The organism is Streptomyces iconiensis, from assembly GCF_028657195.3.
Taxonomy (GTDB): Bacteria; Actinomycetota; Actinomycetes; order Streptomycetales; family Streptomycetaceae; genus Streptomyces; species Streptomyces iconiensis.
In genome coordinates, this window is the sequence record NZ_JANCPR020000036.1 from 57,672 (window position 1) to 101,263 (window position 43,592).

Below are 43,592 nucleotides of genomic sequence, written 5' to 3' on the forward strand. Positions count from 1 at the left end.
GCAGCCCACGGTCAACCCCCGCATCACGAAGCGCGCACCCGCAGCCCACGGTCAACCCCCGCATCACGAAGCGCGCACCACAGCCCCCGCATCACGGAGCGTGCACCGCGCCCTGTGGCCACCCGCACCGTGAACACGAACCGCGCCGCAGCATGGCCCGCGCGCCCCACGTCTGGCGTCCTGGGGCCGTGGGCAAGCACCCCAGCGCGTCATGGCCGTGCGCAAGCACTCAGCGCGCCCCGCCGTTCCGAGTCGTGGAACGGCGGGGCGCGCTGGGGAGCCCTTGCTTAAGACCGGGTGTGCGGCCGGGGGCTACTTCTTGTCGCCCTTGCCGCCGCCCTTGCCGTCCTTGCCGTTCTTGCCGCCGTCGGCGCCCATGGTCTCGTAGATCTCCTTGCACATGGGGCAGACCGGGTACTTCTTCGGGTCGCGACCCGGGACCCAGACCTTCCCGCAGAGCGCGACGACGGGCGTGCCCTCCATCGCGCTGGCCATGATCTTGTCCTTCTGGACATAGTGGGCGAACCGCTCGTGGTCGCCGTCACCGTGTGAAGTCTGCGGCGTCGGCTCGACGAGGGTGCCGGTGCTGCCGCCGCGCTCGGGCTCAAGAGTGCTCATGCCGTCCAAGGGTACTCATGTGCCGGGCACACGTCAGGCGTGGCCCGTGGCCCACATCACGTGGTGGACGCGCGGGCAACACGCCGGTGTCCGGCTCCCGCCGTCAGTTCAGCGAAGGGTCGTCGGGGTAGGTCGCGACGAGCGCCAACTCGCTGCGCTGTCGCCGCAGTACGGACCGCCACAGGCCCTCGGGCGAGGGCGAGGAGACATCGCCTGGCTCGGATTCGACGACGTACCAGGCGCCCTCGGACAGCTCGTCCTCCAGCTGCCCCGGCCCCCATCCCGCGTAACCGGCGAAGATCCGCAGGGAGCCCAGCTCGGCGGCGAGCAGTTCGGGCGGGGCCTCCAGGTCGACGAGGCCGATGGCGCCGTGCACCCGGCGCCAGCCGAGTGGGCCGTCGGCCTCGCCCTCGGAGCCGACCCCGTCGAGGCCGTCGAGAGCGCCGGCTTCCATGGCAGCGGCTTCCAGCGCCCCCGCTTCCAAAGAACCGGTCTCCAGCGCTTCGGGGTCGAAGATGTCGGCGGTTTCCGAGACGGTTTCGGACACGTCGGAGGCAGCATCCGGGGTCTCGGAACCGCCGGTGGCCGCGGAGCCCAGGGGCCCGGCGTCGGGGCCCGGCTCACCGAGCCCGGCGTCGCAGGCGTCCTGCGCGCCCCGTACCTCCCACACGTCCTCGGCTTCGCCCACGTCGCCCACGTCGCCCGCTGCCCGGCCCGGAGCGTTCCGACCCGGAGCGCTCCGGCCGGGATCGTTCCGCTTTGAAGCGTTCAGGTTCGGAGCGTTCGGTTCCGTCGGGCCGCCTGTCCCGTCGCCAGGTGCGGCTCCGTGACCGGGTGGAGCCGCGTCGTCCGGGCGTGGGCCCTCTCCCGGCGCTGCCCCTCTCGCCCGGCCGACGCCTCCCGTGGGGACGACGGCCACACCCAGCGCGGCGTCCAGGGAGACGGGGCCGCCCTGGAAGACGACGCCGGGCTCGCCCGCGAGGGCTGCCCAGGGCTCCAGGATGTCGCTGACATCAACGGGAGTGGGACGGTTGAGGACCACGCCTAGTGAGCCCTCCTCGTCGTGGTCGAGGAGGAGCACCACCGCGCGGTCGAAGTTCGGGTCGGCCAGCACCGGTGTGGCGACGAGCAGCCGCCCGGTGAGCGAGGACACCTCGGTCATGGGGCAATGATCCCGCACCACCACCGTTCGCGGATACCCAACCGCCATTTCTCCCCTCCGGTACCTCCACACATCCGGCCACACCCGGGCCACACCCCTCAGGCGTGGAGCCGGAATTCGGTCACCCTGGGGTAATGCGTAAGGAACAGAGAGTGTTATTGCTGAGATGTGACAGTCCCTGACCCCCCTTTCCCTTACGCCGGGCACAGGGCGGGCCATTACGATTACCTTTTGTCCCAACCCGTCTCCAGGAACGCGGAGATCCATGACCGACAGCCCTGCCGACGTACTGCTTGTCCATGGTGGCGCCCCGCTGGAGGGTGAAATCCGTGTCCGTGGTGCGAAGAACCTCGTCCCGAAGGCCATGGTCGCCGCGCTGCTGGGCAGCGCGCCGAGCCGCCTGCGCAATGTGCCGGACATCCGCGACGTCCGTGTCGTACGCGGCCTGCTCCAGTTGCATGGCGTCACCGTCCGCGGAGGTCTGGGCTCGCCCCAGACCCCGGGCGAAGAGTCCGGCGAGCTGATCCTCGACCCGTCCCATGTCGAGAGCGCCAATGTCGCCGACATCGACGCGCACGCCGGCTCGTCGAGAATTCCGATCCTCTTCTGCGGCCCGCTCCTGCACCGCCTCGGCCACGCCTTCATTCCCGGCCTGGGGGGCTGCGACATCGGTGGCCGTCCGGTGGACTTCCACTTCGACGTGCTGCGCCAGTTCGGCGCGACGATCGAGAAGCGGGCCGACGGTCAGTACCTGGAGGCCCCGCAGCGGCTGCGGGGCACCAAGATCGAGCTGCCGTATCCCTCGGTCGGCTCGACCGAACAGGTGCTGCTCACCGCCGTGCTCGCCGAGGGCGTGACCGAACTCTCGAACGCGGCCGTCGAGCCGGAGATCGAGGACCTGATCTGCGTGCTCCAGAAAATGGGCGCGATCATCTCGATGGACACGGATCGCACGATCCGTATCACCGGTGTCGACTCCCTCGGCGGGTACAACCACAGCGCCCTCCCCGACCGGCTGGAGGCCGCCTCCTGGGCGAGCGCCGCACTGGCCACCGAGGGCAGCGTGTACGTACGCGGCGCGCAGCAGAAGTCGATGATGACCTTCCTCAACACCTACCGGAAGGTCGGTGGCGCCTTCGAGATCGGCGACGAGGGCATCCGCTTCTGGCATCCCGGCGGTCCGCTCAACGCGATCGCGCTGGAGACGGACGTGCACCCGGGTTTCCAGACCGACTGGCAGCAGCCGCTGGTGGTAGCCCTCACCCAGGCGTCCGGGCTCTCGATCGTGCACGAGACGGTCTACGAGTCACGACTCGGGTTCACCTCGGCGCTCAACCAGATGGGCGCGCACATCCAGCTCTACCGCGAGTGCCTCGGCGGCATGCCGTGCCGCTTCGGGCAGCGCAACTTCCTCCACTCGGCCGTGGTTTCGGGGCCGACGAAGCTGCAGGGCGCCGATCTGGTCATTCCCGACCTGCGCGGCGGCTTCTCGTACCTGATCGCCGCGCTCGCCGCACAGGGCACGTCCCGGGTGCACGGGATCGACCTCATCAACCGCGGTTACGAGAACTTCCAGCAGAAGCTCGTGGAGTTGGGCGCGAAGGTGGAAAGGCCGTAACGGCCGAAGGTGGGAACGCCGTAGCGGCCGAAGGTGGGAAGGCCGTAGCGGCCAGGGCGCGGGCGGCTCAGTCCGCGTCCCTGCCCTGGGCCGGCCAGGCGCCCCGGAAGTGACAGGGTGCGCCGTCACGGGTGGTGGCACTGAGCCCGTGGACGCGGGCGCGGGCCGTGGATGCGGGCCATGAACGCGAGGGCGGCAGGCGGGAGTCGGCCGGCGACTGCCGCGGCGTTCCTCCGCCACGGGAGAGGGCCCGCCCGCCACAGAAGAGGGGGCGGGCCCTCCTCACGACGCTGTCTTCTCCGCCAGTACGGGGTTGTCGCGCTCCTCCACCAGTACGGGGTTGTCGTGCGCGGTGAGGGTGCAGCGTGTGCCCGGGGTGAGCGAGCCGGCCTCCCAGCTGGGCAGGTCGGCCTTCGCCTCGGCCCCTGAGTCGGTGGTCAGGTGCAGCCTGGTGGTGCTGCCGAGGAACGTGGCGACGCGTACGGTCGCGTGCTCGCCCCCGTCCTGCTCTCCCGTGTGCACCTGGAGCCCCTCGGGGCGCAGCAGTACGTCGACCGTGCGGCCCGCTTCCGGGTGGGCACCCTGGCCGGTGGTCACGGGGAGCCGCCGCCCGAGCACCTCGACGGTGCCGCCCTCGCGGACGACGCCGGGCAGCCGGTTCATGGTGCCGACGAACTCCGCGACGAAGGGCGTGGCGGGGCGCTCGTACAACTCGTTGGGCGGGGCGCACTGTTCGAGGCGGCCGTCCTTCATCACGGCGACGCGGTCCGCCATGGACAGCGCCTCCTCCTGGTCGTGGGTGACGAAGACCGTGGTGATGCCCAGTTCGAGCTGGAGGCGGCGTATCTCCTCGCGCAGCTGGAGGCGCACCTTGGCGTCGAGCGCGGAGAGCGGCTCGTCGAGGAGCAGCACGCGGGGGCTCACGGCGAGGGCGCGGGCGAGGGCCACGCGCTGCTGCTGGCCGCCGGAGAGCTGGTGCGGGTAGTGCTTGTCGCGTCCCGGCAGCCCGACGAGTTCGAGCAGTTCGGCGGCGCGTGCGGCACGTTCGGCCTTGGACGCCTTGCGGACGCGCAGCCCGTAGGCGACGTTCTCGGCCGCCGTCATGTTGGGGAAGAGGCTGTAGGACTGGAAGACCATGCCGATGTCGCGCTTGTTGGCGGGCAGCCCTGTCACGTCCTCGCCGCCCATGAGGAGTTCGCCCGTGTCGGCGGTCTCGAAGCCCGCGATGATGCGCAGCGCCGTGGTCTTGCCGCAGCCGGAGGGGCCGAGAAGGGCGACGAGTTCGCCCGGTGCGATGTCGAGGTCGAGCCCGTCGAGTGCGGTGGTGCTCCCGAAGGCGCGGCGGAGCCCGCCGAGCCGGAGGCCGACGCCGGCGCGTGTGTCGGTGCTGTCCCCGGCGCTGATGGTCGTCGTCATGCGGTGGTCTTCCTCCGGTTACGGGCTCGCCCGCCGGCGAGGTTGGTGAGCAGAAGCAGCAGGCCCCAGGTGATCAGCAGGCTGAGCATGGCGGCGGCGACGGACAGCTGTGCCTCGTACTCGCCGACGTGCACCATCCATACGGAGAACGGTTCGAAGCCGAGCACGGTCGCCACGGTGAACTCGCCCAGCACCATGGCCAGGCTGAGCACGGCGCCGCTGACGACGGCTGAGCGCAGGTTGGGCACGACGACCCGCCACAGCGTCCCCGTACGCGAGGCTCCGAGGCTTCGCGACGCCTCCACCAGGGTCTTCAGGTCGATGCCGCGCAGCCCGGCGTCCAGCGCGCGGTAGAGGAACGGCAGCGACATGACGGTGTAGACGAGGACGAGCACCAGGGGGAAGTTCTTGTTCTGGAGGAGCTGGAAGGTGCGGTAGAACGGCGTGGCCGCCAGGTCCTGTTCCCAGGACAGCACCGTGCTGACCCCGGCGACCAGCGCGATCGGCGGCACGATGAGCGGCACCATGCACAGCACCTCCACCACGCGGCGCAGCCGCGGCAGCCGCAGCGCGACGACGACCATGGTGGGCACCATCAGCAGCAGCCCGAGCGCGACGGTGGCGAGGCCGAGCCGCAGCGAGAGCCCGAGCGCGCTGAGCATGCCCTCGTCGGTGAGCCCCTTGGCGTACGCGTCGAGCGTGAACCCCTTGGCGGGGTCGTCGACGGTGAACCACAGCGAGGCGAGGATCGGTACGACGAAGTAGAGCGCGGCCAGGAACAGCACCAGCGCGCCCCCGTACGCCCGCTTCGCCCTCCGGGGCCGCCGCGCCCGCGCGGGCTCCGCCGTCCCGGGCTCCGTCGCTCCGGTCTCCGCCGTCCCCGGCTCCGTTGCCCCGGTCTCCGCCGTCGCGGCGCTCGTAGCGGCCTTCATCCCAGCCATCGGTTGCTCCGTCGTTGCAGCGGAATCTGTACGGCGATGACGATCAGCGCGATCACCACCATGTTGAGGCTCATGGCGAGCGCGAGGTTCTCCTGGCCGACCAGCACGTTCCCGGAGAGCGCGTTGGCGATCTGGATGGTGATCAGCGGGACCGAACTGCCCGTCATCACGGCCGCCGTCGCGTGCGAGGCGAACGCGGTGCCGAACATCAGCACGGCCCCGCCCAGCAGCGAGGGCATCAGCACGGGCAGTCCGACGTGCCGCCAGAACTGCGCCCGGGTGGCACCGCACGAGGCGGCGGCCTCCCGCCACTGCGCGCGCAGGCCGTCCAGCGCGGGCAGGATGGTGACGACCATGAGCGGCACCATGAAGTACAGATAGGCGAGTACGAGCCCTGTGAAGGTGTACAGGCTGAATCCGGTGCGCTGGAGTTCCAGGATTCTCGTCACGGTTCCCGTGGTGCCGAGCGTGGCGATGAAGGCGAAGGCGAGCGGGGCGCCGCTGAAGTTCGCGAAGACGCCCGATGCGGAGACGATCGCCTTTCTCAGCTTGCTTTTCCCTGAGTTGATGACCGCCTGCGCGATGACGGCGCCGAGAACGGTGGCGAGCACCGCACTCAGCAGCGAGAGTTTCACGCTTCCCGCGAGCCCCGTCGCATAGGCACCGGAGAGCGATGTCGTGACATTGTGCAGGCTGTATTCGCTGGTTCCGGTTTCCGCGTCGATGACCGTGAACGCGTTGTAGGCCATGGTTCCGGCGGGAATTCCGAAACAGACAGCCATGAAAGCGAAGAACGGTACGACGGCGGGCCAGTGCGCCCGGGAGCGCCGTCGCGGCGTCCGCTGGTCACTACCAGGCCGCTGCGCGTGCTCCGGCTCCTCCGGTGGCCGCGTCTGCTGTGGTGTGCTGCTCCGAGTCATCGTCAGCTGACCGCCGAGCCCCAGCCCTCGCTGATGACCTGCTGCGCCTTGGCCTCCTGCGCCGCCGTCGGGAACTTGGGCGTGCCGTCGACCTCGGGCAGCTTGGCCGCGGCCTTCTTGTCCGCCGTGCCGTCCTTCTTCATGTCCTCAAGGAGCGCGGGCCGCGAGAAGCCCTTGAGCCAGATGTTCTGGCCCTCGGGGCTGTAGAGGAATTCGAGCCAGAGGCGGGCAGCGGCGGGGTGCGGTGCGTACTTGTTCACGCCCTGGTTGTAGTACTGCGAATACTGCCCGTCCTCGGGGACGTTGACCTCCCACTTCACGCCCTTGGACTTCAACTCCTCGCCGTAGCCGAGGTTGAGGTAGTCCCAGTCGATGGAGATCGGCGTCTCACCCTTCTGGATGGTCGCCTTCGTGGATTCCACGGGTACGTAATTCCCGCTCTTCTTCAGCTTCTTGAAGAAGTCGAGCCCCGGCTTGACGTCGTCGAATCCGCCACCGTTCGCGAGCGAGGCCGCTATGACGGCTGAGAACGCCGAACTCGACTCGTTCGGGTTGCCGTTGAGGGCGACCTTGTTCTTGTAGGCGGGCTTCAGCAGGTCCTTGAAGCTCTTGGGGCACTCCTTGACGGCCTTGGCGTCGCAGCCGAGGGAGATGTAGCCGCCGTAGTTGTTCATGAAGGAAGCGTCGGACTGCTTCTGTGTCGCGGGGATCGCGTCCCAGCCCTTGACCTTGTACGGCGCGAGCAGCTTCTTCGTCTTCGCCGCCTGCATGAACGCGGTGCCCAGGTCGAGCGCGTCGACGGCACGGTCCTGGCCCTTGCGCTTGGCCGCCGCGTTCAGCGCGCCCTGGCTGCTGCCGCCCGGGTCCTCGTTGTGGACCTTGATGCCGTACTTCTTCTCGAAGGTCTTGATCATCTCGCCGTAGTTGGACCAGGTCGGCGCGAGGGCGTAGACGTTCAGCTCGCCCTCCTTCTTCGCGGCCTTGACCAGCTTGTCCATCCCCCCGAGGTCGGCGGCCGAGCGCGCCTTGCCGGCCTCGCTGTTGGCGCCCTGCGCGGGCGCCGAGCCGCACCCGGCCGCCGCGACGGACAGCGTGACGGCTGCTGCTGCGGCGGCCAGTAGGCGGCTCCTACGGCTGTGATGGTCTGCCTTCACGTTCTCACTCCAGGATCTCTTCATGCGCACAGTCAGCCACTGGGCCACCTGTATGGACAAGCTGGATTCGTTGAGCCTGGGCAAGCTAACAGCACGCACAGGTATGCGCAAAGCTCTGAAGCTCAGCAAATGCCCAGCTCAAAGCGTTATTTGGATTGAGGTTTAGACCCCGCAAGAGCGGTTATACGCTACTGTCGCACTGCTTCAAGGTGCATCCCCCTGCGCACAGATGGCATGATCAGCCCGAGCCTGGAGCACACACAGCCGCAGCAGCAGAGCCGCAGCAGAGGAGACGCACCTTGTCCGCACGCCAGGGCCGACGGCACGAGCAGATCGCCGACGAGCTCCGCCGCGCCATCGCCGACGGCCGCTACCCCATCGGCGCGACCCTCCCCTCCGAGGCCGAACTCGCCACCGCGCACGACGCCTCACGCGGCACCGTCAGGCAGGCCGTCTCCGCACTGCTCGCCGAGGGCCTGGTCGGCTCCCGCCAGGGCGCCCGCCGCGTCGTGCTGTCCACCACGCCCAGCCAGAGCTTCACCGAACTGCGCAGCTTCGCCCAGTGGGCACGCGCCGGAGGCCGCACGGCCGGCGGACGCGTGATCACCGCGAACTGGGACACGGCACGCGCCGACGAGGCCGGCCTGCTCCAGGTCCCGCACGCGGCGCCCGTACTCCGCGTGCTGCGGCTGCGCACCCTGGACGAGGACCCCGTGCTGCTCGAACGCACCGTCTACGCCGAGTGGATCGCCCCCGCCGTCGCAGCACTCCCCCACGACTCCGAGTCCGTCACCCAGCGGCTCTACGACGACACGGGCCTGGTCTTCGCACACGGCGAGCACCACATCGACGCCGTCGCCGCCGGAACGGCCGACGCCGAACACCTGCGGCTGCGCCGCGGCAGCCCCCTCCTGCGCGTACGCCGTACGACGACCACGGCCGAGGGGCGGCCCGTCGAGACCTCGGACGACCGCTACAGCCCGGGTTCCGTCGTCTTCACCGTCCGCAACTCCACCCAGACCAACCCCCTCACCCGCTCCCGCGCCTGACCTCTCCGGCACGCGCACCGACCGACGAACAGCGAGCCCGCATTGCCCAGCCCCCTGCCCGCCGCCCTCCTCTGCGACATGGACGGCACCCTCGTCGACACCGAACGCGACTGGCTCGCCACCCTCGCCGAGCTGCTGGCCGCGTACGGCGCCGCGCCGGAACCGGGCGAACTCGCCGCCGCCTTCGCCGGACTCCCGCTCCCCGACGCCGCAGCGCGCGTCGCCGCGCGCGTCCCCCTGACCGAGGCCGAGGCCAGGGAGACGCTCGACCGTGCGTTCACCGCGCGCGTGCGCGCCGGGGTCACCATCCAGCCGGGCGCGCTGGCGCTGCTCGACGGCGCGCGGGAGCTGGGCATACCTGTGGGACTCGTCACGGCGTCCGAGCGGACCGTGACGGACCTCATCCTGCTGACCCTGGGCGCGCACCGGTTCGCCTGCTCCGTCACCTCGGGCGAGACCCCGCGCGGCAAGCCGCACCCGGACCCGTACCTCGCGGCAGCCGCCGCGCTCGGCGTCCCCGCCACCGGCTGCCTGGCCGTCGAGGACACCCCCACGGGCGTCACCTCGGCGCTCGCCGCCGGCTGCCGGGTCCTGGCGGTGCCCACCGTCGACGGCATCGCACCGGGACCCCGTACGACGCTGGCCCCCACCCTCGAAGCGGTCGACCTCTCGGCGCTGTGAGCCTGCCCTCTCCCTCGCGGAGAGGCACGTGCGGCACAGCACACGCGGCACAGCACGGGCAGCACATGCGGCGCACCCCGCGGCGGCGTGCTCGCGGAGCCCTGTTGCGCCTGCTGCCGCCGCGCCACCGGGGTACGCGCCGTTCCCTCCCGCCCACCCGCCCGTCGCCCTCTCACGCCCCCCTGAGGCTCCCTCTCGGGCGGCGAGAAGACTGGAGGAGGCAGCGGGAAGACCGCGGGGAGGCCACGAGAAAGCCACGAGAGGCAGCGAGAAGGCAGCAAGAAGGCCCCGGCAGCACGCAAGGGCGGTCACCCCGTGTGGGGTGACCGCCCTTGGCGTGTGGCGTGCCGGGGGTTACTTACCCTTGGCAGCTTCCTTCAGCTTGGACCCCGCCGAAACCTTGACGCTGTACCCGGCCGGGATCTGGATCGGGTCACCGGTCTGCGGGTTGCGCGCGGTGCGAGCGGCACGGTGGGTGCGCTCGAAGGTGAGGAAGCCGGGAATGGTGACCTTCTCGTCGCCCTTGGCAACGACCTCGCCGACGGTCTCGGCGAAGGCCGCCAGGACGGCGTCGGCGTCCTTACGGGTCACCTCGGCGCGCTCGGACAGAGCGGCCACCAGCTCACTGCGGTTCATAATTCGTACTCCCGTGTATTTCTTGCCGATGAGGGGTGCCACGCGGCGGAGCCGCATGTCAGGTGCTGCTGCGAAGCCGATGCTGCCAGGGCCCTGTGACAGTCCCCGGACCCGGGTCTGCCTTCGAGCCCTCGCGCCCCTTGGGGTATCCCCCGGACCGAGTCCTTGGGATGGGCTCTCCCCCGGACGGAGTCCTTGGGAAAGCATCCTGCCCCTACCTGCGGCGGGAAAGCCAATCCGGCGTCCTCGCTGTGGTGACGGACCATGGCTTTTGGCTGCCCGCCACACTAAGGGGACCGCCCGGGTGAGCTGTCACCCGACGCGCCGGTCCTCTCCCTGCGCGGCCCCCTGTGCGGCGTTGCGCACGGCGTCGGCGACGGCCCCGGAAACCTTCTCGTTGAAGACGCTGGGCACGATGTAGTTCGGGTTCAGCTCGTCCTCGGTGACCACGTCGGCGAGGGCGCGTGCCGCGGCCAGCATCATGTCGTCGTTCACGGTGTGCGACTGCGCGTCGAGCAGGCCGCGGAAGACGCCGGGGAAGACCAGCACGTTGTTGATCTGGTTCGGGAAGTCCGAGCGGCCCGTTGCCACGACGGAGGCGGACTCACGCGCGGCGGCTGGGTCGACCTCCGGGTCGGGATTGGCGAGCGCGAACACGATGGCGCCGTCCGCCATCTTGGCCACGTCGCTGCCGTCCAGCACGTTCGGCGCCGAGACGCCGATGAACACGTCAGCGCCGACGACCGCGTCCTTGAGCGTGCCCGTACGGCCCTCGGGGTTCGTGTTGTCGGCGACCCAGCGCATCGGCGAGCCCTCCTCGGCCGACGCGAGGTCCTCGCGCCCCGAGTGCACGACACCGTGGATGTCGGCGGCGACGGCGTGCTTGACGCCCGCCTCCAGCAGCAGCTTGAGGATGGCCGTACCTGCGGCGCCGGCGCCGGACATCACCACGCGGATGTCCTCGATCCGCTTGTCCACGACACGCAGCGCGTTGTAGAGCGCCGAGAGCACGACGATGGCCGTTCCGTGCTGGTCGTCGTGGAAGACGGGGATGTCCAGGGCCTCGCGCAGCCGCGCCTCGATCTCGAAGCAGCGGGGGGCGGAGATGTCCTCCAGGTTGATCCCGGCGAAGCCCGGCGCGATGGCCTTGACGATCTGGACGATCGCGTCGGAGTCCTGGGTGTCCAGGCAGAGCGGCCAGGCGTCGATCCCGGCGAACCGCTTGAAGAGGGCCGCCTTGCCCTCCATGACGGGCAGCGCGGCCTGCGGGCCGATGTTCCCGAGCCCGAGCACGGCGGAACCGTCGGTCACGACGGCAACGCTGTTCCGCTTGATCGTGAGCCGTCTCGCGTCCTCGGGGTGCTCCGCGATCTGCGTACAGACGCGTGCCACACCCGGGGTGTAGATCATCGAAAGGTCGTCGCGATTGCGAATGGGGTGCTTGGACGACATCTCGATCTTGCCGCCGAGGTGCATGAGAAACGTACGGTCCGAGACCTTGCCCAGCGTGACCCCGTCGATCGCACGGAGCTCGTCCACGATCTCGTCGGCGTGCGCCGTCGAGCTTGCCGCGATCGTCACGTCGATCCGCAGCCGCTCATGGCCGGACGCGGTCACGTCGAGGGCCGTCACCGAGCCACCCGAGGACTCCACGACCGTGGTGATCTGACTGACCGCCGTCCCGCCTGCGGGAACCTCCAGGCGGACCGTCATCGAATAGGAGACGCTTGGCGCCATTGCCGACTTCCCTCTGCTTTCCCTTGTCACGTTGTGCACGCACCCCGCCCGCACGGCCGCATATTTTCCGGGCCGGGACAGGGCACGTCACCAGATCGTCCCACCTACCCCCGGGTACGCGGTAACGCGTCCCCTCTTGCGGAAACGAGGTTTCACCATACGAGAGAAGGTCATCGGCACGTAACCCCCCACTCCTTCGCGGGAAAACCCCCACCAACCTCCCGTAAGACGCCGGAATCCCATGGAAACGGATCAAAGCTGCCCTAAGATCACCCCGCACACTGCTATCCGCGTACATCGGGAGATCCGGAACATGGCTCAGGGCACGGTCAAGTGGTTCAACGCCGAGAAGGGATACGGCTTCATCGCACAGGAGGGCGGCGGACCGGACGTCTTCGTGCACTACAGCTCGATCGACAGCGACGGGTACCGCAGTCTGGAGGACGCCCAGCGCGTCGAGTTCGAGATCGCCCAGGGCCGCAAGGGCCCGCAGGCCGAGCAGGTACGCGTCGTCAACTGACGCACCAGGACCCGCGCGAACCACCGACGGAGCCCTCCACGGACTCACGAACCAGGACTGACGGACCACGGGCCGGGACCCGGAACCTGCGGACTCACGGACCACGGACTCACGGACCGCACAAGAAGAAAACCCCCACCGATCCGGTGGGGGTTTTCCTTCGTTCAGTGACACCGACCCGCCAGCTCGCCTCGCGGCAAGTGGGCGCTCGAAGCGCCTATGGTTGGGCCCGGGGGCATGGATCGGGCCGGTGCCACCACCCAGGCTAACAAACCACCCGGGCCACTGATTCCGCCCCGCAGAACTTCTTTCCCACGCCCCTCGCCACGCCACGCCGCACCCCTCAACTGCCCGCGCTGACCTGCGCTTACGGGGCGGTCGCCGGTTCGGGAAGCAGCAGCGACGAGTGGGCCTCGCTGTCCTCGTCCCCCGAGGGCGCAGCGAGCGCCGCACGGCCCCGGAACGGCCCTGCTGGTCGGCGTTCGGGCTGGCATTCTGGCCAGCGCTCTGGTCGACGCTCTGACCGGCGTGCTGTCCTGGATCCTGGCGCCGGCCTAGTCGCGCAGCAGGTCAGGGACTCCCGTCGCGTCCGGGATGTCGGGGCCTGCCGAGAGCACCGTGAGGCGCTGGGTGGCTCGTGTCAGGGCGACGTACAGCACGCGCAGCCCCGCGGGTGACTCGTCGGCGATCTCCGCGGGAGAGGCGACGAGCGTCGCGTCGTACTCAAGGCCCTTGGCCTCCAGGCTGCCGAGCGCGACGACCCGGTCGCCCAGTCCGGCCAGCCATCCCGCGGCCTCCTGCCGCCGGGACATGGCGACGACGACGCCGACCGTGCCCTCCACCTCCTCCAGCAGGCGTGCCGCCTCCTGGCGTACCGCCTCGCCCAACTCGCCCTCCGCCACGGCGAACCGGGGCTCTATACCGGTCGAGCGGACGGCGCGCGGCGGTTCGGCGCCCGGCATGGCGAGCGCGAGCACGCGGTCGGCGAGGGTGGCCAGCTCCGCCGGGTTGCGGTAGTTGACCGTCAACTCGAAGCGGCGGCGTGGCCGCTTCCCCAGTGCCTCGTCCCGCGCCTCACCGGCCTCGTCGGGGTCGGACCACGAGGACTGCGCCGGGTCACCGACGATCGTCCACGTCGCGTGCCTGCCCCTGCGGCCGACCATGCGCCACTGCATCGGCGTGAGGTCCTGCGCCTCGTCGACGATCACGTGCGCGTACTCCGTACGTTCCTCGGCGAGCCGGTCGGCGCGGTCGCGGCGGCGGCCCTCGCGGTCGGCGTACGTGGTGAGTTCGTCCAGCCCTGTGAGCTGGTCGAGCACGTCCGCCTCGCGCTTCTTGGGGCGCGCGGGCGTGCCGAGCAGCAGGCGCAGTTCGTCCAGCAGCGCGACGTCGTGCACGGACAGCGGGCCCTGCCCTTCGGGCGTGAGCCGGGCGCGCAGGGAACGGGCCAGATCGCGGGCCTCGCCCGGCCGCAGCACGCGCCGGGACCAGCGGGCGAGACGCTGCTCGTCGCCCATCGCGCCCAGTACCTCGCGCGGGCTCAGTTCGGGCCACCAGTCATCGAGGAACGCGAGGAAGTCGTCCTCGGTGGAGATCTCCCCGTCGAAGCCCTGACGCGCTTCGGCCGCCAGTTCCGCGTCCGGGTAGTGGCGGCGAGCGCCGGTCTTCTCCCAGAGCGCGTCCAGAAGCAGCTTGCGTGCGCGCGGGCGCATGAGGTTCACGGGTGCGGTGCCGCCGAGTACCTGCTGACGGACGGCGCGCAGTTCGGCGGCTTCCAGTTCGACGCGGGCGCCGAACGCGACGAGGCGGAGGCGCTCGGGAACGGGTGCGCGCAGCCCCGTCTCCAGCGCCCCACGGGCCGCCTTGCGCAGCACCTTCTGCATACGGGCCGAGCCCTTGACGCGGGCCACCCGCTGCTCGTCGTACGTCGTGGCCTCGGCGCCCTCGGCCAGCGAACCGAGCGCACGGATGGCGACCTGGCCCTCCTCGCCGAGCGACGGCAGCACGCCCTCGGTGTAGGAGACGAGGAGCGGGGTCGGCGAGACGATCAGGATGCCGCCGGAGTAGCGGCGTCTGTCCTGGTACAGCAGGTAGGCGGCGCGGTGCAGGGCCACCGCCGTCTTCCCCGTTCCTGGGCCGCCCTCGACCTCCGTGACGGAGGCCGCCGGCGCGCGGATCACCATGTCCTGCTCCGCCTGGATCGAGGCGACGATGTCCCGCATCGAGTGACTACGGGCACGCCCCAGCGCCGCCATGAGGGCGCCGTCACCGACCACGGGCAGTTCGGCGCCGTCCAGGCTCGCCTTCAGCTCCGGGCGCAGCAGGTCGTCCTCGACACCGAGGACCTGACGGCCCTTGCTGCGGACGACGCGTCTGCGTACGACGCGGCCGGGCGCCACCGGTGTGGCCCGGTAGAACGGTCCCGCCGCGGGAGCGCGCCAGTCGATGACGAGCGGCGAGTAGTCGGCGTCGAGCACGCCGAGGCGGCCGATGTGCAGGGTCTCGGCGATGTCGGCCGTACCGTCGCCGTGCACAGCGCCCTCGGCCGGGTCGACGGAGGTGTACGCGCCGTCGGGGCCGCGTACCCCGTCCTTGCCCTCCAGCAGGTCGATACGGCCGAAGAGGAAGTCCTCGAATTCGCTGTTGAGCCGGTTGAGGTGCAGGCCGGCGCGGAAGACCTGCGCGTCTCGTTCCGCGAGGGCGCCGGGCGTGCCGACCTGCGCGCGCTTGGAGGCGTCGTCCATGAGGAACTCCGCCTCGTGGATCTTTTCTTCCAGCCGCTCGTACACCTGATCAAGGTGTTTCTGCTCCGCGCGGATCTCCCGCTCTCGGACGCTGTCGTGCTGCGCTCCCAACGCGGCGGCCTCCTTCTCCTGGCCCTAGGGCAGCCGTCCACCGTACGCGACCTGCGTCCCTCCGCGCCACGCGCCCGTCTGCCCCCGCTCGTTGCGCTTCCCGATTTGCCTGCGGACTTGCGTGCGGACTTGCCTGCGGACTTGTATGCGTTACGCATACACTTTGGGGATGGAGTCAGCACTGGAAGCAGCCATCAGCGAGTGGCACGCGGGCGTGAACGACGGCGACCCTGAGCGGGCGGCGAGCACGGTCGGTGATCCGGTCGTCGTGCTCGGCCCGAAGGGCGCGGGCTCGATCACCTCCTCGCAGTTCGCGGAGTGGGTGGAACGCTCGGGGATCACGCTGGTCCCGCGGTCGTGGCACCCGGTCGGTGAGCGCCTCATGGTCGTGGAGGAGGACGCCACCTGGCCCGGGAGCAGCGCCCCGACCCGGGTGGCGACGGTGTTCCGGGTGTCCGGTGCGAAGGTGACGGCCTCGCTCCGGCTTCCCGACCTGCGGTCGGCGCTGGAACTGGCCTACATCTGCCGCGAGATGGCGGCCACCGAATGACGGGTCCAGGGCCGGGAGAGGCGCTGTTCGCTTTCGTCAGGCACTGGTCGCGCAGGTCGATGGCCGGCGGCGACGGGCTCGCCGAGCAAGGCCGGCTCGTGCTGGTCACCGAGGCCGTCCACACGCTGACCCAGCGCGGCACCGAGGCAACGGTCAATGCCGTGGCCCATGAGATCGGCATCGACCAGAGCGGCGCTTCGCGCCTGGTCAAAGGCGCGACAGAGGCCGGCTACCTGACCATGCGGGCCCCGGAGAACGACGGCCGCCGCCGCCGCGCCACGGTCACCCCGTCCGGCCTGACCCTGCTGAAGCGCGCCCACGACTGGCAGGAACAGGTCTTCGACGAACTGACGGAAGGCTGGAGCGAACAACAGCGCCGCGACTTCCAGCGGGCGATGCAGGACCTGATCGACCGGTCCTACGCACTGGACGTATGACCCGCACCAACGTGCCACCGCGCCCTCGCGCCCTCGCGGCGACGGTGACGGGGCCGACCGCCACGACGGCGGCCAGCACGTGCAGGGAGAGGAGGAGCTTGGCCACGGTCAGTGTTCCGTCACCGTTCGCACGGCGGTGGTACGGCGAACGCCGGTGACCTTGGAGGAGGGGAGGCGTCCGGCCTTGGAGGTACCGGTCAGGGTGTCGCCGTCGACCGTGACGGCGAACGCCAGGTTCAGCCGCATGGGTTTGGTGATGGCCTGCCTCCAGCTGAGTACAGGCCCAGGTCAAGGCCCGAGGTGACGCCGGCGCCCGTGACCAGGTCGCCGTCGTCGACGACGCGGGCGCTGACCGCGTGGACGCCGGTGGCGTCGAGCATGTCCGGACCCCCGGGGCCGTCAGCGAACCGGCGCCCTCACTTCATAGGGAAGAGCCGCGGCTTCCGTTTGGCGGCGACGTCCTCGGCCCAGCCGAAGGCCGCCATCAGGAGGCCGATCAGGGGCCAGATCACGACGAACATCAGTGCCGCGTACGAGCCCTCCAGAAGACTGCTGAGGGACTTCGAGTCGGAGATGGCGTCGATGTTCCACAGCACGTCGATGATCGGGATCGTCGCGATCAGGGCGATCTCGTGCCACAGGTAGAGCGTGACGGCACGCGAGTTGGCGAGCGTGATCGGTTTGTCGAACCGGGCGAGGACGCCGGGCAGGCGCTCCCAGCTCGGGCTGATGTGCAGCAGAAGCAGGCAGAAGCCGAACGACCACAGGGCGTTGGAGAGCGGGATGTCGTTGAGGTCCCAGCCGTCGGGCCCCAGGTGTCCGGTCGCCCACCAGAAGCCGACGGCCATGAACACCGGGGCCACCGACGGTACGACGTAGCGCGGCAGTTGCCGCAGCAGTCCGTCCTGGTGTGCGAAGCCCAGCACCCAGCACGAGCCGTACACACCGAACGCCGTGATCGCCTCGCCCGTCTCACCCGGGATCGTGACCAGGTCCGTGCCCACGACCGCCGTCAGCGCGAGCGGTGCCAGCAGCGTGGCCCAGGGCAGACGGCGGAACGCGCGCAGGAGCAGCGGCGAGAGGAGAACGAACCACAGGTAGGCGCGCAGGTACCACAGGGGGCCCGCGGCCTGGACGGCCCATGTCTCCTCCAGCATGCCCCCGTTGCTCCCGATCTCCCACGGGAACGAGGGTGCACCGATCGGCACGATCCAGCAGGCGATCCGTGCCCACCACCAGAACTCGTCGCCCTTGGTGGGACGCCAGCCCTGTACGGCCAGGATGCTCAGGACGACGACGCCGTAGACCCACAGCGGCAGCAGGAGACGGCGTATCCGGCCCCTGATCACGCTGATCGCGGGGCGCTTGAGCGAGCGGGCCATCAGGGAACCGGCCAGCGCGAACATCACGCCCATGGACGGGAAGACCAGGGTCAGCCAGGCCCAGCCGAACGTGTGGTAGACGACGACGCGGAGCAGAGCGAGCGCACGCAGCAGGTCGAGGTACCGGTCGCGGCCCGGCGCCCGCCCGGGAGCGCCCTTCGCGCCTGCGGCACCCTTGCCGCCCTTGCGGTGCGTACCGGACCCGCCGCCCTTGCTGGCCGCCTCCGGACCCGGTACCGGGCCCGGCTCGGCCGTCGCGTACTCCCGCAACGACAACGTGTCCGCATCCGCCTGCGGCCCGGTGGCTGCATACTGCCCGGGCACGGCATGCGCCCCGAACTCATGAGCGGAACGAGGGGAGTTCACAGGGCACCCGCCTTCTCACGGCCCGACGTGGGCGCCGCCTCGACGGCGCCCGTACGGCGAAGCTTCTGCCAGCGCAGACGCCCGCCCGTGAGCGCGGTGATCCAGGACTGGAGCAGCACCACGTACATCAGCTGGCGGTAGAGGATCTGCTGGAGCGGAAGCGATACCAGATGGCGCATGCGTTCGTGGTCGAGACGGAACGCGTAGGCGGCGCAGACGCCCTGGATGGCGAGGACACCCGCCCACGCGAGGGCCGTCTTCGCGGAGGGCCCGAACACGAGCCCGTACACCAGGAACACGTCGATGAGCGGCGCGAGCAGCGGTGCGAACACCATGAAGAGCGAGACGAACGGCAGGCCGACCCGGCCGAAGCGCCCGGAGGCGCCGCGTTCGACGACAGCGCGGCGGTGCTTCCAGATCGCCTGCATGGTGCCGTACGACCAGCGGTAACGCTGTGACCACAGCTGCTGCACGCTCTCGGGCGCCTCGGTCCAGGCGCGCGCGTTCTCCGCGTAGACGACGCGCCACCCGTCACGGTGCAGGGCCATGGTGACGTCGGTGTCCTCGGCGAGCGTGTCGTCGCTCATGCCGCCGACGCGCCACAGCGCGGTGCGCCGGAAGGCACCGACGGCGCCGGGGATCGTCGGCATGCAGCGGAGGATGTCGTACATGCGCCGGTCGAGGTTGAAGCCCATCACGTACTCGATGTGCTGCCAGGCGCCGATGAGCGAGTCACGGTTGCCGACCTTGGCGTTGCCGGCGACCGCGCCGACGGACGGGTCGGCGAAGGGCTGGACCAGCTCGCGCACCGTGGTCGGTTCGAAGACGGTGTCGCCGTCCATCATGACGATGAGTTCGCAGGTGGCGTGGCGTACACCGTTGTTGAGCGCGGCGGGCTTGCCCGCGTTGGCCTGGCGTACGACGCGTACGTTCGGCAGCCGCAGCGCCTCGACGATGTCGGCCGTGCCGTCGGTCGAGCCGTCGTCGATGACGATGACCTCGACGGGATGGTCGCTGGCCGCGAGGGAGCGCACGGTGTTGGCGATGCACTCGCGCTCGTTGTAGGCGGGCACCAGCACGCTCACCGGTTCGGTGACGGGGAAGCGCCCCCACACGAAGTCGCGTTTGCGCACCTTGCGCGCGTGTATCGCGGACAGCAGCAGCATCAGCCCGAAGCGGGAGAAGACGAGGACGCCGACGATCGCGAGCGCGACGACGAGGAAGCTCATCGCGTTCTCGGAGACGCCGACGGCGAGCACCCAGGACTTGCCCTTCCAGCGCTCGAAGCCGCTGACGGGCGTGTGCGCGCTGGGCGCCTTGAGCGCCTCGGTGAGGTTGGCGAACTTGTAGCCCTTGCCCGCCATTTCGGGCAGCCACTTGTCGAGGGCCGCGACGGTCTGCGAGCGGTCACCGCCCGAGTCGTGCATGAGGACGATGGCGCCGTCGCCGTCCTTCTTGGGCGTGGCACGCCGCATGATCTCGCCGACACCGGGGCGCTGCCAGTCCTCGGTGTCGGTGTCGATGAACGTGGTGATGTAACCGCGCTTGGCGATGTACTGGGTGACGGGCCACGACTCGTCGTCCAGCGCGTCGGCCGTGGACGAGTACGGCGGCCTGAACAGCGAGGTCCGTACGCCCGCCGCGCCCTGCAGCGCCAACTGGTTCTGGGACAGCTCCCAGTCGATACGGGACGTGGACTGGTAGGACAGGTCGGGGTGGTTGAAGGTGTGCAGCCCGACCTCGTGCCCCTCCTGGACCATACGGCGTACGAGATCGGGGTAGCGCGAGGCCATGGTGCCGGTGACGAAGAAGACACCGTGCGCGTCGTGTTCCCTGAGCTTGTCGAGGACCTTGGGCGTCCACTCGGGGTCGGGCCCGTCGTCGAAGGTCAGCACGAGCGTGTGGTCGGGCACCCGGTGGCTGATGGGCTTCTCACCGCGCGCGTCGAGCACGGGCCCGCCGGAGAGGATCTCTTCGGGCACGTTGTCGATGGAGGCCGGCGGCCGTACGCGGTGATCGGCGAGGAACTCGCTGTGCACGTAGCCGCGCAGGAGCAGCATCGCGACGACGGCGACGAGCAGCAGCGAGGGCAACAGGTAGCGCAGCGGAAGGCGCGTACGACGGCGCCCACGCGCGGCGGTCCCGCCCACGGCTCCCCTCGCGGCCCCGTTCACGGCCCCGTTCGCCGTCCCGACTGCCGTTCCGTTCGCCGCCTGCCGCCCGCTCTTGCCCCGTTTGTGCTGGGCGCGGGCCATCAACCCACCCCGCCGACGGCCGCACCGGTCTCACCCGGGTCCGGATCGCCCGGACCGCCCGGATCGGTGCCGGGATCGGGGTCGGGCGGCGGGTCCTCCGTCTTGGGGGGCTTGGGCGAGTTCGGCGTCGTCTTGGGCGGCGGCTTCGTCGTCCTGTTCTTGGGCGGGTTCACCGGGTTCCTGGTGACAGGCGTACGCCCGGTCTCCGCACCGCCGCCCGTCCCCTCGGCGGCCGGCGCGTCGGAAGAGACATCGGTGGGAGGCGTGGAGGGGTCGGGAGTCGGGTCGGCGACCACTTCGGGCGCGCTGCTGCGGCTCTTGGAGGGAGAGGGGTCGACCTTGTCGGACGCCTTCTTCTCCGGCCCCGGTATGAGCACGTCGGGGGCGCCCGCGTCCCCACCCGCGAGGCTGATGCCGAGCACGACGGCGTAACCGAGGCTGGCCACACCCAGCAGCCAGCCGAACTTCCGCAGCAGCCTGCGGCGTCCGCCGCTGCTGTCCACGAACACGGGTTCGGGCTCGTCACCCCTGCTGGGCGCACCGGTCAGCGCGGTCGGCAACTGAACGGTGACGTCATGCGTCACCCGCCCACCCTGCCCCGAACCGGCCGCACCGTTGGCCGCACCGCCGGCCACACCCCGGGAAGCTCCCCTGGGAGCGCCCCTGGAGGCGTCCTTGCGGAGTGCCCGGTTGTTGAGCGCGACGGTCTCGTCGACACCCTCGCCGTACGAGGCGGCCGTGCCCTCGGCCGCGGTGGCCGCGGGGTAGGCGGTGGTGGCCGCGGGGTGCGCGGAGTGCGGGGCGGTGGCCGCGGGGTAGGCGGAGTGCGCCGTAGTAGCCGCGGGGTAGGCGGTGGTGGCGTCCTCGGCGCCGTGGCCCGGGAACGCCGAGACGGCCGAGACCGCCGGGAACGCAGTGGTCGCGTCCTCAGCGCCTGGCGCGAGGTACGCCGGAGTCCCAGCGACCGCCGGGACCGCGGTGGTCGCGTCCTCAGCGCCGTACACGGGTGCCGCGCCCTCGCTCACGCCGTACGCGGCTGTCATGCCCTCCGCCGCTTGGTACGCAGCTGTCGGCTGCTCCGGTATGCCGCCCGGCGCCTGCTGCCCCGCGGCACGGTGACTCGTACTGCCCCCGCTGTGTCTCGGGTGCCTTGACTGTCTTGACATAGTTCCTGCGCCCGCCCCCCACGGTTCGAGCACGCCCCCTCCTACCGAACGGGCAATCTAGCGCATCAATCCACCCAAAGACTCATCGGTCCGTCGTTCCCCCAGGTCTACATCCAGCCTGTGACATGGAAGTCTCCCTCCACCCCCGAGACGGACATCACACCCTCCGCAGGCTTTCCCTCGGCGCGCGCGCACCGTTCCGGCACAGCGTTGACGGCGAAATGCCGCCAGCCCGCTCCGCGGCCGGCTGCTGGACTCACCGCACCAGCACCGGATGCGTTCACGACAGGAGCGAGGCCATGCCAGCAGCCACCGCGCACCCCCGGGCCAACGGGCTCCCGGCGAAAGTCCGTTCGCCACTGCACGGCTGGCTGGCCGTCACCGCGACGACGTTGGGGATCTTCTCCCTCGTCACCACCGAGATCCTCCCGATCGGCCTGCTCACGCCGATCGGGAACACGTTCTCCCTCTCCGACGGCACGGCCGGGCTGACGATGACGCTCCCCGGGATTCTCGCCGCCGTCGCCGCGCCCACCGTGACGATGGCGACCGCGCGTATCGACCGGCGTCACATGCTCTGCGCCCTGATGCTGCTGCTCGCTCTCGCGGACCTGCTGGCTGCTGCCGCACCCGGCTACGGGCTGATGCTTGTCTCCAGGGCCCTCGTCGGCGTCGTCATCGGCGCCTTCTGGTCGATCGGCGCCGGCATCGCGCCGCGCCTGGTACCCGCCGAGCAGGTCGGCAAGGCAACGGCAGTGATCTTCTCAGCCGTACCGCTCGGCTCCGTACTGGGTGTGCCCGCCGGAACGTTCCTCGGCAATCTCGCGGGCTGGCGGGTCGCCTTCGTCGCGATGGGCGTGCTCACCCTCCTCGTCCTCGCCGCGCTGCTCGCGCTCCTGCCGCCCCTGCCCCCGCGGCGCGTCACCCGCCTCGCTGTGCTGCGCGACATGCTCGGCTCACGCCAGGTCCGGGTGGGACTGGCCGCGACGTTCCTCATCGTGACCGCGCACTTCGGCGCCTACACGTACGTGACCCCGTTCCTGCAAGACGTCACACACGCGGGCCCGCAGCTCGTCACCGTGATTCTGCTGGCGTACGGCGCGGCGGGCATAGCCGGCAACTTCCTCGCGGGCGCCCGCGCACGGCGCGCTCCCCGCCGGACGTTCAGCGCCGCCGCGCTACTGCTCGCGGCGGCCACCCTGCTGCTCCCCCTCGCCGGAACGGGCCCGTCCGGTGCGCTGGCCCTGCTTCTCCTCTGGGGCCTCGCCTATGGCGCCGTACCGGTCTGCTCCCAGACATGGTTCGTCACGGCCGCACCGCACGCCCCGGAAGCCGCCTCGGTCCTCTTCACCTCGTCGTTCCAGGCCACCATCGCCCTCGGCGCTCTCGCCGGCGGCCTCGTCGCGGACACCGCGTCCACCTCCACGATCATGCTGCTGGCCGGCCTCACCGCGCTCCTGGCGGCAGCGGCACTGTGCGCCTTCGGCAGACAGGGAACCGGAATCCGTGACGGCCGCGCGTGAGGGCCACCAGGAGGCGCAGGTCACGAGGTGGCGCACCGCTGCTGCTGTGCGAGTCTCGGCAACTCCGAGCGCTGTCACGCCGCACACTTCTGTTCGCGCAGGACGCGGTCCAGATAGTCCTGCGTGAACCGCTTCAACGCGGCGTGGCGGTCCGACAGTTTCTCCGGGGTCTTGATGCCGAGGTAGATCTCCACGGCAAGGGTGCTCCCCCTGCCCCTACCGGGACAGGACTCCACCGCCAGAACTCCCTGATCGGCGAGGCGTGCATCGTCGCCGATGGCGACCTTGCGCGGGTTGCCGTACCCGTAGAGCGTTTCCCTCTTCACCTCGATGGGATCGGTACCGGCCGGGACGATGTCCCACCTGACCCACACCGCTGTCTCGTACGTGCCGTCCTCCTCCCGTTGCACCGACAGTTTGCAGCTCTGGCGGTTGCCGTCGGAAGTTCCGCCCGTCACCGACACCTTGGTACCCGTCGGCATCAGCGGAGAGAGGAGATCAGCGTTGATCTCCTCCCCGCAGATCTTGTCGGAGACTGTGTAGTCCCGCCCCTGTGCGCATCCGGCAATCCCCAGCAGGAGAACGCAGGAGGCAATTCCGGAGAGCAGGGCGCGACGGCGTGCGGACATTCTCCGGCGTTCTCCTACTGTCGGCTTCCGGTAACGAAAAGCTGCCACACCCCACAGCCGATCTCAACAAGGCGCCGTCCTATCCACCTTGATGTCCGGACGGGCCCAAACCCGCACCACCGGCGGCGAGATGCCGGGTCGGGAGCCGCCCATTCCCGATCGTGATGCGGATCGCGCACCGGGCGCCCGCACTCGCGCTTCACCCGGGACACACGCCCCGCACTCAATGGGCCCGCGCCGCGTCCCCCGCGGCGAACTCCGCCCACACCACCTTGCCGGGCTCCCGCTCCCCCACGCCCCACTTGTCGGCGAGCGCTTCCACGAGCATCAGCCCGCGCCCGTTCTCCCCGTCGGGCCCCGGCCGGTCCACCTCCGGAGAACCCTCACCGCTGTCGTGCACCTCGACACGCAGCACGTCATCGCGTTCCAGCCACAGCATGAGCCGGAACCCCCTCCCGGGCGGCACCCCGTGTACCAGCGCGTTGGTTGCCATCTCGCTCACGCAGAGCAACACCTCATCCCTCCGTTCCTCCACCTCCCATGCGCTCAGCGCGGCCCCCACGAAGCCCTTCGCGGCAGGGACGGAGCGGCGCTCACGCCGGTAGAAACGCTCACGGAATTGAGGGAGTCGGTTCTGGCCGTTCATGAGGCGACGGTGGCGCAGTGTGACTAACGTGTAACAGTGCGGCGACCCGTACAGATTAGTTGTACGGGCTGCTGCGGGCCGAAGCACGCCTGTACCGGGGGAGTTTGAACGTCATGAACCAAAAGAAACGGGGCAAGAACGCCTCCGCCATGAAGCTCGTGGGCGAGCTGCTCGCCCTGTTCCGCACCGCGAACGGTTACACCCAGCGCGCCCTCACCGACGAGGTCTGCGCGGAGTACGACACCATCGCCTCCATCGAACAGGGCCGCCGCCCCCTGAAGCTCGACCTGGCCCGTCAGCTCGACCAACTGCTCGGCACGCAGGGCGCGTTGGAGGTGGCCGTCAACAACATGCCGGAGGTGGACCGGTATCCGCTGTGGGCCGAGGAGTTCATCGACCGCGAGCATGCCGCGGTGGCCATTAGCTGGTTCGAGAACCAGGTCATCCCTGGCCTGCTCCAGACCGAGAGCTATGCCCGCGCGGTATTCCGCACCAAGGTGCCGCCGCTCGACGCGGACGAGACCGAAGTACAGGTGGCCGGGCGCCTGCAACGGCAGGACATCCTTCAGCGGAAGGTGCCCCCATCCGCCAGCTTCGTCATCTCGGAGGCCGTACTGATGGATCGCCTAGATGAATGAGTCCAAGGGGTGTCGTTGCGGTCAGTGATCGTAGGCAGTCAGTGATCGTTTGATCAGCTGCCTGGTCTTGTCGTTGTGCCAGATCGCCGCCGTGAGCGCGAGGATCCGGCACAGGACCCGGACGGTGACCCCGGCCGGGGTCTTGCCACCATGTCGTTCCAGGTCAAGCTGGCCCTTGAAGGTCTGGTTGATCGACTCGATGACCTGCCGCAGCGGCTTGAACAGGTGCGCCCCGGCCCGCTCTGCTTCTCCCTTGCGGGCCGGCCGCAGCAACTCCAAGTGACGCTCAGCGAGGTCGTGCTCGAACCCGTGGCCGTAATAGTTCTTGTCACTGATGATCGTCTGGCCGGGGTGGGAGGCGGCTACGTCGGGTGCGGTGTCGAGCATGCCGCGCAGCGTTTCGCGTTCGTCGGCCTTCGCCTCGGTGAGGGCGAACAGGACCGGCAGGCCGCCGAGTGTGCACACCAGGTGCAGTCTCAGGCCCCAGAAGTACCGGGAGTGCGACGCACAGTAGCCGTACTCGGCCCAGCCCGCCAGGTCCGACCGCTCAGCTGTCCCGCGAGAGCATCCGCAGCTGACCGGGGTGGAGTCGACCACCCACACGTCGTCGCTCCACAGTGTCGTGTCCGTGGCCAGGATCCGGATCACGCTGGTGAGCAGGGCAGACGCATTGCGTAACCGTTTGTTGTAGCCGGACTGCTGGGGCACGTAAGGGAACAGGTGGCCGAAGTCCCGCTCGATGCGGCGCAGCCAGCGCCGCTCGGAGGTGTAACCGAGCAACGCCGACATGACCGCGAGCGTGACCAGTTCGGCGTCACTGAGCGTGGGCACGATCCCGACTGCCGGGCGCCACGGGGCCAACCATGGCGAAGCCTTCAACTCGTCGTCGATCCGGGCATAGAGTGCTGTCGCGAGGGTGTCCAGGTCTGTCTTCACACACTGACATTGGGCGCCCTCGTCCTATGCCCGCAGGCCATCCCTTGGACTCATTCATCTAGGCGGTGACAATGTCCGGCGCGAGCTGCTCCAGCACCTGATCCACTGCGCGGACTTGCCGGGCCTGTCGCTCCAGATCATGCCTATGGGGAGGGAAACGCACGCTGGCTTGGCAGGCCCCTTCATCCTGCTCGAAACTCCCGACCACGAGCACCTCGGCTACATGGAAACCCAGCGCGGCAGCATCCTGGTATCCGACCCGGATGAGGTCAGTATCCTGGCGCGCAAATATGCGATGCTGCGAACCCAGGCCCTCAACACCGAAGACTCCAAGGGCCTGTTGGAGCGGCTGCTAGGAGAAGCATGACAAACGCACCGACCGCGCCTGAAGCCAGCAGCCTGGCGTGGTTCAAGTCCAGCTACAGCAGCGAAGAAGGCGGCGCCTGCATCGAGGTCGCCTACGACTGGCGCAAGTCGAGCTACAGCGGAACAGAGGGTGGCAACTGCGTCGAGGTCGCCGCACACCCCGAGGCCATCCACGTCCGCGACTCCAAAGCGGGCGAACACGGCCCCACCCTCACCCTCATCCCGGCCGCATGGGCCCACTTCACCACGCACACCGCCGCGCCGAAGGCATAAACCACAGCGCACGCGGAAGCCTCCAAGTACCCGGCGACAGCGGCGACTTGGAGGCTTTCTCATGCAGGAGCATCACCGCGTCACTTGGCAGAAGTCCAGCCACAGCGGTAGCGAAGGCGGCAACTGCGTCGAGGTTGCCTACGACTGGCGAAAGTCCAGTCACAGCGGCAGCGAAGGCGGCGCTTGCATCGAAGTCGCCTACGACTGGCGCAAGTCGAGCCACAGCGGTGAAGAAGGCGGCAACTGCGTCGAGGTCGCCGCACACCCCGAGGCCATCCACGTCCGCGACTCCAAAGCGGGCGAACACGGCCCCACCCTCACCCTCACCCCGGCCGCATGGGCCCACTTCACCACGCACACCGCCGCCACATCGCGGGCGTAACCCGCGCGCGGGGAAGCCGCACACGCGGAAGCCGCCTCACAGGCGTAACCCGCGCACGCGGGAAGAGCCCCAACTGACATGTCAGCAAGGGGTGTTCGAACGCACCCGCCTGCAACCGTTCAAACGCTCTACATGTCCTGTACGTCAGAGAGCCCCCATTTCACTGACCACGTTGGGGGCAACCTGATGTATCGGAGATTTCGTGCGTAGAACCACAAAGGGCGCCCTGGCGATAGGCATCGGCGTTGCGCTCGCCGGTGGACTGGCCGTCACAGCGGGCGCATCCCCCCTCCCCGCCTTCGATTCGGACTCCCCCTCCCCCGCGTCCTCTCCCGCGACGCAGTCGGCGCAGGCCGCCGGTGCGGCGAAGAAGAAGGTCGAGGTCCGCGAGGACTTCAACGGCGACGGCTACAACGATCTCGCCATCGGCGCCCCCGAGGGCAACGGCAAGGCGGGTTACGTCGCCGTCGTCTACGGGTCGGCCAACGGCCTGGACACCAAAACCCGTACCGTCATCGACCAGGACACCGAGGGTGTGCCCGGTACCGCCGAGGAGGGCAACCGTTTCGGGAGCAAGCTGGTCGCCCGTGACCTGGACGGCGACGGTGTGACCGACCTCGCCGTGCAGGCCCAGAGCGCGGGCGGAAGCGCGCTGACCGTGCTGTGGGGTGCGAAGGGCGAGGGCGTCACCGGCAAGGACGCCGTGCGGCACGCCGATGTCGAGGAGCCGGTCGGCGGCGACTTCGACGGCGACGGCAAGAGCGACCTGTTCGTCGCGGACAACGGCGCGGGGGACAGCAAGCTCCTGCGCGGCCCGTTCAGCCGCGACGGCAAGCCGGCCGCCGAGCAGAGCGTGGACCTGTCCGACGGCGACGCCGAGGTCTACCAGCTGATGGCGGGCGACGTGACGGGCGACGGCGCCGACGATCTGGTCGTGGCCCGTGCCATGGAGGAGAGTTCACGCCCCGGCGCCTTCTTCAAGGGCGGCAAGAGCGGCCTGACGAAGGTGAACGACAAGGCACCGGAGGCCCAGAACGGCGCCATCGGCGACTTCGACGGTGACGGCTTCGGCGACCTTGCCTACCGCGTGCCGCTGGGCGGCGTCATCGAGGGCCCCTGGTCCGAGCCGGGCAGCGTCAAGGTCGTCTACGGGACGGCGAAGGGTCTCGGTACCCGTACCGCCACGTTCACCCAGGCGACCTCGGGCGTTCCCGGCGCCAACGAGGAAGGCGACATCTTCGGCACCTCGCTGGCCGCCGGTGATGCCAACGGCGACGGCTACGACGACCTGGCGGCCGGAGTGCCCGGCGAGGCGATCGGCACCAAGGACAAGGCGGGCTCAGCCGTCCTGCTCAAGGGCTCCAAGAAGGGCCTGAGCGGCGCAGGCGCGCAGGCGTTCAGCCAGGACACCACGGGCGTGCCCGGCGTCGCTGAGGCCGGCGACCTGTTCGGTACCAACATGCGGCTGCTGGACACCAACGGCGACAAGAAGGCCGATCTGGCCGTCTCGGCGCCCGGCGAGAACAACTACAACGGCGCCGTCTGGTCGGTCCCCGGCGCCACGGCCGGCCTCGACCCGGCCAAGTCCACGTCCTTCTCCCCCGAGGACCTGAACGCGTCCCCCGACGGCGCCACCTTCGGCTCCGTCTTCAACAACTCCGCCACCTCCCCCCTGTGGGGCATCGTGGACCGCTGATCCCCCGCACCTTCACGGCCGTTCCCCTTCGCTGCCGTTCCCCGCGCCTCGTAAGGGGCGCGGGGAACGGTGACCATGGACCGCGGCTCCGCCGCGTCGGGCGCGACGCTCCATGGGACACCCTCGGGCCACGGGTCCCTCGCCCATAGGGCGCCCTCTCCATGGGGCGCCCTATGGGCGGGCGGGCCCTACGCCAGCGAGGCGGCCAACCCCTCCAGCAGATCCATCTGCTGCTGCATCCCGTGCTCCATTCCCGCGTCGATCATCGCGTCCCGGCTCTCCTTGTTCGGCATCACAGAGAGCAGGGTGAGCGCGGTACGCCCCTCGCCCGCGTCGGCGAACTCAGTGGTGACCAGTGCGGGCTGCTCGCCCTCGGAGGGGCCCAGCTCGAACACCTCGGTGTTCACGAGCCGTTCGTCCGGAACGATCTCCTGGAACTCACCATGGAAGGCGATGGCCTCGCCGCCGTTGGTGTTCATCACATACCGCCACTGTCCGCCGACCCGCAGGTCGATCTCGACGGACGTCATCGTGCCCTGCTGTCCGGCCCACCAGCGTTTGACCAGGTCGGGAGTGGTCCACGCACGGTAGACGAGGTGCCGGGGCGCCTCGAACTCCCGCGTGATGAGGACCTGTTCGTCGGCGGGAAACGTCACCTTCGCCGTTCCGCTAGTACCCATGACCCCGTTCTCCTTCCGCGCCCCGCGCGTCATCTGCGTGCTGCTCGTCCTTGCGGTCATCCCGTACGACGTCGTCACGTACGACGTCGTCACGTATGGCCTCGTTACGTACGGCGTCGTCACGTATGGCGTCGTCCAATACGGCGTCGAGCGCGTCGAACCGCTCCGACCAGAAGCTTTCGTACGCGCTGATCCAGTCGTGTATGGGCTTGAGTGCCTGCCCGTTGAGGTGGTAGAGCCGCTGCCGCCCGTGCTCCCGTACGTCCACGACGCCCACTTCACGCAGCACGCGCAGGTGCTTCGACACCTGTGGCTGCGCGATCCCCAGCAGGCGCGTCAGCTCTCCCACGGATCGCTCCCCCTCGGCGAGGGCGTCCAGGATCTCGCGCCGTCTGACTTCGGCTATCGCGTTGAAGGCGTCCGCCGTGGTCGCTGTCCGTGCCATGACGCCATCGTATTCCCATATCGGAATACATCAAGTGCTTCGGCGCTTCCGGACGACGACGGTGAACCAGCCCACGACCCCCGCGCCCGCATCAGCACCAGCGCCCACACCAGACACCAGACACCAGACACCAGGCACCAGGCGCCGTAAGGGGGTGAGCGTGCCGCGCGGCCCGCTTCAGGTCGCGGTCAGCACGTCCCACGCGGTCATCGCGGCGTCCACGACGCCCAGCAGTTCCTCGCGCGAGGCGCCGTCGCGAGCCTGGAGGGAGAGGCCGTAGAAGACGGTGGTGTAGTACGCGGCGAGCGCGGCCGTGTCCAGGCACTCGGGCAGGTCGCCCTCCTCGACGCCGCGGTCCATGCGGGCCCGCAGGGAGTTCTGGGTGTCACGCCTGTCCTGGGCGAGCAGTTCGCGTACGCCCTCGTTACCCGGTGCGCAGTTGGTCGCGGCGAGTACGACCATGCAGCCGTGCGGCTTGCCGGGGTCGGTGTAGACGACGGCGTTCCCCCGCAGTACGCCGTCGATGGACGCGCGCGCCGTGGCACCGTCGCGCAGCGCTGCGGTGGTGACGGAACCCTCCGTGCGCTGGTACAGCTCGACGGCCTCGCGGAAGAGGTCCTCCTTGGAGCCGAAGGCGGCGTAGAGGCTGGGCGGCCTGATGCCCATGGCCGCGGTGAGTTCGGCCATCGAGGTCGCCTCGTAGCCGCGTTCCCAGAACATCCACATGGCGCGACACAGCACCGCGTCGCGGTCGAAGCCCCGGGGCCGCCCACGTACTGCCATCGCCGAGCCCTTTCTTAGTGATCGTTACGGAAAGCTCTTGACGCCCGAGGATACTCCGTGCGCTACTTATTGAGTGGTCGCTACAAAAAGCGACCGCACCGAACGACCACACCGAACGGCCGCATTGGCGCCACCGTCCACGAGTGCCCACGTCTGCGCGGCCGGTACGTCGGCACGTCTGCGCGGCCGGTACGTCGGCACGTCAACGCAACGCGCGCACCGCATGCGCCGCGACATCAAGAGGAGACCCATGACTTCCACGCTCACCGACGCGGCAGCAACGCCCACCGCGAATCCGGCCGCCCCGCTCAGGGGCAAGACGGCCCTGGTCACCGGCGGCAGCCGGGGCATCGGCGCGGCCGTGGCCAAGCGGCTCGCGGCCGAAGGCGCCGATGTCGCGTTCACCTACCTCAGCGCGGAGAGCAGGGCCAAGGAAGTGGCCGGGGAGATCAGGTCGTTGGGCCGGAGCGCCGTGACGATCAAGGCTGACAGCGCGTCGGCGCAGGACGCGGAGCGCGCGGTGGACGAGGCGGCCGAGGCGTTCGGACGCCTGGACATCCTCGTCAACAACGCGGGCATCTTCCCCAACGGTCCACTGGACACCCTCACCGTCGAGGAGATCGACCGCACCCTCGCCATCCACGTACGCGGCACACTCGTCGCCTCCCAGGCCGCTGCCCGCCACATGGGCGAGGGCGGGCGCATCATCAGCATCGGCAGCAACCTCGCCGAACGGGTTCCGCACGCGGGCATCACGCTCTACGCCGCCTCCAAGTCGGCCCTCAGCGGCCTCACCCGGGGCCTGGCCCGCGACCTGGGCGCGCGCGGCATCACGGCGAACCTCGTGCACCCCGGCTCGACGGACACCGAGATGAACCCGGCCGACAGCGGCGAACCTGCCGAAGCGCAGCGCGCGTTGACCGCGCTGGGCCGCTACGGCACGGCCGAGGGCATCGCCGCCACGGTCGCCCACCTCGCGGGCGAGGGTGGCCGCCACACCACCGGAGCGGCCTTCACCGTGGACTCGGGCGCCAACGCGTGAGCCGTACCGCTTCGCCGGAGGGCTGGCCTCTCACGGGAGGACCGGCCTCTGGTGAGGCACTGGCTTCCACGGGGGCCGACCTCTCGCGGGAAGGCTGACCTCCCATGAGGGACTCACCTCCCATAAGGCCGACCCCGCGCAGGAGGGGCCAACCTCCCATGGGGGACTGACCTCCCATAGGGCCGACCCCGCAGGGGAAGACTGACCTCCCATAGGGCCGACCCCGCAGGGGAAGACTGACCTCCCATAGGGCGGCCCCGCACGGAGGGCGGCCTCCCACAGGGCCGGCCTCCCCCGGAGAGCCGGCGGCGTCGTAGGGGGCGAACTGGCGGCGGGCCCACGGCGAGCGCGCCGCCTCATCCCAGGAGCGCGGTGTCCTCGGGGGGCAGCCAGGAGTCCCGGGGGCGGGTCAGCCACCCGTCCGCCTCGCCCAGCCGCAGCGCCGTATCCAGCACGGCGTCCAAGCCCGTGTGCCGTAGTCCTCTGCGCCACACCACGGAGACAGGGGCGAGCGGAACGGGGTCCGTGAGGGGCCGCAGGACCATGCCCTCGACGCCGATGAAGACCGAGGTGGCCAGCACGCACCAGCGCCTCCCCCGCACGACGCGGGCGAACTCGCGCTCGCCCTCGATCTTCGGGAAGGGCTCGGCCAGTTGGACACCGCGCCCGGCGAAGAGTGAGCGCGCGTAGGCGGTCCACTCGGTGGTGTCGGGGTTCCCGGCGCCGGCGTAGAGGGTCTCGCCCGCGAGTTCGGCGAGCGGCACCCGCTCATGCGCGGCCAGGGGATGCTCGGCGGGGAGCAGCACCGCCACCGGCTCGTAGCGTACGAGCCGGTGGCCGAGCCCGGACAGCAGCGTGCGGGGCAGCCCCGCCGCGCGCCCGAACGAGAGGTCGAGCCGCCCCGCGAGGATGTCGGCCGCCGCACCCGCGAGCCCGCTGTAGTAGCGGGCCACGAACTCGACGGAGGGCGCCGCCTCGCGTGCCGCGTCCAGTACCCGCTGCCCGGTGGAACCCGGTGCAGCCGCGTCGACGGCGAGCGGCCGGTCGCCCGCGCCGCCGAAGGCGCGGGACAGTTCGTCGTAGGCGGCGAGCACCCTGCGTGCGTACGGGAGCAGGCGTTCGCCCTCCGGGGTGAGCGCCACGGCGCGCGTACTGCGTACGAACAGGACGGCTCCCACCTCCCGTTCGAGCGAACGCACATCGCGGCTGAGCGCCTGCTGCGCGACATACAACCGCGAGGCCGCCCGCGTGAAGTGCAGCTCCTCCGCCACGGCGACGAAGGCGCGCAGCAGACGGGGGGCGGGTTCACTCGGCATCGCGCGACCCTAACCGCAACGCCGCGGCAGAGGGCAGTGCTTTACGCGACGTGGGCCGACGCCCTCCCCGACGCCCCCGCCCCCTTCCCCCAACTCACCTTCTGCGCCGGCCACTTCGCACTCACGACACGGATGCGCACTCACAACACAGATGCGTGAAAGCGCTCCAACAGGTGTTGGACCGGCGCTGCCCGGCACGGCGACGCTTGCCCGCATGCCGCAACCGGACCCCGCCCCCGCCGAAGCCGCCGCTTCCGCCCCAGCGCCCGTCTCCCCCTCTGCCAGACGCAACCCGTACGCCCGTCTCTTCACCCACCCCGGCACGGTCGCCTTCACGCTCGGCAACCTCCTGGCCCGCCTGCCCATGGGCATGTTCACGGTCAGCGCCGTCATCATGATCGCGGGTTCCCGCGGCTCCTACGCGCTCGCGGGCGGCGTCACCGCCGCCGGGCTGGCCTCGACCGCGCTCGTCGCGCCGCTGATCGCGCGGCTGGTCGACCGGCACGGGCAGGCCCGCGTCGCGCGCCCCGCCACCCTCGTCGCGCTGCTCGGCTCGCTCTCCCTCGTGCTCTGCGTCCGGACGGGAGCCGCTGACTGGACCCTGTTCGCTTCCTACGCCGCGACGGCGACGACCCCCAACACCGGAGGCATGTCCCGCGCCCGCTGGGCCCACCTGTTCCGGGACGACCCGGCGGCACGCCATACGGCGAACTCCTTCGAACAGGCGGCGGACGAGCTGTGCTTCATGCTCGGCCCCGTCCTCGCGGCGCTCCTGTGCACCGCGCTCTTCCCCGAGGCCGGAACCCTCACCGGCTGCGTCCTGCTGCTGACCGGCATGGTCCTGTTCACCGGACAGCGCGCGACCGAGCCACCGGTCCTCCACAAGGACACGGTCCGTGCGCCCGCGCCGCTGCGACTGCCCGGGATACCGCCGCTGCTGCTCACCTTCCTCGCCACAGGGGCCATATTCGGCTCGCTGGAAGTGGTGACCCTCGCCTACGCGGACGGACAGGGCCACCGGGCAGCCGCCGGTGTCGTGCTCGCCTTCCAGGCGGCCGGGTCCGCCGTGGCGGGGCTGGCGTTCGGCGCCCTGCGTCCCCGAGGCTCCGACCGGCGCCGCTTCCTGCTGTGCGTCTGCGCGATGGCCGTCATGGCGACGCTGCCGCTGCTCGCCTCGCACACCGGAAGCCTGGCAGTACTGGCCGCCGCACTGCTGGTCGCGGGCATGGCGACGGCCCCGACGATGGTCACCGGCATGACCCTCGTCCAGCGCGTCACCCCGGCCTCCCGCCTCAACGAGGGCATGACGCTCGCCGTCACCGCGCTCCTCGGCGGCATCGCGGCGGGTTCGGCGACGGGCGGCTGGGCCGTGGAACGCCTCGGCGCCGGCGGCTGGGCCTACACGGTCCCCGCAGCCGCCGCGACCCTCGCCGCACTGCTCGCCGTACGTGTCGCCCTCACCCGCACGGGCAAGGACGAGCGGCGGCTCACACGGGCGGTGAGTAGTGCTGGGGCCAGTCCCGCTCCTCCGGCAGCGGAAGGTTCCGCGCGGGTGTCTCGACAGGGGGCGCTTCCGGAGCGCGCAGCCCCCGCGCCCTCTCCCAGCCCGCCTTCGCCCGCGGGTGGTAGCGGCGCGAACGCGGAACGAGCTTCCAGCCCCAGTGAATAGCCCGCCCCACCCTGCGCAGCCTGCGTTCGTCACGCACCGTCCACACGTACCCGAGCCTGCGGCGTACGGCGGGCGGGAAGAAGCCCACCGTGAACCACACCGAGAACCGCGCCTGCGGCCCTCGTACCCGCCGCCACACCGCGTCGGGCAGCAGCCGCAGCGCGGGCGGCTTGGCGAGCAGCGTCAGATCGAGCACGTCCCGCGTCGGCTGGTTGTCCTCCAGCACCTCGGCCGCCATCCGCTCCCAGTACGCCTGGAAGTCCTCCCAGCTCTCCGGTACGGGCCGCATGCTCATGCCGTACATCCGCCACCACCGCACGTGTTCGTCGAAGAGGCGGCGCTTGTCGGCCTCGCTCAGTCCGGGGCCCAGCCGGTCGGCGACGAGCAGCGTGAGAACGAAGAACGTCGCGTGCGCCCAGTAGAACGTGTCCGGGTCGAGCGCGTGGTACGGGCGGCCCCGCGCGTCAACTCCCTTGATTCCGTTGTGGTATCCGCGCACCTGGCGGGCCGTCTCCTCGGCTCCCGGGCCGTCGTAGACGACGCCGCCGATGGGATACAGCGAACGGAAGAGGCGCTCCCAGCGCTCCTCGAAGAACCGCGAGTGCTCGGCCACCCCCGCACCCAGCTGCGGATGCATGTTCTGCATCGCGCCCGCCCAGGGCGCCAGCAGCACGCCCCGCCAGTCTCCGAAGTAACGCCACGTCAGTGTGCCGGGTCCCAGCGGCTCAGGCATCGCGTGCTCCTTCCCTGCTGACCGCAGGGTAGATGCACAGGCTCACGATTTCTGCCCCCGGCCCCGACCCCGGCCGCGGCCCCGGAGCAGACCCGGCGCACTCGTACGACGGCTGCACGAGGTCACACCGGTCGAGCACCGGCACAGCGCGCCAGCAAACGCGTTCAGCAAACGCCGGCGAAACCGCTCAGCCGCCGCCTCCGCCACTGGAGGCGACCGCCGCGTTCCGTGCGTCCAGGGCCTTCTTCAGTGCGGGTCCCGCGGGCCCGGCCGCTGCCGTCAGCTCCTTCAGGCGGTGCCTGTGCTGGTGGCGGTCGCGCCAGGTGACCAGGGGAGAGAGCTTGCCCAGCGCTGCCATGGCGGTGAGCGCCGCCTGCCGGGGCTCCACCTGGGAGACCGGGACGTCGCCGCACAGGATCCCGGCGGCCTGGGCCCGCAGCCGCTGCGGCAGCTCGCGGTCCCGGGCACGCACCCGCCTGGGGCGCAGCGTCCTGCGCTCGACGGAGATGAGCCCGGCGCTCTCCAGTGCGCTCTCCAGCGCGTCGAGCGTCTGCCGCCGCTCCTTGGCGACGAGCGTCTTCCAGCGCCGGGGGCGCGGCTGTGCCGCGATGCCACGCAGGACACCGTCGAGGAACGCGTCGCCCGTGCGCCGGTCGCGTGCCCTGGCCTTTCCGCCGTCGTCACGCAGGCAGTCCTGGATCTCCAACTCGGCCAGCGCGGCGGCCCGTACGACATAGCCGAGCGAATCGCGGCCGGTCACCTTCTCCTTCTCCGGATCGCACGCGAGGAGGAAGAGCTGTGCCGGCAGGCTCTCGGTGACGCTACGCATGGGGACCATCAGAGCACATGATCGAAGAGCGGCGGGAGGTGTCCCGGAACAAGCGAGAGCCCCCGACCTGTCGTCCTGCTGACAGTTCGGGGGCTCTCGCCCACATGGGATGTTCTGTGGAGATGGCGGGAATCGAACCCGCGTCCAACGAAGTGGAAGAAGGGCTTCTCCGAGCGCAGTCCGCTGCGATTTTCTCAGCCCCGGAGATCTCACGGACAAGTCTCCGACGGGCTCAGTCACTGTTTGATGTCCCGGCAGGTCCCGTGACCGGACCTACGCGGTGAGTTCCCTAGCTGATGCCAGTGACCGGGATGGGAACAACCCCGGGCTGACACTTCGCAGTCGCTACTTAGGCAGCGAGGGCGAAGGAATCGCGCTTGGTGTTGGCGATTATTTTTTTGCGGCACATGGTTAACGAGATCATTGCCGCGTTCCTCGGCTCGCTTCACCTGCTTCGACGTTCGCTGTCGAAACCGATCATCCCCATGTTGAGTTAACAATCCACAACGCCCTCTCGGGCGGCGCTTCGACCATGGTACGTGACCGGGTCGCACACATGCCAACCTTTTAGCCGACCCGTATATTCCCGGCCTCCCGGCCGCTACCGGGCTGCCCAGGCCGTCGTCTAGCCGACCGTCCCGCGCTGCCTGCGCTTGACGGCCGAAATGACGCGATCCGCCTCCTTGCGGTCCTGCCGCTCCCTCAGCGTCTGCCGTTTGTCGTACTCCTTCTTGCCCTTGGCCAGCGCGATCTCGACCTTGGCCTTGCCACGGTAGAAGTACAGCTGGAGCGGGACGAGGGTGTGCCCGGACTCCTGCGTCTTGCCGATCAGCTTGTCGATCTCGACGCGGTGCAGCAGCAGCTTCCGCTTACGCCGGGCCGCGTGGTTGGTCCACGTGCCCTGCGCGTACTCGGGGATGTGCACATTGTGCAGCCAGACCTCGGCCCCCTCGATCTGCGCGAAGCCGTCCACCAGGGAGGCGCGGCCCTGTCGCAGGGACTTGACCTCGGTGCCCGTGAGCACGATGCCGCACTCGAACGTGTCGAGGATGACGTAGTCGTGCCGGGCCTTCTTGTTCTGCGCGATGAGCTTGCGGACGTCCTTGCCGTCCGTCGCCTTCGCCTTGGTCCGTGTCGTCTTCATCTTCGCCATAGCCAGGCCAATGTTCCCTTACGACCGGGCCTCAAGGCCACTCAATACCGTGCGCGCCCGCTCGGTCGCCCCCTCCCGCGAGTCAACGGGCAGATCCGGGGCCAGCCCCTGCCCCTCCACCTCGCGACCCGACGGAGTCGTGTAGTGACCGACGGTCAGCTCGGCGACCGAGCCGTCCGGCTGTCTGGTGGGCACCTGCACCGAGCCCTTGCCGAAGGTGCGCGAACCGACGACGACAGCGCGCCCTCTGTCCTGGAGCGCCCCGGTGAGCAGTTCGGCGGCGCTCATCGTGCCGCCGTCCACCAGCACCACGACGGGCCGCCCCGTCTCGGCCGCTGATCCGGCTGCCCCCGTGCCGCTCCCGCTCTTCTTGGCGTACAGCGCGCGCTGGGTGCCGTTGTCGTCGTACGTCGCGACCAGACCACCGTCCAGGAAGGCCGAGGCGGCCGTGACGGCCTCGTCCACCAGGCCGCCCGCGTTCCCGCGCAGATCGAGAAGGATGCCGGCGCCCGGTGGCACCTCGCGCTCCACCGCCTCGCGCACCCGCTCCCCCGAGCCCCGGGTGAAGGAGGACACCTTGATCCGGCTCACGCCGTCGTCGAGCCTGTCGACGGTGACGGTCTCGGTGTCCAGCCGTGCGCGCCGCAGCACGGTGTGCCACGTCGGCGGGTCTCCGGCGCCGCTCCCGGGACGGCTGAGGTCGAGCGCGACCCGCGTACCCGGCTCGGCCGCGCCGGGGGAGCCGGGCTCGGAGCCGCGCAGCATCGTGACGACATCGGTGACCGGCACCCCCGTCACCCGCCTGCCGTCCACGGTGCGCAGCCTGTCACCCGTACGGATTCCGGCACGGGCCGCGGGGCTGCCGGGCTGCACCCTGTCCACCTCGACGGCCGGTCCGGGCGCCGACCGCGTGCCCTTCCCCTTCGTACGGTTCCGGCCCTCCGTACGGCGCTTCCCCTCGGCGCGAACCTGGCGTACGGAGATGCCCACGCCGACGTACGAACCGTCCAGCGCCTGCTGGAGTCCCTCGTACTCACGCGCCGAATAGGCCGCCGACCAGCGGTCACCGCTGCGGCTGACGAGCGTGTCGGCGGCGTCGCCCGCCTTCCCCGACCTTCCCGCCTGCGCGTGCGGATCGCCGGAGCCCTTGGCATCGGTTTCCGTCCGCGAGGCGTCGCTCGTCGCGGCGCGGGACGAGGACGCCTGACGCGTCTCGGGAGAACGGGAGCCCAGGTGGCGCGGCTCGCCACCGAAGGTTCCCGTGGCGGCACCGGTCGCCAGAAGGCTCGCGAAGACCAATGTCAGGGCCGCTCCGCGCCGCAGACGACGAGGAGGAGGTGCGGAGAACCACGAGCCCTGCATGGTCCGGAGTGTAGGCCAGACGCGGTCGCCGTATGGGGCGTTGGCCCTACGGCGACCGCGTCCTGTCTCACACCTTCAGGTACTTGCGCAGCGTGAAGAAGGCCGCAATCGCAGGCATCAGCACCCCGACGGCGATGATGAACGGCAGCACCCTCACCACGGCGTCCCAGCCGATGAAGTTGATGAGGACGATCTTCTCCTGCAGCCAGTTGTTGATCAGGAAGTACTTGCCGCCGACCAGGAGTACGCACGCGAACCCGGCGCCGATCAGCCCCGCGATGGCGGCCTCCAGGATGAACGGCATCTGGATGTAGAAGCTGGACGCGCCCACCAGGCGCATGATTCCGGTCTCTCTCCGCCTGCTGAACGCCGAGACCCGCACGGTGTTGACGATCAGCAACAGCGCAACGACCAGCATCAGCGCCATCACACACAGCGCCGCGATGTTCATGCCGTTGAGCAGATTGAAGAGGTTCTCCAGCAGACTTCGCTGGTCCTGTACCTCCTGCACGCCCTGTCTGCCGGAGAAGGCCGTCTGCAGCACCTGGTACTTGGTCGGGTCCTTCAGCTTGACCCGGTAGGACTCCTGCATCTGGTCCGGCGTCAGCGAGTCGGCCAGGGGCGAGTCCTTGAACTGCTCCTTGTAGTGCTTGTACGCGGCGTCGGACGACTCGTAGTAGACCTTGTCGACCACGTCGAGCTTGCCGAGATCGGTCTTGATCTCCTGCTTCTGCTGCTCGGTGACCGCGCCCTTGGCGCAGTTGGGGTCGGAGGCGGCGTCGTTCTTGTTGCACAGATAGATGGAGACCTGGACCTTGTCGTACCAGAACCCCTTCATGGTGCTCACCTGCTCGCGCGCGAGCAGGGAGCCGCCCGCCAACGCGAGCGAGAGGGCGACCGAGACGATCACCGCGAAGGTCATCGTGAGATTGCGTCGGAGACCGACGCCGATCTCCGACAGGACGAACTGGGCGCGCATGGCGTCCTTTCTGCACAAGGGGATGGGTCACACGCCACGCTCGGCATGACGGTCAGGTTCAGCGTGTACGGCTCAGTGCTGATAGCCGTAGACGCCACGCGACTGGTCACGCACAAGGCGGCCCATCTCCAGCTCGACGACGCGCTTACGCATCTGGTCGACGATCTGCTGGTCGTGTGTGGCCATCACGACCGTTGTCCCGGTGCGGTTGATGCGGTCGAGCAGTTTCATGATGCCGACGGAGGTCTGCGGGTCGAGGTTGCCCGTCGGCTCGTCGGCGATCAGCAGCATGGGCCGGTTCGCGAACGCCCGCGCGATGGCCACGCGCTGCTGCTCACCGCCGGAGAGTTCACCCGGCATCCGGCCTTCCTTGCCGCCGAGGCCCACGAGGTCGAGCACCTCGGGCACGGTCTTGCGGATCTGTGCCCGCGACTTGCCGATGACCTCCAGCGCGAACGCGACGTTCTCGCCGACGTTCTTGTTGCCCAGCAGCCGGAAGTCCTGGAAGACGGTGCCCAGCTGGCGCCGCATGTGCGGCACCTTCCAGTTGGACAGGCGTGCCAGGTCCTTACCCAGGACGTGCACCTGACCGTGGCTGGTGCGCTCCTCACGGAGGATCAGCCGGAGAAAGGTGGACTTGCCGGAACCGGAAGAGCCCACCAAGAAGACGAACTCGCCGCGTTCGATCTCCAGCGAGACATCGCGGAGCGCCGGACGGTTCTGCTTGGGATAGGACTTGGAGACGCTGTCGAATCGGATCACGGATACACCACGTCGACCTGGGTAGGGGCAACGGAAGCCGCGGTGCGGCCCCCTGGGGGCACCTCCCAGCGTGAGCTGGGGAAGCGGTGTGGGCGACCATACGCGAAGCGGGGTGTGCCGCGCAGGCGGGCTCGTCTCTTGGTCCGGTGTCGGTAGGTTTATTCACCACCGCCTTGGCATGAACCAGACGCCCGCACCGTCGGGGCTCATCCACGGCATTCCGCCCACCAGGCCGTTTCTGCGGGACGCCGGGTCACCTGGCATGGTGGAAGAAAGCACCCATGGGGAACGCATCACTCCCGGGTGGCGTTGGCGCGACTGAGGAGGAGATCGCATGACATGCGACCGACTGGTGTGTGCCAACTGCGCCGGCCCCGTCAGTGAGGGCCGGTGCGCCGTCTGCCGCGCGGAGCGTGCCCGTCAGCACCGGGAGACGCCGTTCGCGGGCCTGTCCCCTGTCGCGCTGCTGACACTGCTGCTGACGCTGATCGCCGTCGCGCTGCTCGCTGAGCGGGTTACTGCGGCTTGAGCGGGCACTTGGCGTGGGGCCGCCGCCGGTTTGGGCGGTGACGCGGCTCGGGCCATCGCCCGGCTTGCGCCGTCACTCCATGTGAGTTCGGGTGAGCTGAGAGTCCGGGTGGGCTGAGAGTCCGGAACTGGGAGTCGGAAAGGCCGGAGGGCCGGGAACAGTTGGTGTTCCCGGCCCTCCGCGCTATGTGGTTGGCACGCTGCGCGCTGTGACTGCCGCGCTCGCGTGGGTGCGCGTGTGTGCGCGTGTGACCGGCCTGTCAGGCGGCCGTACGGCGGTTGAGCGCGCGCGGCATCAGGCGGAAGCCGATACCACCGGCGATCATCGTCGCTGCGCCGACCAGCAGGAAGGTCGTCTCGGCCGAGCCGGTCTCCGCCAGCTCGTCCTGCGGGGCCTGCGGCTTCGCCTCCTTGACGGGCTGGCTTCCCGCGCTGTCCGGGTTGGTGCCGCCCTCGCAGTTCACGCTGGAGTCGTCCAGCTCGCAGGTGTCGTCGTCGCCACCGCCGGAGCCGCCGATGGTCGCGGGCTCCTCGCCGCCACCGCCGTTGCCGCCGCCGGTGTTGCCGGAACCGCCGTTGTTGCCGCTGCCGCCGGTGTTGCCGGAACCGCCGTTGCCGTTGCCGCCGTTGTTGGCAGCACCGCCGTCGTTGCCACCGTCTGCGGCACCGCCGTCGTTGCCGCCATCCGCGGCACCGCCGTCGTTGCCGCCATCCGCGGCGCCACCGTCGTTGCCACCGTCTGCGGCACCGCCGTCGTTGCCGCCATCAGCGGCACCGCCGTCGTCACCGCCCGTCGCGGTTCCGCCGATGCCGCCATCGTCACCGCCGATACCGCCGTCGTCACCGCCGATGCCGCCGTCGTCACCGCCGATGCCGCCGTCGTCGCCACCGATGCCGCCGTCGTCGCCACCGGTGTCGCTACCGCCGTCGTCACCGCCGCCGAGCAGCCCACCGAGGATGCCCGGGTCTTCGTCCTGGGCGTCCTTCGTGGAGATTTCGTTGCTCTTTGTGTCAGTGTCGCCCAGGCCGGCGGCCTGGGCGGCTCCCGCGGCCGTCAGCGAGGCGCCGGCGGCGAAAACCGCGCCGGCCGCTATTCGCGCAACTCTCAGCCGCGTCTTGGAATTGGTCATCTGCCAACTACCCCCAGTAGCCATACATCGTCAAAGGAGCAGCGCTGCGCGGGGCGCGACCGCACCGGGCTTCCCATCGAGGCGAACTCGTTCCACACCCCGGGCTGCCGCCGTCTTCACCGGGGCGATCCTCCGCCCCGTACGTGCGCTCCTGACACAGGCATGCCGAGCGAACAGCTTTCCCCAGCCCTCACACGTCCGTCAAGCGAGGCCCGTGTGAAATGTCCGCTCGGCACCGGGAGTTCACGTGCGAGGGCTCAGCTTGCGGCCTGCTCCTGCTGCTTACGCCAGCGGATACCGGCGTCCAGGAACCCGTCGATGTCGCCGTCGAGAACGCCCTGCGGGTTGCCGACTTCGTGGTCGGTACGCAGGTCCTTGACCATCTGGTACGGGTGCAGCACGTACGAACGCATCTGGCTGCCCCAGGAGTTGCCGCCGTCGCCCTTGAGCGCGTCCATCTTGGCCTGCTCCTCCTGGCGACGGTATGCCAGGAGCCTCGACTGCATGACGCGCATCGCGGCGGCGCGGTTCTGGATCTGCGACTTCTCGTTCTGACAGGAGACGACGATCCCTGTCGGCAAGTGCGTCATCCGCACCGCTGAGTCGGTGGTGTTCACCGACTGGCCGCCAGGGCCCGAGGAGCGGAACACGTCGATCCGCAGCTCGTTCTCGGGGATGTCGATGTGGTCGACCTGCTCCACGACGGGCAGGACCTCGACGCCGGCGAACGAGGTCTGGCGGCGGCCCTGGTTGTCGAAGGGCGAGATCCGCACCATGCGGTGCGTGCCCTGCTCGACGGAGAGCGTGCCGTACGCGTACGGCGCCTTCACCGTGAAGGTCGCGGACTTGATGCCCGCCTCCTCCGCGTACGAGGTGTCGAAGACCTCGGTCGGGTAACCGCGGCGCTCCGCCCAGCGCAGGTACATGCGCATCAACTGCTCGGCGAAGTCGGCGGCGTCGACGCCGCCTGCCTCGGCGCGGACGCTGACGACCGCCTCACGGGGGTCGTACTCGCCCGACAGGAGCGTGCGGACTTCCAGCTCGTCGACGACCTTGCGGATCGAGTTGAGTTCGGTCTCCGCCTCGGTGCGGGCGTCGGCGTCGTCCTCGCTCTCGGCCAGCTCGAACAGCACGCCGACGTCGTCGATGCGCGAACGCAGCTCTTCCGCCCTGCGGAGCTGGCCCTGGAGGTAGGACAGCTTACTGGTGATCTTCTGTGCGTTCTCTACGTCGTCCCACAGGTCCGGGGCCGCCGCCTGGTCCTCCAGTGCGGCGATGTCGGACCGCATCTTGTCCAGGTCAAGGACGGCCTCGATCGACTCCATGGTGGAGGAGAGGGACTTCAGCTCTTCGGATACATCGACGACTGCCACGCTCCCCAGCGTAACGGTATGCCGTCGTGGTCTTGGTTGGGCGGAGCTGTGAGGGTGCCCTCGCTGGCTCTGTGCGGGCTTCCGCCCGTGCCCCTTGTTGTGGTTCCTGTGGTTTGAAGCCCGTTCCCGTTCCTAATGGGGCTTCGCCCCTTTCCCCGTTGGCCTCGCCGGCCGGGCGTGGGGGGGGGGGGGGGGGGGGGGGGGGGGGGGGGGGGGGGGGGGGGGGGGGGGGGGGGGGGGGGGGGGGGGGGGGGCG

General features: G+C 69.9%; 42 protein-coding genes, 1 other RNA gene and 3 pseudogenes. 15 read left to right on the forward strand and 31 right to left on the reverse strand.

What is annotated here, in order from left to right; translation table 11 throughout:
- Positions 1-312 precede the first annotated feature (312 nt).
- The 3 genes and pseudogenes from NMN56_RS30000 to NMN56_RS30010 all read right to left on the reverse strand — a co-directional run.
- Entirely contained in the window at positions 313-618 is a 306-nt protein-coding gene (locus NMN56_RS30000; RefSeq protein WP_274046026.1) for a DUF3039 domain-containing protein, read from the reverse strand.
- A 103-nt stretch (positions 619-721) separates the two neighbouring features.
- Complete coding sequence (locus NMN56_RS43400) at positions 722-1,216, reverse strand: YqgE/AlgH family protein (RefSeq protein ID WP_430542743.1); 495 nt, start codon at positions 1,214-1,216, stop codon at positions 722-724.
- Between the two features lie 222 nt (positions 1,217-1,438).
- Positions 1,439-1,780 (reverse strand): annotated as a pseudogene (locus NMN56_RS30010) (YqgE/AlgH family protein); the annotation flags it as partial.
- Positions 1,781-2,045: 265 nt separating this feature from the next.
- Here NMN56_RS30010 and murA point away from each other — a divergent pair.
- A complete protein-coding gene (murA, locus tag NMN56_RS30015) occupies positions 2,046-3,398 on the forward strand; it encodes a UDP-N-acetylglucosamine 1-carboxyvinyltransferase (RefSeq protein ID WP_274046025.1) in 1,353 nt (450 codons plus the stop codon).
- Positions 3,399-3,680: 282 nt separating this feature from the next.
- Here murA and NMN56_RS30020 read toward each other — a convergent pair whose 3' ends face one another.
- Genes NMN56_RS30020 through NMN56_RS30035 form a run of 4 tightly spaced genes read right to left on the reverse strand, consistent with a single transcriptional unit; the run spans position 3,681 to position 7,829 of the window.
- Positions 3,681-4,814 (reverse strand): ABC transporter ATP-binding protein, encoded by a 1,134-nt coding sequence (locus NMN56_RS30020; protein WP_274046024.1) that lies wholly within the window; start codon positions 4,812-4,814, stop codon positions 3,681-3,683.
- A complete protein-coding gene (locus tag NMN56_RS30025) occupies positions 4,811-5,755 on the reverse strand; it encodes an ABC transporter permease (RefSeq protein ID WP_274046023.1) in 945 nt (314 codons plus the stop codon). Before NMN56_RS30025 ends, NMN56_RS30020 begins: the two co-directional genes overlap by 4 nt.
- Positions 5,743-6,675, reverse strand: coding sequence for an ABC transporter permease (locus NMN56_RS30030; RefSeq protein WP_274046022.1), 933 nt, complete (start codon positions 6,673-6,675; stop codon positions 5,743-5,745). The genes NMN56_RS30025 and NMN56_RS30030 overlap by 13 nt, the downstream gene beginning before the upstream one ends.
- A 2-nt stretch (positions 6,676-6,677) precedes the next feature.
- Positions 6,678-7,829, reverse strand: a complete 1,152-nt coding sequence (locus NMN56_RS30035) for an ABC transporter substrate-binding protein (RefSeq protein WP_274046021.1) — start codon at positions 7,827-7,829, stop codon at positions 6,678-6,680.
- A gap of 299 nt (positions 7,830-8,128) precedes the next feature.
- Here NMN56_RS30035 and NMN56_RS30040 point away from each other — a divergent pair, with 299 nt between their 5' ends.
- Entirely contained in the window at positions 8,129-8,878 is a 750-nt protein-coding gene (locus NMN56_RS30040) for a GntR family transcriptional regulator (protein WP_274046020.1), read from the forward strand.
- 42 nt (positions 8,879-8,920) lie between these two features.
- Positions 8,921-9,559, forward strand: coding sequence for an HAD family hydrolase (locus tag NMN56_RS30045; protein ID WP_274046019.1), 639 nt, complete (start codon positions 8,921-8,923; stop codon positions 9,557-9,559).
- Positions 9,560-9,913: 354 nt separating this feature from the next.
- On the opposite strand, the gene NMN56_RS30050 is transcribed toward NMN56_RS30045, so the two are convergent.
- On the reverse strand, positions 9,914-10,195 hold the full coding sequence (locus NMN56_RS30050) for an HU family DNA-binding protein (protein ID WP_251407464.1): 282 nt from the start codon (positions 10,193-10,195) through the stop codon (positions 9,914-9,916).
- A gap of 312 nt (positions 10,196-10,507) precedes the next feature.
- The gene (locus tag NMN56_RS30055; protein ID WP_274046018.1) at positions 10,508-11,932 is read right to left on the reverse strand and encodes an NAD-dependent malic enzyme; all 1,425 of its coding nucleotides are present in this window, start codon (positions 11,930-11,932) and stop codon (positions 10,508-10,510) included.
- 313 nt (positions 11,933-12,245) lie between these two features.
- Here NMN56_RS30055 and NMN56_RS30060 point away from each other — a divergent pair, with 313 nt between their 5' ends.
- A complete protein-coding gene (locus NMN56_RS30060; protein ID WP_274046017.1) occupies positions 12,246-12,452 on the forward strand; it encodes a cold-shock protein in 207 nt (68 codons plus the stop codon).
- Positions 12,453-13,006: 554 nt separating this feature from the next.
- On the opposite strand, the gene NMN56_RS30065 is transcribed toward NMN56_RS30060, so the two are convergent.
- Entirely contained in the window at positions 13,007-15,307 is a 2,301-nt protein-coding gene (locus NMN56_RS30065; protein ID WP_274046016.1) for a HelD family protein, read from the reverse strand.
- 169 nt (positions 15,308-15,476) lie between these two features.
- Here NMN56_RS30065 and NMN56_RS30070 point away from each other — a divergent pair, with 169 nt between their 5' ends.
- The gene (locus NMN56_RS30070) at positions 15,477-15,857 is read left to right on the forward strand and encodes a nuclear transport factor 2 family protein (RefSeq protein ID WP_274046015.1); all 381 of its coding nucleotides are present in this window, start codon (positions 15,477-15,479) and stop codon (positions 15,855-15,857) included.
- Positions 15,854-16,294 (forward strand): MarR family winged helix-turn-helix transcriptional regulator, encoded by a 441-nt coding sequence (locus NMN56_RS30075; RefSeq protein ID WP_280842888.1) that lies wholly within the window; start codon positions 15,854-15,856, stop codon positions 16,292-16,294. The genes NMN56_RS30070 and NMN56_RS30075 overlap by 4 nt, the downstream gene beginning before the upstream one ends.
- A gap of 108 nt (positions 16,295-16,402) precedes the next feature.
- Here the strand turns inward: NMN56_RS30075 and NMN56_RS30080 are convergent, their stop codons facing one another.
- From NMN56_RS30080 to NMN56_RS30100, 5 genes and pseudogenes are all read right to left on the reverse strand, one after another.
- A complete protein-coding gene (locus NMN56_RS30080; protein WP_274046013.1) occupies positions 16,403-16,540 on the reverse strand; it encodes a hypothetical protein in 138 nt (45 codons plus the stop codon).
- A 29-nt stretch (positions 16,541-16,569) separates the two neighbouring features.
- Positions 16,570-16,683 (reverse strand): annotated as a pseudogene (locus NMN56_RS30085) (DJ-1/PfpI family protein); the annotation flags it as partial.
- 27 nt (positions 16,684-16,710) lie between these two features.
- Entirely contained in the window at positions 16,711-17,952 is a 1,242-nt protein-coding gene (locus NMN56_RS30090) for an acyltransferase family protein (RefSeq protein ID WP_430542744.1), read from the reverse strand.
- An 86-nt stretch (positions 17,953-18,038) separates the two neighbouring features.
- Positions 18,039-20,147 (reverse strand): bifunctional polysaccharide deacetylase/glycosyltransferase family 2 protein, encoded by a 2,109-nt coding sequence (locus tag NMN56_RS30095; protein WP_488199817.1) that lies wholly within the window; start codon positions 20,145-20,147, stop codon positions 18,039-18,041.
- A 149-nt stretch (positions 20,148-20,296) separates the two neighbouring features.
- Complete coding sequence (locus NMN56_RS30100) at positions 20,297-21,340, reverse strand: hypothetical protein (protein WP_274046011.1); 1,044 nt, start codon at positions 21,338-21,340, stop codon at positions 20,297-20,299.
- 422 nt (positions 21,341-21,762) lie between these two features.
- Between NMN56_RS30100 and NMN56_RS30105 the strand changes: the two genes are divergently transcribed.
- Positions 21,763-22,986, forward strand: a complete 1,224-nt coding sequence (locus NMN56_RS30105) for an MFS transporter (RefSeq protein ID WP_274046010.1) — start codon at positions 21,763-21,765, stop codon at positions 22,984-22,986.
- Between the two features lie 74 nt (positions 22,987-23,060).
- Here the strand turns inward: NMN56_RS30105 and NMN56_RS30110 are convergent, their stop codons facing one another.
- Both NMN56_RS30110 and NMN56_RS30115 read right to left on the reverse strand, forming a co-directional pair.
- Positions 23,061-23,615 (reverse strand): hypothetical protein, encoded by a 555-nt coding sequence (locus tag NMN56_RS30110; protein WP_274046009.1) that lies wholly within the window; start codon positions 23,613-23,615, stop codon positions 23,061-23,063.
- Between the two features lie 223 nt (positions 23,616-23,838).
- The gene (locus NMN56_RS30115; protein WP_274046008.1) at positions 23,839-24,261 is read right to left on the reverse strand and encodes an ATP-binding protein; all 423 of its coding nucleotides are present in this window, start codon (positions 24,259-24,261) and stop codon (positions 23,839-23,841) included.
- A 113-nt stretch (positions 24,262-24,374) separates the two neighbouring features.
- Here NMN56_RS30115 and NMN56_RS30120 point away from each other — a divergent pair, with 113 nt between their 5' ends.
- Complete coding sequence (locus tag NMN56_RS30120; protein WP_274046007.1) at positions 24,375-24,899, forward strand: helix-turn-helix domain-containing protein; 525 nt, start codon at positions 24,375-24,377, stop codon at positions 24,897-24,899.
- A gap of 21 nt (positions 24,900-24,920) precedes the next feature.
- On the opposite strand, the gene NMN56_RS30125 is transcribed toward NMN56_RS30120, so the two are convergent.
- On the reverse strand, positions 24,921-25,835 hold the full coding sequence (locus NMN56_RS30125; RefSeq protein WP_274046006.1) for an IS982 family transposase: 915 nt from the start codon (positions 25,833-25,835) through the stop codon (positions 24,921-24,923).
- Positions 25,836-25,887: 52 nt separating this feature from the next.
- Between NMN56_RS30125 and NMN56_RS30130 the strand changes: the two genes are divergently transcribed.
- The 4 genes from NMN56_RS30130 (at position 25,888) to NMN56_RS30145 (ending at position 28,552) form a co-directional block, all read left to right on the forward strand.
- Entirely contained in the window at positions 25,888-26,202 is a 315-nt protein-coding gene (locus NMN56_RS30130) for a Scr1 family TA system antitoxin-like transcriptional regulator (protein WP_430542745.1), read from the forward strand.
- A complete protein-coding gene (locus tag NMN56_RS30135; protein WP_274046005.1) occupies positions 26,199-26,474 on the forward strand; it encodes a DUF397 domain-containing protein in 276 nt (91 codons plus the stop codon). The genes NMN56_RS30130 and NMN56_RS30135 overlap by 4 nt, the downstream gene beginning before the upstream one ends.
- A 61-nt stretch (positions 26,475-26,535) precedes the next feature.
- Positions 26,536-26,856: a DUF397 domain-containing protein gene (locus NMN56_RS30140; RefSeq protein WP_274046004.1), complete on the forward strand. Its 321-nt coding sequence runs from the start codon at positions 26,536-26,538 to the stop codon at positions 26,854-26,856.
- Positions 26,857-27,058: 202 nt separating this feature from the next.
- Complete coding sequence (locus tag NMN56_RS30145; protein ID WP_274046003.1) at positions 27,059-28,552, forward strand: FG-GAP-like repeat-containing protein; 1,494 nt, start codon at positions 27,059-27,061, stop codon at positions 28,550-28,552.
- A 188-nt stretch (positions 28,553-28,740) separates the two neighbouring features.
- Here the strand turns inward: NMN56_RS30145 and NMN56_RS30150 are convergent, their stop codons facing one another.
- The 3 genes from NMN56_RS30150 to NMN56_RS30160 all read right to left on the reverse strand — a co-directional run bounded on the left by NMN56_RS30150 (position 28,741) and on the right by NMN56_RS30160 (position 30,460).
- The gene (locus NMN56_RS30150; RefSeq protein ID WP_274046002.1) at positions 28,741-29,232 is read right to left on the reverse strand and encodes an SRPBCC family protein; all 492 of its coding nucleotides are present in this window, start codon (positions 29,230-29,232) and stop codon (positions 28,741-28,743) included.
- Positions 29,222-29,677: an ArsR/SmtB family transcription factor gene (locus NMN56_RS30155; protein ID WP_347178684.1), complete on the reverse strand. Its 456-nt coding sequence runs from the start codon at positions 29,675-29,677 to the stop codon at positions 29,222-29,224. The genes NMN56_RS30150 and NMN56_RS30155 overlap by 11 nt, the downstream gene beginning before the upstream one ends.
- Positions 29,678-29,854: 177 nt before the next feature.
- Entirely contained in the window at positions 29,855-30,460 is a 606-nt protein-coding gene (locus NMN56_RS30160) for a TetR/AcrR family transcriptional regulator (protein ID WP_274046001.1), read from the reverse strand.
- A gap of 250 nt (positions 30,461-30,710) precedes the next feature.
- Here NMN56_RS30160 and NMN56_RS30165 point away from each other — a divergent pair, with 250 nt between their 5' ends.
- Positions 30,711-31,502 carry an SDR family oxidoreductase gene (locus NMN56_RS30165; protein ID WP_274046000.1) on the forward strand — a complete coding sequence of 264 codons (792 nt, stop codon included), beginning with the start codon at positions 30,711-30,713 and terminating at the stop codon, positions 31,500-31,502.
- 356 nt (positions 31,503-31,858) lie between these two features.
- On the opposite strand, the gene NMN56_RS30170 is transcribed toward NMN56_RS30165, so the two are convergent.
- On the reverse strand, positions 31,859-32,818 hold the full coding sequence (locus NMN56_RS30170) for a LysR family transcriptional regulator (RefSeq protein ID WP_283742522.1): 960 nt from the start codon (positions 32,816-32,818) through the stop codon (positions 31,859-31,861).
- A gap of 214 nt (positions 32,819-33,032) precedes the next feature.
- On the opposite strand from NMN56_RS30170, the gene NMN56_RS30175 reads away from it, so the two are divergent.
- Positions 33,033-34,487, forward strand: coding sequence for an MFS transporter (locus NMN56_RS30175; protein WP_274045998.1), 1,455 nt, complete (start codon positions 33,033-33,035; stop codon positions 34,485-34,487).
- Positions 34,488-34,536: 49 nt separating this feature from the next.
- On the opposite strand, the pseudogene NMN56_RS30180 reads toward NMN56_RS30175, so the two are convergent.
- The 7 genes and pseudogenes from NMN56_RS30180 to ftsE form a co-directional block, all read right to left on the reverse strand.
- A pseudogene (locus NMN56_RS30180) lies at positions 34,537-35,220 on the reverse strand (oxygenase MpaB family protein); the annotation flags it as partial.
- Positions 35,221-35,407: 187 nt separating this feature from the next.
- Positions 35,408-36,049, reverse strand: coding sequence for a GOLPH3/VPS74 family protein (locus tag NMN56_RS30185; RefSeq protein ID WP_274045997.1), 642 nt, complete (start codon positions 36,047-36,049; stop codon positions 35,408-35,410).
- Positions 36,050-36,163: 114 nt separating this feature from the next.
- Positions 36,164-36,534, reverse strand: a transfer-messenger RNA (tmRNA) gene (gene ssrA / locus NMN56_RS30190).
- 140 nt (positions 36,535-36,674) lie between these two features.
- On the reverse strand, positions 36,675-37,193 hold the full coding sequence (gene smpB, locus NMN56_RS30195) for an SsrA-binding protein SmpB (RefSeq protein WP_430542746.1): 519 nt from the start codon (positions 37,191-37,193) through the stop codon (positions 36,675-36,677).
- A gap of 27 nt (positions 37,194-37,220) precedes the next feature.
- Positions 37,221-38,564 carry a S41 family peptidase gene (locus tag NMN56_RS30200; RefSeq protein ID WP_274045995.1) on the reverse strand — a complete coding sequence of 448 codons (1,344 nt, stop codon included), beginning with the start codon at positions 38,562-38,564 and terminating at the stop codon, positions 37,221-37,223.
- 67 nt (positions 38,565-38,631) lie between these two features.
- A complete protein-coding gene (ftsX, locus tag NMN56_RS30205; RefSeq protein ID WP_274046074.1) occupies positions 38,632-39,543 on the reverse strand; it encodes a permease-like cell division protein FtsX in 912 nt (303 codons plus the stop codon).
- Between the two features lie 72 nt (positions 39,544-39,615).
- The gene (gene ftsE / locus NMN56_RS30210) at positions 39,616-40,305 is read right to left on the reverse strand and encodes a cell division ATP-binding protein FtsE (RefSeq protein WP_274045994.1); all 690 of its coding nucleotides are present in this window, start codon (positions 40,303-40,305) and stop codon (positions 39,616-39,618) included.
- A 334-nt stretch (positions 40,306-40,639) separates the two neighbouring features.
- On the opposite strand from ftsE, the gene NMN56_RS30215 reads away from it, so the two are divergent.
- Positions 40,640-40,834: a hypothetical protein gene (locus tag NMN56_RS30215; protein ID WP_274045993.1), complete on the forward strand. Its 195-nt coding sequence runs from the start codon at positions 40,640-40,642 to the stop codon at positions 40,832-40,834.
- A 259-nt stretch (positions 40,835-41,093) separates the two neighbouring features.
- Here the strand turns inward: NMN56_RS30215 and NMN56_RS30220 are convergent, their stop codons facing one another.
- Together NMN56_RS30220 and prfB are read right to left on the reverse strand one after the other, a co-directional pair.
- Entirely contained in the window at positions 41,094-41,963 is an 870-nt protein-coding gene (locus NMN56_RS30220) for a collagen-like protein (RefSeq protein WP_280842886.1), read from the reverse strand.
- Positions 41,964-42,220: 257 nt separating this feature from the next.
- Entirely contained in the window at positions 42,221-43,336 is a 1,116-nt protein-coding gene (gene prfB, locus NMN56_RS30225) for a peptide chain release factor 2 (protein WP_274045991.1), read from the reverse strand.
- Positions 43,337-43,592: the final 256 nt, after the last annotated feature.

Coding starts and splice junctions, on each gene's coding strand:
- NMN56_RS30050 (WP_251407464.1), bottom strand. CDS start 10,195: ATGAACCGCAGTGAGCTGGTGGCCGCTCTGTCCGAGCGCGCCGAGGTG.
- NMN56_RS30100 (WP_274046011.1), bottom strand. CDS start 21,340: ATGACAGCCGCGTACGGCGTGAGCGAGGGCGCGGCACCCGTGTACGGC.
- NMN56_RS30170 (WP_283742522.1), bottom strand. CDS start 32,818: ATGCCGAGTGAACCCGCCCCCCGTCTGCTGCGCGCCTTCGTCGCCGTG.
- NMN56_RS30215 (WP_274045993.1), top strand. CDS start 40,640: ATGACATGCGACCGACTGGTGTGTGCCAACTGCGCCGGCCCCGTCAGT.
- NMN56_RS30165 (WP_274046000.1), top strand. CDS start 30,711: ATGACTTCCACGCTCACCGACGCGGCAGCAACGCCCACCGCGAATCCG.
- smpB (WP_430542746.1), bottom strand. CDS start 37,193: ATGAAGACGACACGGACCAAGGCGAAGGCGACGGACGGCAAGGACGTC.
- NMN56_RS30000 (WP_274046026.1), bottom strand. CDS start 618: ATGAGCACTCTTGAGCCCGAGCGCGGCGGCAGCACCGGCACCCTCGTC.
- NMN56_RS30075 (WP_280842888.1), top strand. CDS start 15,854: ATGACGGGTCCAGGGCCGGGAGAGGCGCTGTTCGCTTTCGTCAGGCAC.
- NMN56_RS30020 (WP_274046024.1), bottom strand. CDS start 4,814: ATGACGACGACCATCAGCGCCGGGGACAGCACCGACACACGCGCCGGC.
- NMN56_RS30120 (WP_274046007.1), top strand. CDS start 24,375: ATGAACCAAAAGAAACGGGGCAAGAACGCCTCCGCCATGAAGCTCGTG.
- NMN56_RS30175 (WP_274045998.1), top strand. CDS start 33,033: ATGCCGCAACCGGACCCCGCCCCCGCCGAAGCCGCCGCTTCCGCCCCA.
- murA (WP_274046025.1), top strand. CDS start 2,046: ATGACCGACAGCCCTGCCGACGTACTGCTTGTCCATGGTGGCGCCCCG.
- NMN56_RS30135 (WP_274046005.1), top strand. CDS start 26,199: ATGACAAACGCACCGACCGCGCCTGAAGCCAGCAGCCTGGCGTGGTTC.
- NMN56_RS30055 (WP_274046018.1), bottom strand. CDS start 11,932: ATGGCGCCAAGCGTCTCCTATTCGATGACGGTCCGCCTGGAGGTTCCC.
- NMN56_RS30200 (WP_274045995.1), bottom strand. CDS start 38,564: ATGCAGGGCTCGTGGTTCTCCGCACCTCCTCCTCGTCGTCTGCGGCGC.
- NMN56_RS30160 (WP_274046001.1), bottom strand. CDS start 30,460: ATGGCAGTACGTGGGCGGCCCCGGGGCTTCGACCGCGACGCGGTGCTG.
- NMN56_RS30140 (WP_274046004.1), top strand. CDS start 26,536: ATGCAGGAGCATCACCGCGTCACTTGGCAGAAGTCCAGCCACAGCGGT.
- NMN56_RS30110 (WP_274046009.1), bottom strand. CDS start 23,615: ATGTCCGCACGCCGTCGCGCCCTGCTCTCCGGAATTGCCTCCTGCGTT.
- NMN56_RS30155 (WP_347178684.1), bottom strand. CDS start 29,677: ATGGCACGGACAGCGACCACGGCGGACGCCTTCAACGCGATAGCCGAA.
- NMN56_RS30115 (WP_274046008.1), bottom strand. CDS start 24,261: ATGAACGGCCAGAACCGACTCCCTCAATTCCGTGAGCGTTTCTACCGG.
- NMN56_RS30025 (WP_274046023.1), bottom strand. CDS start 5,755: ATGGCTGGGATGAAGGCCGCTACGAGCGCCGCGACGGCGGAGACCGGG.
- NMN56_RS30070 (WP_274046015.1), top strand. CDS start 15,477: ATGGAGTCAGCACTGGAAGCAGCCATCAGCGAGTGGCACGCGGGCGTG.
- NMN56_RS30060 (WP_274046017.1), top strand. CDS start 12,246: ATGGCTCAGGGCACGGTCAAGTGGTTCAACGCCGAGAAGGGATACGGC.
- ftsX (WP_274046074.1), bottom strand. CDS start 39,543: ATGCGCGCCCAGTTCGTCCTGTCGGAGATCGGCGTCGGTCTCCGACGC.
- NMN56_RS30150 (WP_274046002.1), bottom strand. CDS start 29,232: ATGGGTACTAGCGGAACGGCGAAGGTGACGTTTCCCGCCGACGAACAG.
- NMN56_RS30185 (WP_274045997.1), bottom strand. CDS start 36,049: ATGCGTAGCGTCACCGAGAGCCTGCCGGCACAGCTCTTCCTCCTCGCG.
- NMN56_RS30080 (WP_274046013.1), bottom strand. CDS start 16,540: ATGCGGCTGAACCTGGCGTTCGCCGTCACGGTCGACGGCGACACCCTG.
- NMN56_RS30220 (WP_280842886.1), bottom strand. CDS start 41,963: ATGACCAATTCCAAGACGCGGCTGAGAGTTGCGCGAATAGCGGCCGGC.
- NMN56_RS30030 (WP_274046022.1), bottom strand. CDS start 6,675: ATGACTCGGAGCAGCACACCACAGCAGACGCGGCCACCGGAGGAGCCG.
- NMN56_RS30105 (WP_274046010.1), top strand. CDS start 21,763: ATGCCAGCAGCCACCGCGCACCCCCGGGCCAACGGGCTCCCGGCGAAA.